Source organism: Pseudomonas sp. SJZ078 (genome assembly GCF_007828255.1).
Classification (GTDB): domain Bacteria; phylum Pseudomonadota; class Gammaproteobacteria; order Pseudomonadales; family Pseudomonadaceae; genus Aquipseudomonas.
Map to the genome: position 1 here is coordinate 1 of NZ_VIUG01000033.1, position 57671 is coordinate 57671.

Here is a 57671-nt window from a genome sequence, read left to right on the forward strand (position 1 = left end):
TGAATGTGCCGACGTCTTCGCGAGCAAGCCCGCTCCCACTGGGGTCTGTGGCGTATGCAAAGGCTGCGTGCGCCGAAGATCCAGTGTGGGAGCGAGCCTGCTCGCGAAAGCGGTGTGTCTGCCATAGGGATGTTGAATGTGCCGACGTCTTCGCGAGCAAGCCCGCTCCCACTGGGGTCTGTGGCGTATGCAAAGGCTGCGTGCGCCGAAGATCCAGTGTGGGAGCGGGCCTGCTCGCGAAAGCGGTGCGTCTGCCATAGGGATGTTGACTGTGCCGACGTCTTCGCGAGCAAGCCCGCTCCCACAAGGGTCTGTGGCGTATGCAAAGGCTGCGTGCACCGAAGATCCAGTGTGGGAGCGAGCCTGCTCGCGATGGCGTCCGCCAGGGCGCCGCTTACTTGTCCTGGAACTCCGGCGTCCGCTTGGCCACGAAGGCCGCCATGCCTTCCTTCTGATCCTGGGTCGCGAATGCTGCGTGGAACACGCGGCGCTCGAAACGCACGCCTTCGGACAGGCTCACTTCAAACGCACGGTTGACGCTTTCCTTGACCATCATGCTGATCGGCACCGACTTGGACGCGATCAGTGCAGCGGTTTTCAGGGCGTCTTCCAGCAACTCGTCGGCCGGTACGATCCGCGCCACGATGCCGCAACGCTCCGCCTCCACCGCGTCGATAAAACGCCCAGTCAGGCACATTTCCATGGCCTTGGCCTTGCCCACCGCACGGGTCAGGCGCTGGGTGCCGCCCATGCCCGGCAGGACGCCGAGGTTGACTTCCGGCTGGCCGAACCTGGCGCTGTCGCCGGCCAGGATGAAGTCGCACATCAAAGCCAGTTCACAGCCGCCACCCAGAGCGAAGCCGTTCACCGCCGCGATGATCGGCTTGCGGCGGTTGGCCACGCGGTCGCTGTCGCTGAACAGGTCGTCGAGGTAGATCTGCGGATAGGTCAGCTCGGCCATTTCCTTGATGTCGGCCCCGGCGGCGAAGGCTTTCTTCGAGCCGGTCAGCACGATGCAGCCGATCTTCGGGTCCGCCTCAAGGCTGTCCAGCGCGTGATTCAACTCGCTGACGATCTGCGCGTTCAAGGCGTTCAGCGCCTGGGGACGGTTGAGGGTGATCAGGCCGACGCGGTCCTTGATTTCCAACAAAATCGTTTCGTAACTCATGCAGGACTCCTGTTCAAAGATTGCGCGAAATGACCATGCGCTGAATGTCGCTGGTGCCTTCGTAGATCTGGCAGACCCGCACGTCGCGGTAGATGCGTTCCAGCGGGAAGTCGTTGAGATAACCGTATCCGCCCAGGGTTTGCAACGCCATGGAGCAGACTTTTTCGGCCATTTCCGAGGCGAACAGCTTGGCCATGGAAGCCTCTACCAAAGCAGGCTGACCGTTATCCCGCAGCGCGGCAGCGTAATGCACCATTTGCCGCGCCACGGCGATCTGGGTCGCCATGTCTGCCAGGCGGAACGCCACGGCTTGGTGCTCGATAATCGGTTTGCCGAAGCTCTGGCGCTCGCGGGCATAGTCCCGGGCCGCCTCGAATGCCGCGCGCGCCATGCCCACCGATTGCGCCGCGATGCCGACCCGCCCGCCTTCCAGGTTCGCCAGAGCGACCCTGTAGCCTTCACCCTCCTCCCCCAGCCGATTGGCAACCGGCACCTTCACATCTTCGAACAGGATCTGGCAGGTATCGGAAGCATGTTGGCCGAGTTTGTCCTCGACCCGCGCCACACTGTAGCCCGGTGAATCGGTCGGCACGATGAACGCACTGATGCCACGCTTGCCGGCACTCGGGTCGGTCACCGCGAACACGATCACCACCCCGGCGTTCTGTCCCGAGGTGATGAACTGCTTGCAACCGTTGAGTACGTAATGATCGCCGTTCAGCCGCGCCCGGGTCTTCAGGCTGCTGGCATCCGAGCCGGCCTGGGGCTCGGTCAGGGCAAAGGCGCCAAGCATCGCGCCACTGGCCAGGGGCGTGAGGAATCGGGCCTTCTGCTCATCGCTGCCGAACTTGAGGATCGGCACGCAACCCACCGAGTTGTGCACGCTCATGATGGTCGAGCATGCCCCGTCGCCGGCGGCGATTTCCTCCAGGGCCATGGCGTAGGTCAGGTAGCCGGTATCGCAACCGCCCCATTGCTCCGGCACGAGCATGCCGAAGAAACCCAGCTCGGCCATTTCGCCGATGGCTTCCCTGGGAAAGCGGTGCTCGCGGTCCCACTCGGCGGCGAACGGTTTCAGGCGTTCCTGGGCGAACTGCCGGGCCACGTCGCTGATTTGGGTCTGTTCTTCAGTCGGGAGCATGGTGATTCCTTAGTACAGACATTCGACGGCCATGGCCGTGGCTTCGCCGCCGCCGATGCAAATCGCTGCGACGCCGCGCTTGAGGCCTTTCTGGCGCAGGGCTGAGAGCAGCGTCACCAGGATCCGCGCCCCGGACGCACCAATCGGGTGGCCCAACGCACAGGCGCCGCCGTGGATGTTGACCTTGTCGTGGGGGATTTCCAGTTTACCCATCGTCACCAGGCCCACTACGGCGAAGGCTTCGTTGACCTCGAACAAATCGACCTCAGCCAGCGACCAGCCGGTCTTTTGCATGAGTTTTTTCACGGCGCCGACCGGCGCGGTGGGAAACAGGCTCGGCGTGTCGGCAAACGCCGCGTGACCGTGGATCACCGCCAGGGGTTTCAAACCCCGCTCGACGGCCTGGCTCTGGCGCATCAGTACCAGCGCCGCGGCACCGTCGGAGATAGAGCTGGCGTTGGCCGCCGTCACCGTGCCGCCCTCGCGGAATGCCGGCTTGAGGGACGCGATCTTGTCGATCCGCGCCTTGGGCGGCTGTTCGTCGTGGCTCACCGTGACCTGTTCCTTGCCGACCATGACCTGCAGCGGCACGATCTCGGCGTCGAAGCTACCGTCCTTGATCGCCTGCTGGGCGCGGGTGGTGGACGCGATGGCGAAGGCGTCCTGGGCTTCACGGCTGAAACCGTTGGCTTCGGCGCAATCCTCGGCGAAGGTGCCCATCAGGCGCCCCTTGTCGTAGGCATCTTCCAGGCCGTCGAGGAACATGTGATCCAGGACCTTGCCATGGCCCATGCGCAAGCCGCTGCGGGCGCGATCGAGCAGATACGGGGCGTTGGACATACTTTCCATGCCGCCGGCCACCACCACCTCGGCGCTGCCGGCCACGAGCAGGTCATGGGCGAGCATCGTCGCCTCCATGCCCGAACCGCACATCTTGTTCAGGGTGGTGCAACGGGTCGATTTGTCGAGTCCGGCACCCAGCGCCGCCTGCCGCGCCGGGGCCTGGCCCTGGCCGGCGGCGAGCACGCAACCGAACAGCACTTCCTCCACCGCACCCGGTGCGATACCAGCGCGTTCGACCGCTGCCTTGATGGCGGCCGCACCCAGTTGCGGGGCGCTGAGGCTCTTGAGTTCGCCCTGGAAACCGCCCATGGGGGTACGGACGGCGCTGACGATGACAATCGGATCGTGGGTCATGACAAAATCCTCCTTACTTCGCGGCCATGCGCAAGGCACCGTCGAGACGGATCACCTCGCCGTTGAGCATGCTGTTTTCAATGATATGCCTGACCAGCGCCGCGTACTCGGCCGGTTTGCCCAGGCGCGGCGGGAACGGTACGCCAGCGGCCAGGGAATCGCGGACTTCCGGGGTCATGCCGGCCATCATCGGCGTTTCGAAAATGCCGGGGGCAATGGTCATCACCCGGATGCCATAGCGGGCCAGTTCCCGGGCGGCCGGCAGGGTCAGGCTAGCGATGGCCCCCTTGGAAGCAGAATAGGCTGCCTGGCCGATCTGGCCATCGAACGCCGCCACCGATGCGGTGTTGATGATCACCCCGCGCTCACCGTCGGCGTTGGCCTCGGTTTCGGCAATGGCCGCAGCGGCCAGGCGCATCAGGTTGAAGCTGCCGATCAGGTTGACGTTGATCACCTGACTGAAGCTGGCCAGTGCATGGGGGCCGTTCTTGCCGAGGATCTTCTCGCCACGCACGATCCCTGCGCAGTTCACCAGGCCATTCAGGCCGCCGAATGCCTCGACGGTGGCCTTGACCGCCGCTTCGGCCGCCGCCTCGTTGCTGATGTCCGCCACCACGCTCCGGCAGCCGAGCTTCTGCGCCTGGGCGGCCACGGCTTCAGCATTGAGGTCCACCAGTATCACCTGGGCGCCGGCCTTGACCAACAGCTCGCCGGTGGCCGCACCGAGGCCGGACGCGCCGCCGCTGACGAGGAATATTTTGTTGTCGATCTGCATCATGGTTTCCTTGGATTCAAGCTGAAACGTTAGCTGCCGCAGTCTCTTGAACTTTGGCGATTTCCTGGTTGCGCAAGATAAAGCGCTGCAATTTGCCGCTCGGGGTTTTCGGCAAATCGCTGACAAATTCGATTTCACGGGGATACGCATGGGCGGCCAGGCGCTTGCGCACGTGTTGGCGCAGTTCTTCGGCCAGCTCCGGCGCGGCACGGTACTGGGCACTGAGCACGACGAAAGCCTTCACCAACTCGGTACGCTCCGGGTCGGGTTTGCCGACCACGGCGGCTTCCACCACGGCCGGGTGTTCGATCAAGGCGCTTTCCACGTCGAAAGGACCGACGCGATAGCCCGACGTGGTGATCACGTCGTCACTGCGACCGACGAAGCTGATACTGCCGTCCGGGTTCAGCTCAACGGTATCGCCGCTCAGGTAATAATGGCCGACGAACGCCTTGGTGGGCACACCCTGATAACCGGCGAACCAGCACATCGGCGACTGGCTGCGGTCTACGGCGAGAATGCCTGGCTGGCCGACACCCAGTTCCTGGTGGTTCTCATCCAGTACCACGATCCGATGACCCGGCGAGGCAAAGCCGGCCGCCCCGAGGTGCACCGGATGCTCAAGCCCGTGGTGGTTGCACAGCACCATGCCCAGTTCGGTCTGGCCGTAATGGTCGTGGATCACCACGCCCAGGTTATCGGCGAACCAGCGGATCACTTCCGGGTTCAGCGGCTCGCCGGCACTGCTGACGATGCGCAGCCGGCCCTTGATCGAACGGGCGAACTGCTCGCCTCCGGCAATCAGCAGGCGATAGGCGGTGGGCGAGCCTGTGAGGTTGGTGATGCCGTATTTGTTGATGACTCGGCAGGTGCTTTCCAGGGTGAAGGGCCCATCGTAGAACGTGATGGGATGGCCCATCGCCAAGGGGCCGGTCACGCCGAAGTAGATTCCGTAGGCCCAGCCTGGATCGGCGAGGTTCCAGAAGGCATCTTCGGCACGCAGATCCACGGCGTCACGGGTATAGCTCTGGAACGCGACGATGGCCTTGAGCGGTACGGCCAACGCCTTGGCCGGCCCGGTGGTGCCGGACGTGAACATCAGCAGAAATGGGTCTTCGCCGGTGAGCATCACCGGCTCGCACTGGTTGGAGTGGTTTGCCACTTCAGCCCAGAAGCTGTAGTCGCCCCGCACGATTCCCCGGCCTTGTTCGCCGCCGATGGTGACCACCGTGGGGCAACCGCTCACTTCGTTGAGTTTGGGCCGGTTGACGCTGTCGGTGACGACGATGCGCGCGCCAGAGCTGCCGAGACGGTGCTCGATGGCCTTGGGTCCGAACGCGGTGAACAATGGCTGATACACGGCGCCGATGCGCCAGGTGGCAAGCACCACGATCAGCAGCTCCGCGGTGCGAGGCAACAGGCCGGCGACCTTGTCGCCCTTGGTCACGCCCTGGGCCAGCAGGAAATTGGCAAAGCGTGCGGCGTTATCCTGCAGGTCACGGTAGGTCCAGGTCGCGTCACTGCCGTCACGGCCTTCCCAGAACAAGGCGATACGTCCCGGCAACGCATGCCGGTCGCAACACTCGACACAGGCGTTCAGCGCCTGGAGCGAACCGTGCAGCGCGGCGTTGACGGTGTTCAAATAATCGAACTGCGACGTGGCGGACGAGTAATCGCACATGACTAGAATCCCTCTGTACTTTTTATTGGTTGGGGGAACCGTGAACAGGGGAATACTCGCGCCGAAGGGCATGGCCGGCAATGGTCAAAGCTATCAAGTTGGCTGACTGGTTTGGCCATGGTTTGATGCAGAAACTGGACTATGCAATGCACATTGTGGGAGCGGGCTTGCTCGCGAAAGCGTCGGACCAGTCAGCATATTTGCAAACTGCCCCACCGCTTTCGCGAGCAAGCCCGCTCCCACAGGGGGTTGCGGCCAGCTCCCGCTACAAAGGCTGCTTCCAAGCAAATGAATACACCTTCCCCGGCGCCGGAGGCTGGCAACGCTGGTTATCGGCATCGGCCCCCACCAGGAACCATTCGGCCCTGGAGGTCTCGCCGACGCTGCGAGCCTTTTGCGGGTCGTAGCAGCGCGCCAGCTCCCGCGCCGGCACCAACGCGTAGGCCTGCGGGTGGCTGCGCAGCCACAACGCGGACTGTTCCAGGGACTGATGGCTATAGAAGCCAAAATGCACGATGGGTTGTCGGGCGAACAACCAGTGCCCTTCACGCCACCCCACCAGTACCAACTCGGCGTTGTTGCTCAGTCGCGCGACGTCAGCCATGAGGGTTTCGTGAGGATTGACGCCCTCCTTATGGGGTTCGACGAAGCCGCGGACAAACCAGGCGCACAACCACACCACGGTCAGGACAACGAAGACCTTCCTGCCCCGCGGACGTCGGCTGAACCAGCAGCGCAACATCCACGGAACCAGCGGCGCCACCAGCAGAATCAGCCCTGGCAATGCCGGAAAAATATACAGCTTGCGCTTGCCGCTGCTCAGGCTGAAGAACAGCAGCACCAGCACGACCCAGCCGAGCAATACCAGCACCCGCCCATCGTGCTTGAGCAATTGTCGGCGCCAGGCCGGCACCAGCCAGGGCAGCATGAAGAAAATCGGCAACCAGTACTTCGGGATCACCTCGACGAAGAAATACCAGAAGGGTTCGCGGTGCTCCCATGCGTTGGCATAGCGACCCGCCGTTTGCTTGAACAGGATTTCCTGGGCGTAGGCCACGCTGTCGGTACTGCCTTGCGCCACGATCAGCAACAACGGGCCCAGCCACACCGCAATGGCAGCCAGCGCCGCCGGCAACCCCAGCCACCAGTGAGCGGTTTTCCCAGGCATCGGCGCCACGCCCTTCCAGCCTTTGCGCACCGCATAGGCATAAGGAATCAGCATCAACACCGGCAGAAAGCCAACCCCTTTGCTGATGATGCCGAACCCCATCGCCGCGCAGGCCATGTAGTACCAGCGCCAGTCCGGACCGAGCAGCAGGTGCCGGCACAGGCCATAAAGTCCCAGGATGGTCCAGAGCGCGAGAAAGCCATCGATCTGTCCGGTGCGCAGGATGCTGTAGGTCTGGTAGGTCGCCAGGAACAACAACGCGGCGACCACGCCGATGCGCCGTCCCCACAGCCGCCGGCCCAGGTCATACAGGCAGGCAGTGGTCACGCTGCCGGCCAGCAGCGCGGGCAAGTACAAGGCAACTTTTGGCAAGTGGGTCAGTTGCACGAACAGCGCCACCGCCCACATGAACAGGGGCGGCTTGTCCGCATAGATTTCCCCGGCCCGATGGGGAATGAACCACGAGCCGTTCTGCAGCATTTCCAGGGCTACGCCGAGGAAACGTTCTTCATCGACATTCAGCGGTTGCCGCCAGCCGAGTCCGGCGCCCACCATGACCAACGCCAATAACGCAAAGCCCAGCCCTTCCAACCGTGGGGAAGCTAATCGTATCCGCACCGCTTCAGCCCCTTTTGTCCAGCTCGAGGCCTTTGTGTTCATGCTGCCTGGCGATCAATTGCAGATTGCGCAGGTACACAATGAAGCCGAAGGACTGGCCGAGAATGAACACCGGGTCTTGGCGATAAATGGCGTATGCCAGAAGCAAGGCACTGCCGGCGATGCTCAGGTACCAGAATCCGACCGGAATCACGCTGCGCTTCTTGTACTCGCTGTAGAGCCACTGCAAGGCAAAGCGCCCGGTAAAGACCAACTGGCCCATGAACCCCACGGCCAGCCACATCGATTCCCTGCCCATGTCAGGCCTCGCTTTCTTGCGCGTTGACGTCCAGGCGGGTGCGTTTTATCAACCACCACACCCCCAACAGATCGACGATGCCCACCAGGGCCCGGTCCAGGTTTCCATAATTGGACACTCCTGCCCCGCGCTCACGGTGGTTGACCGGCTGGACCAGCATCCGGCCGTTATGACGACGGATCAGGGCAGGAATGAACCGGTGCATGTGATCGAAGTACGGCAGGCGCAGAAAGGCCTCGCGCTCGATCAGTTTGATGCCGCAGCCGGTATCCGGGGTCTGGTCTTTCAGCAGGCTGGCGCGCAGCTTGTTGGCAAACCGCGAGGCCCAGCGCTTGCTCGCCGTGTCGCGACGGTTCACCCGGTGCCCCGCCACCAGCTTGACGCCCGCGGGCTTGCCCTCCGAACCGCGCACCAGGTCGAGCATCTTCGGCAAGTCGGCCGGATCGTTCTGACCATCACCATCCAGGGTCGCCAACCAGTGCCCGCGGGCCACCACGGCGGCGTGGTGGATGGAGGTGCTCTGCCCCAGGGAACGGGCATGGCTGAGCACCCGTAGTTGAGGGTAGCCCTGGCCTTGTAGCGAGCGCAGCTCGGCCGCAGTGGCGTCGGTGCTGCCATCGTCCACCACGATGACTTCGAAGGCCTCGTTGACCAGCGCCCTACGCACCTCCTCCAATAACGGAATGAGATTGCCTGCTTCGTTCTTCGCCGGGATCAAGACGGATACATAAGGGGTTTCGTGCATGACTTACCTATTCGAAATGCGCGGTTAAACGCGGTAATAGTCGCGGTACCAATCGACAAACGACCGCACACCGTTGGACACCGGAACCTGCGGACGAAAATCCACCCGCTCTTCCAGGTCACGGGTGTCCGCCCACGTGTCGACCACATCGCCTGATTGCAACGGCAAGAAATTCTTGATGGCGCGGATACCCGTCGCCTCCTCGATGCACTCGACAAAATGCAGGAGCTTCACCGGCGAACCGCGTCCAATGTTGTAGACCTTGTTCGGTGCACCGCTTTCATCGGTAGGCGGCCGCGGCAGTAATCGCACGAGGCCTTCGACAATGTCGTCGATGTAGGTGAAATCCCGAGACATCGCGCCATCGTTGTACACATCGATGGCGCGGCCGTTGAGGATGGCATCCGTGAACTTGAACAGCGCCATGTCGGGTCGGCCCCAAGGCCCATACACGGTAAAAAAGCGCAGGCCGGTCGTGGGGATGCCGTAGAGATGGGAGTAGGAATGAGCCATCAACTCATTGGCACGCTTGGTCGCGGCGTAGAACGACATGGGTCGATCGACCGGGTCGGTGGTGGCATACGGCAGGTGATCGCTCAAGCCATACACCGAACTGCTCGAGGCATAGATCAGATGCGCCGGCCCATGGGCACGACAGGCTTCGAGGATGTTGAGGAAGCCCACCAGATTGCTTTGCGCGTAGGTGTCCGGATTGTCGATGGAGTAACGCACGCCGGCCTGGGCAGCCAGGTGGATGACCTGTTCGAAACACTGTTCGGCAAACAGATCCTGCAACGCTTGCTTGTCAGCCACATCGAGCCAACGGAACTGAAAGTTGGAACAGGCGTCCAGTTGCGCAAGCCGGTCCCGTTTCAACTCGACGCTGTAATAGCTGTTGAGGTTATCGACACCAATGACCTGGTGACCATCGGCGCATAAGCGCTTGACGGTATGAAAGCCGATGAAACCGGCGGCGCCGGTGACCAGAATTTTCATGCGTCGGATTCCTGTCCAACCGGGAGACAGGAGATCGCCTTGAAACTGACATACCCGCTACTCAAAACAGTCACTTGTATACGTCACTCTGCTGGATGGCCCGACTTCTCGGCACTTGCAGAACTTTTATCAAACTTAAATGACGGTTTTGTGATCGAAACATGACTCGCTGGACGCTCGAATGCCGAACGTAGAAAGCGATCAGCTGCGCGAGCCTGTTGATAGGTTCAAACAGCATCCACCCAGTAGAAGAACATGTAATACAAATAGAAAATGCCTCGTAAGCATTTTGCTACTACCCATGTAAGAAACAGGCTCTAACGTAAAAAACGCCTATAAGTGAAGTTTTTTTTACCCAGCTGTTTTTCACACTTATTTCAAAAAAAACCGCCTAACCTCAAAGAACAGGGGCCAACTCGACCTGAATATGCATCTGCCCAACCGAAACCGAAACACTTCCTGTGATGCTTCTCTTGCGAGGTAACTCCTTGATACAGCCTTGCTTTTAGGGGCTACGCTATCTTGGATCCAATCTATCGTTTCAACGTCTACTGACTCTTCAGTTCCCTGGGGTACCCATGACTCAATCGTTTCTTCCCTTCTCTCGCCCCAGCATTGGCGATGAAGAGATTGCCGCTGTAAATGAGGTACTGCGCTCCGGCTGGATCACCACGGGTCCAAAAAATCAGCAACTTGAAGAGCAGTTCGCCGCGTATGTGGGTTGCCGCCACGCTGTTGCACTTTCTTCGGCCACCGGCGGTATGCACATTGCGTTACTGGCACTAGGCATTGGCCCGGGCGATGAAGTCATTACGCCGTCCCAGACCTGGGTATCGACCGCCAACATGATCTGCCTGTTGGGTGCCACGCCAGTATTCGTCGACGTGGACCGCGACACACTCATGAGCGATCTTTCGAGTATCGAAGCCGTTATCACCTCGCGCACCAAAGCAATCATCCCGGTGCACTACGCCGGCGCCGCGTTCGATCTCGACCCTCTCTATGCATTGGCGGACAAACACGGCATCGCCGTTATCGAGGACGCCGCGCACGCGGCTGGCACCCTCTACAAAGGTCGCCACGTCGGGGCCCAAGGCACGGCAATTTTCTCGTTCCATGCGATCAAGAACATGACTTGCGCCGAAGGCGCCATGTTCGTCACGGACGATGAAGCACTCGCCGCCCGGGTGCGCATGCTCAAGTTCCACGGCCTCGGCGTTGACGCCTACGACCGCCTCACCCATGGTCGCAAACCCCAGGCGCAGGTGATGGAGCCGGGGTTCAAATACAACCTGGCCGACATCAATGCCGCCATCGCTCTCGTGCAATTGGAGCGCCTGGACGAAATCAACGCCAAACGCACCGAACTGGCCAAGGCCTACCTGCAACGGTTGGAAGGTTCAAAGGTGCAGCCATTGGCGCTTCCGGCCTATGCGCAGCAGCACGCCTGGCACCTGTTCATCCTGCGCATCGATGCCGAGCGCTGCGGCCTGGACCGCGAAGCGTTCATGAAAGCCTTGCAGGCGCAGGACATCGGCACGGGCATCCATTTCATCGGAACGCACCTGCACACCTACTACCGCCAGCGCTTCCCCGACGTCCATCTACCCAATACCGAATGGAATTCGGCACGTCTGTGCTCGATTCCGCTGTTTCCCGACATGACCGGCGATGACGTGAACCGCGTTGTCGACACCATTGAAAACGTCTTGGACGCCCACCTGTGAAACCTTACCCGATCAATTGCGTGTCGATTGTCATCCCGGTCTACAACGAACAAGAGAGCCTGCCCGAGTTGCTTCGACGTACCGAAGCGGCGTGCCGGCAATTGCACCACAAGTACGAAATCGTGCTGGTCGACGACGGCAGTCGGGACGAGTCGGCGCAGATCCTGGAAGAGGCTGCGACGCTGCGAGGCAGCCCGATCGTCGCGGTGATCCTGAACCGCAATTATGGTCAGCACGCCGCGATCATGGCCGGTTTCGAGCAGTGCAAGGGCGATGTCATCATCACCCTCGACGCCGACCTGCAAAACCCGCCCGAAGAGATTCCACGCCTGGTGGCCCAGGCCGAACTGGGCTATGACGTGGTCGCCACGGTACGCAACAACCGCCAGGATTCGGCCCTGCGGCGCTGGCCGTCGAAGCTGATCAACCTGGCGGTGCAGCGCTCCACCGGCGTTGCCATGAGCGACTATGGCTGCATGCTGCGCGCCTATCGGCGGTCCATCGTCGACGCCATGCTCGCGTGCCGCGAACGCAGCACCTTCATCCCGATCCTCGCCAACAGCTTTGCCCGGCATACCACAGAGATCCTGGTGAGCCATGCCGAGCGCGAGCACGGAGAGTCCAAGTACAGCGCCATGCGCCTGGTCAACCTGATGTTTGACCTGATCACCTGTATGACCACCACACCTCTACGGCTGCTGAGCATCGTTGGCTTCGCCATGGCCGGCCTGGGCGTGCTGTTCGCCATGGCCTTGATCGTGCTGCGGCTGGTCTTCGGTGCCAGTTGGGCCGGCGGCGGGACGTTCGTGCTGTTCGCCGTGCTGTTCGTGTTCACCGGCGGGCAGTTCATTGGCATGGGGTTGCTGGGCGAGTACCTGGGGCGGATGTACAGCGACGTGCGAGCGCGCCCACGGTTCTTCGTCGAAAAGGTTCTGCGTGGACAGCCTGCCGTGCCCCCACCCGTTATCACCGTTGATGGCCTCACTTCCACTTCTTCAGACCAGGTTCTCTCATGAGCGTAAAAGCCGTTGTTTTCGCCTATCACGATATTGGCTGTGTCGGTATCGAAACCCTGCTCGACTCCGGCTTCGATATTGTCGCGGTGTTTACCCACGCCGACGACCCAAAGGAGAACACCTTCTACGGCTCCGTCGCGCAATTGTGCGCACGCAAGGGCATCCCGGTTCATGCTCCCGAAGACGTCAATCATCCGCTGTGGGTCGAGCGCATCGGCAAACTCGATCCCGATTACCTGTTCTCGTTCTACTACCGTCACTTGCTGAGCGAACCGCTGCTCGCCATCGCCCCTAAAGGCGCGTTCAACCTGCACGGCTCCCTGCTGCCGCGCTATCGTGGACGGGCGCCAGCCAACTGGGTACTGGTCAATGGTGAAACCGAAACCGGCGTGACCCTGCATCGCATGGTCAAGCGCGCGGATGCCGGTGCGATCCTGGCCCAGCAACGGGTGGCCATCGAGCGCAGCGACACCGCGTTGACCTTGCATGGCAAATTACGCCAGGCGGCCACCGACCTGCTGCGCGACACCCTGCCCACGTTGCTTGCCGGTGAAGCCAGCGAAACGGAGCAGGACGAATCCAAGGCCACGGTGTTCGGTCGGCGCACGGCGGCGGACGGCAGACTGGTCTGGCAGCGCCCGGCCGAAGAACTGTTCAACCTGGTCCGGGCGGTGACCCAGCCTTATCCCGGGGCGTTTTGTGCCGTCGGCGAACACAAGCTGATCGTCTGGAGCGCGGAAGTCGTCGAGGGCAACGAAGGCCAGGATCCGGGGCGCGTCATCAGCGTCGATCCGCTGCGCATTGCGTGTGGCGTGGATTCGTTGGTGATCACCTCGGGCCAACGCAACGAAAACGGCTTGTACCTGGGCGGGCCACAATTGGCCAACGAGTTGGGACTGGTCGACGGCTCGTTGCTGCACGGCACTGAGTCCCGCCGGGGCCCACGGCGTACCCGGGTGTTGATCCTGGGCGTCAACGGTTTCATCGGCAATCACCTGTCGGAACGCTTGCTGCGCGACGATAAATACGATGTCTATGGCCTCGACATCGGCTCCGATGCCATCGAACGCCTGCGCAGTCATCCGCATTTCCATTTCGTCGAAGGCGACATCAGCATCCATTCCGAGTGGATCGAATACCACATCAAGAAATGCGACGTCATCCTGCCGCTGGTCGCCATCGCCACCCCCATCGAGTACACCCGAAATCCGCTGCGGGTGTTCGAGTTGGATTTCGAAGAGAACCTGAAACTGGTTCGCTACTGCGTCAAGTACAACAAGCGCGTGATCTTCCCCTCGACGTCCGAAGTCTATGGCATGTGCCAGGACAACAACTTCGACGAAGACACCTCCAACCTCACTGTCGGCCCGATCAACAAGCAGCGCTGGATCTACTCGATTTCCAAGCAACTGCTCGACCGGGTGATCTGGGCCTACGGCCAACAAGGCCTGAAATTCACTTTGTTTCGCCCCTTCAACTGGATGGGCCCGCGCCTGGATCGATTGGATTCGGCACGCATCGGCAGCTCCCGAGCGATTACCCAATTGATCCTCAACCTGGTGGAAGGTACGCCGATCCGCCTGTTCGATGGCGGTGAACAGAAGCGTTGCTTCACTGATATTGCCGACGGTGTCGAAGCACTGGCGCGGATCGTCGACAACGAGAACAACGCCTGCAACGGCCAGATCATCAACATCGGCAACCCGGACAACGAAGCCAGCATTCGCCAATTGGGCGAGGAGCTGCTGCGACAGTTCGAGGCACACCCGCTGCGCGACAACTTTCCGCCCTTCGCCGGGTTCCGTGATGTCGAAAGCAAGGCCTTCTATGGCACCGGTTACCAAGACGTCTCACACCGCAAACCGAGCATCGCCAATGCCAAGCGCCTGCTGGACTGGACGCCAACCGTGCAGATGAGTGAAACCATCGGCAACACGCTGGATTTCTTCCTGCGCGAAGCCATGCGCGAAATCGCGGACAAGCGTTGATGCAGGCGGGTCTTCGAATCGATGTCGACACCTACCGAGGCACACGTGAGGGTGTGCCGCAGTTACTGGACATTCTCCAGGAGGCACAGGTCAAGGCGACGTTTTTCTTCAGCGTTGGACCCGACAACATGGGGCGTCATCTGTGGCGCCTGTTGCGGCCGCAGTTCCTTTGGAAAATGCTGCGCTCCAACGCCGTCGGGTTATACGGCTGGGACATCTTACTGGCCGGCACCACCTGGCCTGGCAAGCCTATCGGCCGCGATCTCGGGCACCTGATGCGTCAGGCCCGGGCGGCTGGCCATGAGGTCGGTTTGCACGCCTGGGATCACCATGGCTGGCAGGCCAATGCCGGACGCTGGGAGCACGCGCAGCTGATCGAGCAGATTCGCCGAGGCGTAGACAGCCTCAGCGATATCCTCGGTGAACCCGTTACCTGCTCGGCGGCGGCCGGTTGGCGCGCGGATGAGCGTGTGATCGAGGCCAAGCAGGCGTTTGGCTTTCGCTATAACAGCGATTGCCGGGGGCAGAGCCTGTTCCGCCCCGCGCTGGCCGATGGAGGCCTGGGCACGCCGCAGATTCCCGTAGACCTACCGACCTTCGATGAGGTGGTCGGCCCAAGCGTCATGGCCAAGGATTACAACGCTTTCATTCTTGAGCGCTTTGCCGCCGGCAAACTCAACGTCTACACGATCCATGCCGAAGTAGAAGGGATACTGATGGCCAACCATTTCCGTCAATTGCTGGCGCAAGCACGCCAGCGAAGCATCCGTTTTCAGCCCTTGGGTGATCTGCTGCCCACCGCCGTTGACGGCTTGCCTGCAGGTCGTGTGAAGCGCGGCACGCTCGAAGGCCGCGAAGGCTGGCTGGGAGTGCAAGGCGCATGAGCAAGCCTTGGGCACTACCGCTGCTGCTGGCGACCTGTCTGTTGGCTTACCTGCTGCCGCTGGGCAGTCATGGGCTGTGGATTCCCGACGAAACCCGCTATGCCCAGATCAGCCAGGGCATGCTGCTGAGCGGCGACTGGGTGTCGCCCCAGTTCATGAGCCTGCGCTACTTCGAAAAACCGGCGGCCGGCTATTGGATGATCGCCGTCGGCCAGGCGCTGTTCGGTGAGAATCTGTTCGGTGTGCGCATCGCCTCGGCCATCAGCATCGGGCTCAGCGTGCTGCTGTGCTACTTGCTTGCCCGCCGGCTCTGGAACGATCCTCGCAAGAGTTTCGTCTGCGCGCTGCTGTACATGAGCCTGACCGTGGTCGCCGGCGCCGCGGGCTACGCCAACCTCGATCCGCAGTTCACCTTCTGGGTCAATCTGAGCCTGGCCGCCTTGTGGTTTGCCCTGGATAGCAGTGTCCGCCGCCAACGCCTGATCGGCTGGGCGATGCTGGGGCTGGCCTGCGGCATGGGTTTCTTGACCAAGGGTTTTCTTGCCTGGTTGTTGCCGGTGCTGATCGCCCTGCCCTGGATGGCCTGGCAACGCCGCTGGCGTGAGTTGCTGGTCTTCGGGCCGCTGGCGATCGCCGTGGCCATTGTCGTCAGCCTGCCCTGGGCCCTGGCGGTGCACACCGAAGAACCGGATTACTGGCGGTTCTTCTTCTGGCACGAACATATCCGGCGCTTTGCCGGGGACGATGCCCAACATAACGCGCCCTGGTGGTTCTATCTGCCGCTGCTGGTGGCGTTCAGTCTGCCCTGGGTCGCGCTGTTGCCCCCTGCGCTGCGGCAGGCGTGGCAGACCCGGCGCCAGGCGAGTATCGCGTTCCTGTTGTTGTGGCTGTTGATGCCGCTGGCGTTTTTCAGCCTCAGCAAAGGCAAGTTGCCAAGCTACATCCTGCCGTGCCTGCTGCCCCTGGCGCTGCTCCTGGGCCATGCCCTGGCGGACCGGCTGAAGCACAAGCAGGGCCGCTCCCTTGTCATCAATGGTTGGCTCAACCTGACACTGGGCCTGCTGGTGCTATTCGCCCTGGTCTACCTGCAACTGAAAAAACCGCTGTACAACCATGAGCCGCAACACCTGACATTATTGTCCGTCGGCCTGGTCGGCTGGATCATGACCAACCTGCTGCAAGCTCTCCAGCCGTTGCGCTGCTGGGCTGCTCCGGCCTTCGGTAGCTTGCTGTTGATCGGGTTGCTACCGGCGGCAATGCCGGCGTCCGTGGTCACCAACAAGATGCCCGATCAGTTCATCCTCGAACACCTCGAGGCGCTCAGCCATACCGACAAGTTGCTGAGCAACGATCTTGGCGCCGCGTCCGCCCTCGCCTGGCGCCTGAGGCGCACGGAAGTGGCGTTGTACAACACCATTGGCGAGCTGAAATATGGCCTTGCCTACCCTGATGGCCTACGGCAACGGGTCGACCCGCCACAGGTCGAGCAATGGATGCGCGACGCCCGTCGAAACGGTCCGGTCGGCGTGGTCATGCGGGTCAAGGGTGAGGAAGAACTTCAGGAAATCGAACGGTTGCCCAAGGATGGGAAACGTTACGAACGGGGCAACCTGGTCATCCTGATCTTCCCACAGGACGCGTCATGAGCCTGTTGCTGTTATTGGCTGCCTGCGTGCTGACGTGCCTGGGACAGATAGCCCAGAAGTACGCCGTCGAGGGTTGGCGTGGCCGATCATCGGGCTGGGGCGAGAAGCTGCGCTCGCCATGGCTGTGGCTGGCGCTGGCGGCGCTGGGGGCCGGCCTGCTGGTGTGGTTGCTGGTATTGCAACGCCTCGAAGTGGGCGTCGCCTACCCGATGCTGAGCCTGAATTTCGTATTGATCACCCTGGTCGCCCGGTTTGTGTTCCACGAGACCATCGACCACCGCCATTGGCTGGGCGTCGCCCTGGTGATCGCCGGGGTGATATTGCTGGGACAGCACGCATGAACCTTCGTCGCGGTGTCATCTTTGCGCTGGGCAGCGTGTTACTGGTCAGCCTTGCGCAGTTGGCTTTGCGTTGGAGCATGAGTCGTCTTCCGCTGCCCGGACAGTGGCTCACAGGCAGCGTCGATCCAACGGCACTGGCCGTGGTACTGGGTGCCGTTGTTGCCTATGCCTTGTCGATGCTCTGTTGGCTGGTTGCGCTGCGGGATCTGCCGTTGGGCCGAGCCTATTCGCTGCTGAGCATCAGCTATGCGCTGGTGTACCTGCTTGCCGCCGTGCTGCCGGTCTTCAATGAAGGCTTCAGCCTTTCGAAAAGCCTCGGAGTGACCTTGGTCATCCTCGGCGTCCTCACCATCAACTCTCGCCCCGTTCAAGCATCCGAACCCAGGAAGGTCGTATGAAAATCAGTGTATTCGGTAGCGGCTATGTCGGTCTGGTCCAGGCAGCCGTGCTGGCAGAGGTCGGTCATGATGTCGTCTGCATGGACATCGACTGTGAGAAGGTGTCCGCCCTCAATCAGGGGCACGTCAACATCTTCGAACCTGGCCTGGCCGCGTTGGTAAAGGACAACCTGGATAACGGAAGGCTGCGTTTTACCTGCGAGGAAAAGCCTGCCGTGGAGCATGGCAAGGTCCTGTTCATCGCCGTAGGCACGCCTTCGCAGCCGGACGGTTCGGCAGACCTGAGCAGTGTTTTCGCGGTGGGTGAAGCCATCGCCCGGCACCGTAGCGAGCCCGTCATCGTCGTTGAAAAATCCACGGTCCCCGTGGGCACGGGAGATGCCCTGCGTGATCGGATAAACGAGGCCCTGCGGCACCACAGCCGAATACTGGATTTCGATATCGTCTCAAACCCGGAGTTTCTCAAGGAAGGCTCGGCCGTCGCCGATTGCAGGCGGCCTGACCGGATCGTCATCGGGTGCGAGCGGGATGATGTCCGCGACGTGATGCGCGAACTCTATGGGCCCTTCAATCGCAACCATGAACGCATCATGTTCATGGACCTGCGCAGTGCCGAGCTGACCAAATACGCGGCTAACTGCATGCTTGCTACCAAGATCAGCTTCATCAACCAGATCGCCGAGCTGGCCGAGCATCTGGGCGCCGACGTCGAATCGGTGCGCCTGGGCATCGGTGCCGACTCGCGCATCGGCTATGACTTCATCTACCCCGGTTGCGGCTATGGCGGCTCCTGCTTTCCCAAGGACATGCGCGCGTTGATCCACAGCGCCCAGCAGGCCCGATGCTCCAATGACCTGTTGCAGGCGGTGGAAGCGATCAACCAGCGACAAAAGCAAAAACTGTTCGAGCGAATCAACGCGTTCTACGAGGGCGATCTCCAAGGTCGAACGTTCGCGGTGTGGGGCCTGGCATTCAAGCCCAACACCGATGACATGCGGGATGCGCCCAGCCGGGCACTCATGGAAGCGCTTTGGGAAGCCGGCGCACATGTCCGGGCATTTGACCCGGAGGCCATGCGCCAGACCCAATCGTTGTACCCGGATCATCTCAATCTCAGCCTGATGGGCACACCGGAAGCAACCCTCAGCGGTGCCGATGCGCTGATCATCTGCACCGAGTGGCAACAGTTCAAGGCGCCGGATTTTGACCTGATCCAAAAACGGCTCAAGGCCCCGGTGATCTTTGACGGTCGCAACCTGTACAACGCAGAGCGCCTGGCACAACGGGGGTTCCAGTACTTTCCGATAGGCCGTGGCGACTCGTGCAAGTTGCCGATTTCACATCAAACAAAGTGGGAAGCCCGCATCGCGCGCTGAAAGCCGAAACCCGGGGCCCGATGAATCAGCGAGGGTCGTTGAGAATCAAGCTGCGATAATGCCCCGGATTGGACCCTGACCACTTGCGAAACGCCTTGTAGAACGAGCTGGCATCGGCAAAGCCCAGGCGCGACGCGATGTCGACGAAGCTGATGGAGGGCTCGGCGAGCCAGGTGATTGCCAGCTCCTTTCGCACGCTGTCCTTGAGCCCCTGGTAGGTCTGCCCTTCTTCCGCCAGGCGCCGGCGCAGGGTCGACGCCGACACACACAACTGCTGGGCCAGGGCTTCGGTTTCCGGCCATTGCTCGGCCGGCAACTGGCGCAGGTCGTGGCGGATCCGGCTCGCGAGGCTCTGCGGGTCGCGGTATTTGACCAGGATATTGGCCGGTGCCCGGGCCAGGAAACGCTTGAGTTCGTCGACACTGCGGCGGATGGGCAGGTCCAGGTACTCGGCGGCGAAGATCATCCGGGTACGGGGGCGGCCGAAGCGCAGGTTCTGGGAAAACATCACCCGGTAATCGTCACAGAAGTCCGGCGCCGGGCAGCGCAGCTCGACGGACAGAATGGGAATGCGCCGCCCTGCCAGCCAGCAGGCCACGCCATGGACGATCATCCAGTAGGTGAAGTAGGTAAACGCCCGCCGTGGTTCCGGATCGTCTTCCAGCAGGACGATTTCCGCCAGGCTCTGCTGGCGGACCCACTGGGCAGGCAACTGTTCAAGCATCAGTGACAGGAACCCCAGCCCCGCCGTCAGGCCGGCCGCCAGGGTTGGCTGCGCCATGGCGCACTGGCACAGGAAGGCCAGGCTGCCGGACTTGAGCTTGCGCGGGTCCATGCCGAAGAACTCATCGTCAAGGCGCCTTGCGAGCAAGCGCCAGAGCCGCGCATAGGCTGCGGCCGGCACCCGCGCCTGAGGATCGTCGAGCCACGCCGGAGCAATGCCGACCTTGTTCAGCACCTCATCGGTTGCAGGGCCTGGGTCGCAGCTTTGCAGGAGCGCCTCACGCACCAGCTGGATGGAGATGGTGTCTTTTTCCGCCATGGCGCCGGTGTTCACAGGATCCGGTAAAGCAGCCGCTCGATCCGCACCCGGCTGACCCGTTTGAGGAACTTGGCCACCGCCGCCGGGTAGTCCGGCAACGCCTCCAGGTCCAGGTAGCGTTCGATTCGGCGGGTATGCCGGTAGATCTGCTCAAGCTCGGCCTGACGGGGGCCCAGCAACTCGCCTTTGGGATCGTCCAGCAGCAAAGCGTTTTCCAGGTCCAGGCGGAAGGCCCGCGGGTTGAGGTTGTTGCCGGTCAGCAAGGTGTAGCGCTCGTCGACCCACATGCCCTTGAGGTGATAGCTGTTGTCGCCGTCACGCCACAGGTGCAGGTTCAACTGACCGCTGTCGATGTAGCGCTGATGCCGCTTGGCGAAGCGACGCAGGCTGATTTCATACAGGTAAGGCAACGCAGCGATGATCTTGAACGGCTCGCTGGGCGGGATGAAGAAGTCGTTGGCGGTCTTGTCGCCGACGATGATATCGATCTTGACCCCTCGGGCCAGGGCGCGGTTGAGCTCCCGGGTCACCGCCAGGGGCAGGTTGAAATACGGCGTACAAATGGTCAGTTGCTGGCGGCTGCTGGCGATCAGTTCGCCGATGACCCGACTCAGCGGATTGTTCTTGCCGACGCCCAGCAACGGGCTCACCGACAGGCCACTCTTGTCGAGGCTGCCGGCCGTGGTGTCATAGGCCGCGTACTTGAGTCGACTGCGCAGGTCACCAATGTCCTTGCGCAAACTGCGGGTGCTGGGCAGGTTCGGCAGGTCCAGGCGATGCACCGCCTTGGAGGTGATCAGGCCGTGCTGCACCAGATGATGCATCGAATCGGCCAGCGCCGTGTTCTGCAGCAGGTGATAGCGGTCGTAGCGATACTTGTCGAACTTGTGCAGGTAGACGTTGTTCAGGCTGGCGCCGCTGTAGAGCACGCAATCGTCGATCACGAAACCTTTCAAGTGCAGCACCCCGAACAGCTCACGGGTCTGTACCGGCACGCCGTAGATCGGCACTTCGCTGGCATGGATGCGCGTCTGCTCCTGGTACCACGCCGAGTTGCCCGGCTGCTTCTTGGCGCCGATCAGCCCGCGTTGGGCCCGCAACCAGTCCACCACCACGACCACGTCCAGTTCCGGACGCGCCGCTTTGGCGGCATGCAAGGCATCGAGAATTTCCTGGCCCGCTTCGTCCTGTTGCAGATACAGGGCGACGATATAGATGCGCTGGGTGGCCTGGGCGATTTTCTCCAGCAGGCAACGGCGGAACTCGGCTGCGCCATCGAGGATGGTCACGGCATCGGCGGTCAGTGCAAAGCTGCGCAGCTTGGGCAGCAGGGAGCGTTTGAAAAGCGACGGCATAGGGCTCGCAAAAGGTCGATTCCGAAGAGCCGCTGAGCTTACACCATGGCGGATGGGTTTGGGACTCTGGGTGGGAGCACGGCTTGCTCGCGATCGCGTTGGCGAAGCCCCATCGCCAGCAAGCCATGGTTCCGAAAGTGAAACTATTGAAAAAATCATTTGACCAAGAAGAACGATCGTTCCACTGTAAGCGCCATGAACGAGATCATCAGCAATGACACACGAGACATCATCCTCGATGTCGCCGAAAAACTGATCTATAAAAGTGGCATTGCGGCCACCGGCATGGATCTTCTGGTGAAAACCGCCGGCGTCTCCAGGAAAAGCGTCTATCGCTATTTCGCCAACAAGGACGACCTGATCCTGGCCGCCCTCGCGCGGCGGGACGAGCGCTGGATGCATTGGTTCAGCAGTGAGGTCGACAAGGCCCTTACCCCGACTGCACGGCTATACAACCTGTTCACTGTGCTCAAGGGCTGGTTTGACAGCGACGGCTTCAGAGGCTGTGCGTTTATCAATACCAGTGGCGAAACCGGAGACCCACAGGATCCGGTCCGTCAGTTGGCTAAGTTGCATAAACAGAAGTTGCTCGATTACGTCACCCGGTTATGTATTGAACAAGGTGTCGAAGATCCCGAGGCCCTGGCCCGACAGTTACTTATTCTGATCGATGGCGCGATTACTGTCGCACTGATCATGGGCGACCACAGCGCCGCCGATCACGCCCAGGCCATGCTGAAAGTGCTGTTGGTTGAGAAAAAATAAAAAGCTTCATCCGCTGAACGTCGTGCAACTTGATTCATCACTCGCCGGAGAATTGCCATGTCGTCCCCTGCTGAAGTTCGTCCACCCCTGCCGCCGTTCACCCGTGAATCGGCCATCGAAAAAGTCCGCCTGGCCGAAGATGGCTGGAACTCCCGCGACCCGCAGCGAGTGTCCCTGGCGTACACCCTGGACACCCAGTGGCGCAACCGAGCCGAATTCGTCCATAACCGCGAAGAAGCCAAGGCTTTCCTGACCCGCAAATGGGCCAAGGAACTGGACTACCGGCTGATCAAGGAACTCTGGGCGTTCACCGACAACCGCATCGCCGTGCGCTATGCCTACGAATGGCACGACGACTCGGGCAACTGGTTCCGTTCCTATGGCAATGAGAACTGGGAGTTCGATGAGCAAGGCCTGATGTCCAACCGCTACGCCTGCATCAACGACCTGCCGATCAAGGAAAGCGAACGCAAATACCATTGGCCGCTGGGACGCCGGCCGGACGATCATCCCGGGTTGTCCGAGCTGGGGTTGTAGACACCGAGCAGTGCTGGACAGGAATGCTGGTGTCATACCCCCCCCCAGAACACTGTGGAAGCCGGGCTTGCCCGCGATGACGACGGTACATCCAAAATAGATGCAAGCTGGCTCATCGCTTTCGCGGGCAAGCCCGCTCCCACAGGGATCTGGGGTAGATACAAAATTCTGTGAACACCCTGAAACACTGTGGGAGATTCTATGGTTGAGGGGAAGCCCTCAAGCCGCTTTGGGTTGGTATTCACTTTGCTCTTTCAGCAGAGCGAATACGATCCGAGCAAGCTTGCGAGCCAGCATTACCAACGCCTGAGCGTAGTGAAACCACGAGCTCTTTGCTTTTCATAGAAACCTTTCCAGGCAGACGTGCGGCTAGCCGACATGGCGGCGTTATGTAACAGCCGACGGAGCGGACCGCAGCGTCCTGTCTGTCTTGAGGGTGCTTGCCCTGGAAAATTTGATCGGATCGGCGGATAAACAGACGGGCGGACCATGCCGGTGACAGACCAGCGGCCCTATGACAGGGTTGACCGCACTGTCGCCAGGCATCAAATTGCCTGGGCCGCCGATGGACTCAACGGTGGCTTCGTCATACCCCGGACCTGTGGAGCCCATGACCGCGTCGATTCCGATCCGTCCCCCCTGCCCGCCTGGCGTCTGCGACTGCGGGCGCGAGGCCTTGCTGGAAACGGCGGGCAGCGACCTGCGCATCCTCTGCCTGAATCGCCAGGAAGAAAAGCGCCTGCTCGAACGGCTGGAAAACATCCAGGACCTGGCCGAACTCGAACGCTTGCAACAGCGGCTTTACGAAAACCTCGGCATCCGCCTGACCATCGAGCCGGGCTACAACGAAGTCCGGACCATGCGCGGCATCGCCATCGAGTTCCAGGCGCAACCCGGCCTCTGTCGCAAGATTCGCCAATCGATCCCGGCCGCCATTCGCCGCGGCCTGGAAAAGCGCCCGGAAATCGCCTGGCGCCTGCTGGATGCCCACGACCTGTTCCGCGACGCCTGAGGCTCAGCCTCAGCGCCGGATCCGTTGCAGAAACTCGGTTCTCTTCAGCCGATCAGCCTGCTCTTTCGCCAGCAGCTTGGGCAGCAGATCGATGGCCTGTTGCACCCCGAGGATGAACACACCGTCGTCATCGCCGATGGCAATGTCACCCGGATGCACGGTGACGCCTGACACCCGGATAGGCTGATTGACTTCACCGCCAAGCCCAAGACTGCGGGTCGTGAATGCGCTGACACCACGACTGAACACCGGTAGGCGATGGGCCCGCAAGGCGGCCACATCGGTCACCGCGCCGCACACCACGACGCCGGCCAGACCTTTGATCAGACCGGCCAGGGTGCGCAGTTCTCCCCAGCAAGCGCAGTCGGGGTCACCCACGCATTCCACCACCAGCACATCCCCTGGCTCGCTCAACAGCAAGGCTTCGCGCAAGACACTGCCATCAGGCGTGAAGAGCCTGACCGTGACCACCTTGCCGAGCATGCGCAGGTTATCGAACAGCGGGCGAATGCCCCGCAAGTAACCGCTGTCGGTGAAATGCCCCAGGGTGGACGAAGCGATACCTCGGTACTGTGCCAACAGCGAGTCAATGACTTGCGCTGGCGAGATTGAATCATCCATGTCTTGTTCTCTTGCGCAGCAACGGGCAGGCCGAACAGTATTCGACCGGGTTGCTCGCTTGGTAATAGAAACAGCACGTGCGCCGCAACCGCCGACAGCCTCCCTCGGCAAGCGGCATGGGCGCGCGACGAAAATGCTGCAATGGGTTGTAATCCAGACCGAACAACCCAGGATCGGCCTGGTTCAGCAACCAGTCGAAGTCGGCGTCGATGCGTCGGCGCGTGGACGGGTCCCGCAGGCCGTCCATGCGTTTTTCATACAGCGAATAGACCCGCACCGCCGTGTTTTCCCAGAGGATGCGTCGGGAAATGCCGCTGACCTGGACGAACCGGTCCCACAATGGCTTGAGCAGCCCGGCGAACAGGCTGCCGACCAACGCTTCGCGCCAGGCCTCCCGCGCGCCAGCGGCATAGCCACTGGGCTCAAGGTCCAGCAGTGGCATCGACGAGGTCCAGCGTCCCTCGTCGTGACCGTATTCGATAACGCTGTTGTCCAGGGACATTCGCAGCCCCTTGTCACAGGCCGACAGCGCATACAGGCAAGCATTGGTGGTGAGGAACGCTATTCGCTTGCTCAACAGCGAGGCGGTGATTGCCCGGGACGGCGAGCCGAGGATCGGCGTCAGCTCGTCCAGCAGCCGCAGGCATACTCCACCATTCAGCAGTTCATGGGCCGCCAGGGAACGCGACGAATCCCGCTCCCCGGCCGATTTCAACCGCAAGGGGCCGCTGAGCACGGCCCATTCGCCGGCCGTAAGCCGGCAGGCTCCGTCGGTGGACGCCGGTTCAATCCCGAGCACGCGAGTGGTCGCCATGCCCTCAGGCCTCCAGCGACAGCCGGCGGAACGGGTTGACCACCTCGCCCTTGCCGAACGGCATGCTGCCCGGCCCGCCGGCCCGCTCGATCATGGGCGTGAGCAACAGCTTCTGCGGCCAGTTCGGTGCGTCGAACAGTTGTGCCTTGAGCATCGCCCGGGCCTCGGCGTCGAAGTCGATGGTCTCGATCAGTTCGTCCAGCACGTCCCGCAGGGCCTGCCACAAGCCATTCACCGGCATCGAGTAGACCTGCGCCAGGGTGTCCATGATTGCCCGCATGTTGACCTGGATGCCCAGGGTCTGCAGCCAGAACAGCAGATCTTCAGGACGCTCGTGGTACAGCGTGTTGGCGTGACCTTTCTTGATGCGGTACACCGGGTCCGCCATGCCGTTGCGCTCCAGCCAGGGTACGAAGATCCGCAGCGAATCGTGGTCGCGCAACAGCAGGCCCTCGGCATGGCCGTCCTTCCACACCAGCACCGCGTTCTGGCCGTGGACTTCCCCCAGCATGCCGAGGCGGAACATGCGTAGGTTGATATCGAAGAAGCTGCGGGCCAGTTCACGGAACAGGGTCATGACCGACTCGGCGTCCGCCGGCAGGTTGCGATACTGCATCCAGTCATCGAAGAAGTGACGGTTGCTGCCCGGCAGCGGCGTGCCCAGGGCGGCCATGGGCAGCAGGCGGGTGTCGGCGTCGTTGAGCAACGCGCTCGGGTAGCCACGAACCATGGCCGACAGGTGCCGTGGTGCCTCGTCGAACAGCGTGGCCTCGGGCGGCATGAACGCCCACCACTTGGCCTCGTCGCACAGGTGCAGCGACTGACGCAGGGTCGCGTCTTTGTCCAGGACCTCGTGGAGCAAGGCTTCGCTCAGGCCACCGTTGATCATCTTCACCGCCGGCAGGTAGCGCGATGCACCCAGGGAGTGGATGGCCATCGGCAGCTTGAGGTAGTCGGCGCTGTCGAAGCACGGCGTCATGGAGCGCAGCGACGAGGTGGCGAAGAAGTCGCCCTCGTTGAAGCTCAAGCGCTGGCAGTCACCCTTGGCGAATACCTCACCCAACTGTTTGTCGAGGACATGTTCCCACTGCCACGGATGGACCGGCAGCGCGATGTGGCTGTCGGCCAGGCCCCGTGCCTGCATTTCCTCGGCAAGCCGGGCCCGCAGAAGCTCAGGCAACAGATAACGTGCCGGATAACACTGGGTCAGATCCCCCACGCCTTCACCGCATTGCAACAGCGTGCGGTCCACCGCCACCCAGTTCAAGGCCACCGGGCGCGCGAATTCGGCCTGGTAACGCAGGTATTCCTCGTCGTCGAGCCCTTGCTTGGCTTTGGCCAACGGGTGATAAGGCCGATCGCGCAACGACGCCCACTGTTCCATGGTGCGGAAAAACGTCGCCGGATCCTGGGCCATCAGCTCACGGCCATCGACCGCATGGGACAGGGACTGTGCAGTCTGTTTGACGCTGGTGCGCAGCACATCGAGAAACAGCACCAGACCTTTATCGTTGTCCTTGAAGCGCTCGGTCATCGAGCCGAACACGCGCTTCATGAAGTCTTCCGGCGAGAGCACGCTCCATTGCTCCTCCTGGCGCGCCAATACCGGTGTACCCGGCACTTTTTCCCACTGCTGAGTGATGCCCGCACGCAGGGCAATACTGATGAAGCGCTGTTCGGTCGGGTCGTAGCACCAATCCCAGATACACTGTTGCGGGGTCAGCCCGGCGAGCGCTGGTGCTTTCGGATGGGCCTGCTGCCAGACGCCGATTTCAACCAGGGGCAATGGCTCACTGCCGAAAAAGTGTTCGGCCAGCAAGCAATCCACCAGATCCTGCATGACGGTTTCGGCGGCGTGGGCCAGGGCGTGAGAGGTCAGGCGAGTCATCTTGATTCATGTCCTTCTGAAAGTGTGGCCAAGCGGCCCTGGAGGGCGCGAAACGCGATGCCGCGCTCGTCGCCCAGTACAAAGGTGTTCACCCCTCGGGCACGCCAGCGGGCGTGGTCGTCGGGTTGGCGGGGAATGGCGCAATAAGGAATGCCGGCATCGCAGGCCGCCTGCCAGGTCTCCAGCAGCGCCTGCTGCACCGCCGGCGTGTTGATCTGCCAGGGCGTGCCGAGGGACTGGGACAGGTCCGCCGCGCCTTCGAGAATCATGTCCAGTCCGGGCACCGCCGCGATGTCCGCCGCACGCCGTGCGCCTTCGGCGCTTTCGATCATCGCCACCACCATGATCTGCTCGTTGGCCAGGCCCACGTACTCGGCCAGGCTGTGTTTGCCAAACGAACCGGGGCGCCCGGCGTTCAGGCTGCGCCGTCCCAACGGGTGGTACTTGCACGCGGCAATCGCATCGGCCAGTTGCGCCGGGCTTTCGATCATCGGCAACACGATGCCCTGGGCTCCGCCGTCGAGTAGACGCAGCAGGGTTTTCGGATTCAGGTCCGCCACCCGCACCAAGGGTGTGATGGCGTAGGCTTCGGCCATGCGGATCATGTGCTCCACGGTTTCCGGGTTGATCAGCACATGCTCCATGTCGATGATCACGAAGTCGTAGCCCGCTTCGGCGATCAGCTCGATCGCCACGGCCGACGGAATCGAACTGATCAGGCCGTAGGCGACCTGCCCCGCACCGAGCTTGAACTTCAGGCGATTGGTCCTCAGCATGGCAGCGGCCTGAAGGCGTGCAGCGGATTGGGCACCGACTTGAAGCGCCGCTCCCCATCGCCCAGCAGGCGACGCTTGGTCAGCGCCTCCACTTCATAGGAAGGCGCGAATACATCGAACAGCGCGAAGCGCTCGCGGTGCTGCGGGTGCGCAGTCTGGTAAGCCGTGATGACGTCGGCGGTCATCTGCCAGAAGCGGGTCTCATCCAGCTGATAGTGCTGGTGCAGGAAAATCGCCATTTCCGCCAGACAGATGAAGAAGAAACAGTCGCAGGAGAAATCCCGCACCGCATTCACGTCATCGGTGAGAATGAACGAGTTGCGGTTCAGCTTTGCGTGGCTGGCGGGCAACGGCACCAGGGTCGGGCACAGCTGCGGCCGCGCCAGGTGCGCCGGGGAGTAGCGCACGCCGTCGTGGAAGTCCTTGAGGGCAATGCGTTGCGGCCAGCCGTCCCGGGTGATCAGCACGATGTTCTGACCATGGGACTCCATGCCGATACCTTCGGCGTAGAGCATGTGAATGATCGGCGGCACCGTGACTTCCAGCAGCCGCTGGGTCCAGGCCTGCAAACCGTACTGGGCAATCCAGGCATCGATGAACGGCAGCTGTTCACCCTGGCCGTAGCGGTTTTCCACGTGGCTCAGGCCATTGAACGGTACCGCTTGTTCATCGGCCTTGAGATAGGCGTGAATGCTTTCACGCCAGATCGCGCCGAGGGTGCCGTAGGCCTGAGGCGCACGGGTGGCCGGCAGGTGGTCGTAGCTGAAGCTGACCCCGGCCACCTCGCCGAGAATAACGAAGTCCAGGGCGCGGGCGGTGCTGTCGGTGGCGATCAGTTGTTGCAACCAGTCGGTGATGATCGGGCCGTTCATCACCGTGTGCCGCGCCAGGATGCGCGTGCTGGAGGTGTTGGTCATGCTCATCGCCAGCTTCACATACGGGCGCTCGGGCGCGCTGGCGTTGGCCAGGGTGCGGATCGATTGCTGGGCCTTGTACTGATCCTGCGAGGTGCCCAGGTAGATCAGTTCGCCGCTGAGCAGCTCGGGGTAGAACGTCGGGACAATGGTGTTTTCCCACTGCCACGGATGAACCGGAATCACCCAGTAAGCGTCCGGCGACTGACCGCGGCTTTCGAGGACCGCGGCCAGCTGTTGCAGACGCTGCTCCCCTGCTTCCTGACGGACGAACGCCTCGAAATCCACCTTGTTCGAATGGTTCATCGCGCCGCAGGACTTGGCCACGGCCAGCCAGACGATGGCGATGGGGTTGGCGAACTCCGGTCCGTAGCGGGTGTTGTCGTGCAACGAGAAACCGATCCGCGACTTGTAGCACGGGTGGTAACTATGGGCGTCCATGAAGTGCTGTTCCAGCGCATCCACATCCAGCCGATGGGCGGCACGGGGTGCACGGTAGCCCTGGCTGCGCGATTGCAGATCCTTGAGCTGGGTCTGTTCCAGCTCCTGGATAAAGCGCGGCAGATGGGCGCTGCCCGCGAATTCGCCAAGCAGTTCGGCCAGCGCCTGGTGCAGGTCAGGTGTCTGTGATTGGCCCGCGGCATCGACGCGCTCAAGGCTGGCGTGATCCAGGCGGATCAGCTCGAAACTGCTGCTGCGCAGGCCGTTGCAGTGGTATTGCACCGGTTGTTGAGCGGCATCGGTGCCTTGCACGATGAAGCGATACCGGCCGTTCGCAAACGGCTCGCATTGGTACGCCAGCACGTCTTCGTACAGCAGGGTTTGCAGCAGTTGACCGACCACCCGTTGTTGGACTTTTACCCGGACATCGGCATCGGTGCCCGCCAGCCAGGCACCTGGCGCGGTAGATTGCGGGGCTTGTTCAAAAATCGTCATGGGAATTCCTTATCGATTAACGTTGTTCAAGGGCCACGGACGGCGCCTCGGCCGCCCGTTCCGGCATGGGGAAGCGCCAGGCGCAAGGCAAAGCCAGCAGGATCAGCACGCCGGTGGCTATGAATACTTCGCTGATGGCGCCTGAGGTTCGCAGTGCGGACCCGACCTCGGCCCCCAGGCGCATTTCCAGCCAGAGCGAGGCGATGACGATGGCCAGCGACGACACGAGGCGCCGGGAGATGTTGTTCATGGCGGCGCCCTGGGTGACCATCGGCTCCGGCAAGGCATTGAGCCCGGCAGTGGTCACCGGCATGTAGGACAGCCCCAGCCCGGCACCGCGCACCATCATCAAGACGAACACCGTGGCGAGGGTGGCCTGCGGGCCGAGCATGCCCAGTGCCAGGGTCGATGCACCGGTCAGCAACATGCCCGCCGACACCACGGCCCGTGGCCCGTGCCGGTCGAGCAGCTTGCCGCCCATCTGGCCGAACAGGCTGGCGAACCCGGCAGTACACAGCAGCGCCAGTCCGGTCCAGATTGCGCTGTAGCCCAGCACCATCTGCACCAGCAGCGGCACCAGCACCAGGCACTCGAACATGCCCACCGATTGCACCACGGCAATGATCACGCTCAGGCGGTAGCCGCGCAGGTTGAAGATCCGCAGGTTGAGCAGCGGCTCCGGACGGCTCAGCTCGACGCGCACGAAGGCGATCAGGCACAGCGCGCCGGCCGCCAGCATGGCCAGGTTGAGCGGATCCAGCAGGCCGTCGGCGTGATGCAGGCGACTGGTGGCGACCATCAGCAAGCCGATGCCCGAGGCGATCAGCAGGTACCCGGCGAAATCGAACGGCTTGCGCTCCGGCGGTTCGGAAGCGGGCAACACACCCAGGCCGAGGGTCAGCGCCAACAGCCCGATGGGCACGTTCATCAGGAACAACGAGCGCCAGTTGAACCACTCCAGCAGCAAGCTTCCGCACAACGGCCCCACCGCCGGGGCGAGCATGACCACGGCACTCCACAGCCCCGTGACCCGCCCCCGCTCGTCCTTGGCATACACCGAAAAAATGATCGCCAGGGACAACGGAATCATCAGCCCGCTGGCAATTCCCTGGACCACCCGCGCCGCGATCACCAGCGCTATCGAGTCAGCCACCACGCCCATCAACGAACCGCCGATGAACAACGCCACGCCCCACAGGTACAAGCGCTTGCGGCCGAGGCGCTGGCTGAGGAAGCTGGTCAGCGGCATGGTCATGCCCATGGCGGTCATGAAGCCCGCGACGATCCAGGTCGCCATCAGCGGCCCGATGGCAAACGCCGCCATGAACGCCGGCAACGCCGGGTTGAGCGAGCTGTTATTGAGGCTGACCGTGAGCGTGCCCAACATGACGTTGATCACCACCCAGTGACGCGGCACCGTCACGACCGTGCCCCAGACGCGGTAGCGCCGACGAACTGTTGCTGCGGACGCGGATGGCACAGGAAGTCCGCGTGGGAAATGTTGTAGCCATAGGCGCCGGCCATGGGCAGCACCAACAAGTCACCCACCTCGGCCCCCTGCAATTGACGGCCGCGGCTCAACACATCCTTGGGCGTGCACAACTGGCCGACCACGGTCCAGGTCTGAGCGGTATCGGGCTGCGGCTTGCGCCGACGTGGCAGGTGGATGACCGGGTGATCGTGACTTTGCGCCGCCGGCAGGCGGAACTGATGGGTGCCACCCCGACAGACCAGGAAGTGCTCGCCGTGGCTGGTCTTGGTGTCCAGCACTTCGATCACGTAGTAACCACAGAATGCGCTGATGAAACGGCCGGGTTCGAAACGCACCACCGGTGGCTGCTCATGCTGCGCCAGGGAGTTGCCCAGGTGCCGGCACAGACGCTGCCAATCGAAGCGCTGCCCGCTCAGGTAGTCGACGCCGATGCCGCCGCCGACGTTCAAGTGGGTCGGTTGCTCATTCCCGGTCGCCAGCGCTTTCCATTCAGACCAGCGGTGCAGGTAGAAATCCAACAGTTGCTCGTGCCGTTCCACCGAGTTCTGGTGGGACATCGCATGCACATGGAAACCCTTGAGGCTCAGGTGACTGAACGCCTGCACCCGCCGCACGGCTTCGGGCAGTTCCGCTTCGTCGATACCGAAGGGCGTCGCCGTGCCGGCCATCGCCAGTTTGCTCGACAGGCTCGACGGCAACTGAGGGTTGATGCGGATGAATACCGGCTGGACACGACCGACCTGCTGCGCAAGACGTTGCAGACGGTCGATTTCATTGAGGCTTTCCAGGTGGATCGCCTCGACCCGGTTCTCCAGGGCAGCCCGCAGGTCCGAATCGAGTTTGCCCGGACCGGAAAACACATAGGGCTTGCGCGTCGGACACGCCACGACCCGCTCGATCTCGCCGCCCGAGGAAATCTCGAAACCGCTGACCAGGGGCGCCAGGGTCGCGAGTATCGGCGCTTCGCTGTTGGCCTTGATTGCGTAATACAGCTCCACTCCGGCAGGCAACGCAGCCATCACCTCGCTGACATGCCGGGTCAGCGCCTCCAGGTCATAGACAAACAGCGCCAGCGGGTCTTCGCTGGTGCGTCGAGCCACATCGATGGCGGCCATTACCGTTTCGGGCAGGTCACGCATAACGCACCTCCTCGCCCCAAGGCGAACGCAGACGGACGTAACCGGCCTGACGATCGGCCTTGGCGGCCAGGCGCACCTTCAAGTTGGTCTTGCAGGGAATCGATTCGCCGGCGATCAACGCATCCAGTTCCGGCGCCGGCCGTACCAGTTCCTGACGAATGCTGCGCAACTGACGCGTCACCCGTTCCCACATCAACGGGGCCAGGTGCGGACGTTCCCAGCTCAGGGCCAGCACTGCTTCGGAGAGGTTGTTGATCAGCAGGCAGTAACTGATGCGACTCCAGCCCTGTTCACGGCTATAGACCAACGACTGGCGCACGCGAGGATGCAGGCCGACCTCAATACCGGACATGCCCAGTTCCTCGGTCAGCTTGACCCCTTCGAAATCCCGCAGCAGCAATTGCTGTGGCTGGCCGTCGTCGTGGATCAGCACGCTGTTCTGCAGGTGCGGCTCCATCACCACACCGTGGTTGAAAAACAGCGCCAGCACGGGACGCAGCAGCAGCGCCTGGTAGCGGTCGAACCAGTCGAGCAGTTGCCCGTCCTCCAGCGCCTGGCCGTTGAAGCCTTGCAGGAATTCATGGACCAGCGGCTGGGAATGGATATCCCGGGCAAACAGCGTACCGGCCATGATGCTCACTTCCGCGCCGCCGCGACGGCAGAAGTTCTCGCGCAGGATCGCGCCGGTCTGCTCGCGGAACCAGTGGCTGTCGGCGTCGCTCGCCTGCTTGGGCGCCCAGCTCAAGGAGCCCGGTTCGGCCACGGTGGACAGGCCACCCAGGGTCTGCGGCTGGGTCTGCTGCAAGCGCTGGAACAACTGGTCGATGATCAGGGTGCTTTCCAGCTCATACCAGGCGTTCTTGCGCACGCAGTTGGTGATGCGCACGTTCAGCGAGCCCTTGATGAAATAGTCATGCCCTTCGATGTACCAGGTGCGCATGGAGGCCGTCGGGCTAGCCAGTGCACCGGTGGTGCCCAGGTCTCGCAGCTCGCCCATTTCCAGTTGCCGTTGCACCCGCCGGTCCTGCACGAACAGCTGTGCCTGGACCGGGTGCAGGCAAATGATCGCCCGGCCCGGCCGGGCACGGCTCTGGTCGGCGAACCCGGCCAGCACTTGTTCTTCGGTCAGCCCGTTGGCGGAGATCCGTAGCCCTTCGCGCGGGACCTCGAACAGGTGCAGTGCCGTCCGCGCCTGGAACTCCGGGGCATAGGTTTCCTGGGCCAGGTGGGCCGGCCAGAGCCGCGCCTTGGGCGCCGGATGATTCGGATGACCAAACCACAGCCCCTGCTCGCTGGCCAGGTAGTTGCTCAACGGCGCCGGCCCCGCACCGTCGATGTTGTGGGCGACGATGGCGGCGGTCAGCGACTGGCTTTGCAGCACCTGTTCGAGCAGCTCTTCGTTGCTGGCGCAGGTCATGTGCTCACAGGCGCCGAGCAGTTGCGCGACGAACTCGGGGAACGGCAGGTTGCTCCACGACGTATCGCCCTGCCGCGCATAGACATCGGACAGGTAGCGATGGCTGCCGAGACGGTCGCAACGATCCACCAGCACGAAGAACTGCTGGCCGTTGGGCAGACTGATCGTCAAGGGAATTCCCTTCGACTGCAGCCCTTCCAGGTAACTTCCGGGGGCAATGCCACGCATATCCTGGGGCCAGTGATAATCCAGGCAGTTTTCCGGCAATGCGAATTCCTTGATCAGACAATTGAGCAAGGCGCGGGTACTGGCCAATTCGCTGACGCGGTGGGATAAAGCGGTACGATCAGGATATTGCATAGTTACTCCTCGTAACCTGCGGGTTACGGATGACTTCATGTCTGGGCAAGTTCGTTTATTCAGCGCCAGGACAATAGGTGCCCGCCTTCCCAACTTTCGGGAAAATTGTTTAGCGCTGTTTATCAAGTGACGGATATGAATTACATCGCCACGTATGTATCGAATAATTGTTTAATGACGTTCTTGTGAAAGTGCAGATTGCAGAGCTTGTTCAAATCGTTCCATTACCAGTGCACATTGCTCATCATCGATGATCAACGGCGGTAACAAGCGGATCACGTTGCCCTGCCGTCCTCCCCGTTCCAACAACAGCCCGTGATCGAAGCAGTGTTTCTGGATGGCCACAGCAAGGGTAGGGTCGCCTGGATAGCTGTTCAGCCGATCAGGGGACTGGCGCTCATCGACGATTTCGATGCCGAGCATCAACCCGCGACCTCGTACCTGGCCGAGGGCCGGATAACGCTGCTGCAGTGCTACCAGCCGGGTCTTGAGCCAGGCGCCACGCCGTTCGGCCTGGGCAGGCAAATCCTGCTGCTGCAGGGTATTGAGCGTCGCCAGGCCCGTGGCCATGGCCATCTGATTGCCCCGAAATGTACCGGTGTGGGCGCCCGGCTGCCACGCATCGAACTCTCGCTTGAGGCCCAGCACGGCCAACGGCAATCCACCGCCCACGGCCTTGGACATGACAATGATGTCCGGCTCGATCCCGGCGTGCTCGAACGCGAACATCTTGCCGGTGCGGCCAAAGCCCGCCTGGACTTCATCGATGATCAGCAGGATGCCGTGCCGCTGGGTGACCTCGCGGATGCGGCGCAACCATTGCGGCGGGGCACAGTTGACACCGCCCTCGCCCTGCACCGCCTCGAGGATCACGGCCGCCGGCAGCGACACTCCGCTTTCGACGTCCTCGATGAACTGGGTGAAGTAATAGCCCAGCGCTTCGATCCCGGCTTCGCCGCCGATGCCCAGCGGACAGCGATATTCATGGGGGTACGGCATGAATTGCACGCCCGGCATCAAGGATGCCACGGCGTCTTTCGGCCCGGTGTTGCCCGTTACCGACAACGCACCATGGGTCATGCCGTGATAGCCGCCGCTGAAGCTGATGATGCTGCTGCGCCCGGTGAACGTCTTGGCCAGCTTGAGCGCCGCTTCCACCGCGTCCGCCCCGGACGGCCCGCAGAATTGCAGGCAGTAGTCACGCCCCTGCCCAGGCAACAGGCTCAACAACTTTTCACTGAAGGCGTCCTTCTGCGGCGTGGTGAGGTCCAGGGTATGCATCGGCAGGCCCGAGGACATGAAGTAATCGATGCTGGCCATGATGTCCGGGTGGTTATGGCCTAAGGCCAGAGTCCCGGCTCCCGCCAGACAGTCGAGGTAGGTCTTGCCCTCCACATCCGTCACCCATGCGCCATGGGCCTTGGCGATGGCCAGGGGCAACTTGCGCGGGTAACTGCGCACATTGGATTCGAACTGACCCTGGCGGCGCAGATAATGGGCATTGTCCTTCTGCAAAGAATCGATGCGTGCAACGCTTTCATTCAACATGAGAATCAATCCTGATTAAGTCCCGATATGCAAATTATTCTCATTCGCTGATGAGCGCAATATTTATTTCAAATAAATTGGAAGTTTCGGATTCGATTGTTATTGGAGTAACGCGCAGGAGGAGTTCACCGAAGTGAATTGGAGTATTCAGGAATAAACGTATAGAAGAAAGGCAATTTAATATCGCTACCGAAAGCCGTTTAATCAGCTTTTATATCGAATGACAGGCCTCCGATAATTGCAGATTAATATCAATTATATCCAAGCGATATATGACGATAGAAAAACAGCTCCCTCCATGGAGCTGTACAGCGGTGTTAGAAATCCACGGTAGCCGACAGAAGGTAGGTGCGCGGCGTCGACAGGGTCAGACCCGGCTCACTGTCATCCGACGCCCCGGCCGAACTCCAATAGCGCTTGTCCGCCACGTTCTCGACGTTGGCACGCAGGGTGATGTTCTTTTCATCGACCTTGAAGCCGTAGCGTGCACCGACGTCGACGCGTACCCAGGAATCGATGTCCTTGGTGTTGGACTGATCCAGGTACTGCGAACTGGAATAGATGCCGCGACTGGTCAAGGTCAGGCCCTGCACAGTCGGCACGTCCCATTCGGCGCCCAGGTTGACATTGTATTTGGGCGTGGCCGGCGCACGGTTGCCATCGTAAGTGCCGCCAGAGGTGTCGGTCAGCTCGCTGTCGATGTACATCACACCACCGAGCAGGCGGGTACCTTTGAGAGGTTCACCGAATACGCTCAATTCCGCGCCGCTGTTTTCGCGCTTGCCATTGGGGCCGAAGACACGTGTCGTGGCGTCGGTCGCGTAGGCCGGCTGCTTGATCCGGAACAGAGCCGCAGTCAAGGCGAACGGACCCGCGTCGTACTTGGCTCCCACCTCGACCTGGCGGCTGATGAACGGCGGGAAAATCTCATCCTCGTTGATCGAGGTTGATGGCGCGATCTTGCCCTGGCTCAGGCCTTCCATGTAGTTGGCGTACAGCGACAACCTGTCGGTGGCCTTGAACAGGATGCCGCCCGATGGCGAGACTTTTTCCTCGTCATAGGCAGTTGCACCTTTGACGCCCGCAGCCCAGTCGTCCACTTCCACCCGTTGCCAGCGGGCGCCGAGGGTCAGCAGCAAACGGTCATCGAAGAAGCCCAGGGTGTCGGACAACGCCACACCGCTGAAATGGTTCTCGGTGTAGACCTTGTCATCCTTGCGCGTAGGGGTGCCTGGCGTCGTGGTTTCCACCGGGTCATACAGGTTGCTGCTGCCGTTGGCATAGCGGGCGCCGCCGTTGGTGAAGTCCATGTAGAAATAGCTGGCGGCCAGGTTGACTTCATGACTTACCGGCCCGGTGTGGAACCAGTTGCGCACCCCGACATTGGCTGTACGGACACTTTCATCCCGAGAGAAATCACGGGGGGAAACAGTGAAATCGCCTGCATCATTGGTTATCGAAACATTATGCCGAAGAAAATCATGGTGACTCTCACGCGCACCGACACCGCCATACAGCATCGTCGAGTCGCTGACATCGTACTCGGCGTTCACCATGCCGAAGGTGTCGTTGGTGCGTGCCTTGCTCCAGGGCTGGGCATAGTTGCTGCGCACATCGCTGGCATGGGGGACCTGTGCGTTGGCGCCGACCTGCACACGTTCCTGCGGCGCGTCGGTATCGCGCTCGGTGTGGCCGATGTCCGTGGAGACACGCAGCCGCTCACCGCGAAAATCCAGGCCAACCACGGCCATCTCACGGTCCACGCTCTGGTGATCCCATTCGGTGTCGCCGGACTGCTTCACACCGTTGAAGCGGATGCCGAACTTGTTGTCCTCGCCAAAGCGTCGGCCGACATCCACGGCACCGCCGAGCTGGTTGTTGGACGCGTAGCTACCGGTGAACGAAGTGATGGGCTTGTCGGTGGCATGCTTGGGCACCACGTTGATCCCGCCGCCTACGCTGCCTCGCGGCGAAATGCCGTTGATGAGCTGGCTCGGTCCCTTGAGGATGTCGACGCGCTCGGCCATTTCCATGTCGATCGTATAGGTCGGCAGGATGCCGTAAAGGCCGTTGTAGGCCACATCGCTGTTGAACAGGCTGAAGCCGCGAATGGTGAACTGTTCATACCGCCCACCCGCCGGGTTGGTCGCACGCACCGAGGGGTCGCTGTTGACCAGGTCGCCCAGGGTCCGGGCCTGTTGGTTCTTGACCGTCTCGCTGGTGTAGGTGGTCATGCTGAACGGCGTTTCCATGAAGTCACGCGAGCCCAGCAAGCCCTGGGAGCCACGACGCGCGACCTGGCCGCCGGCATACGCCTCGCCCTCCTCCGAGCTGGCGGCGCCGAGAATCGAGGTAGGCGCCAGTTGCAGGCTGCCGCCCTCCGGTGCCGGGGCCAGGATGTAGGCCTGTTCGCCCACCGGTTGCAGTTGCAGGCCGGAGCCTTGCAACAACCGGGCGAAGCCCTCCTCCACGCCATACTCTCCCGAAAGCCCGGCGCTGTTGCGAGCGCTCACCAGGGCCGGGTCCACCGACAGGTTGACACCCGCCAGCCCGGCGAAGCGGGTCAGCGCCGCGCTGAGGCTGCCCGCCGGCACCTGGTAGCTGCGCCGGGCCGCTTCCTCGGCCTGGCTGGATGAGATGAAGAACGGGCTGGCGCTCAGGCTCAGCATGAGACTCAGGTTCAACAGCGGACGCCAGCCGGCAAGGGCCGGGCGAACATGCAAAGGTACTACTGCGGACATTGGAGGAAGCTCTCGTTTTTGTTCACTTGCCTTGAATGACAAGCGAGACAAAAAAAGGGGACAGGCATCAGGCGATATTTTTGCGAAGCGACAAGGTGACCCAATAACGGGTACGCATCTGCACGTCGAGCGGCAAGCTGGCCGAGAGCAAAGCAAGGACTTTATCGGTGTTTTCCAGGCGGAAACTGCCGGTTACCCGAAGCGATTCCAGGGCATCGTCCCAGCGCAGCACGCCCGGGCGATAGCGGCCCAGCTCACGGAGAAAGTCCCCCAACGGCTGGTTCTGTGCCACGAGCACCCCCTCGCGCCAACCCGGTTGCGTCAGGTCGACCCTGGTCACCGGCCCTGCGCCCGCGGCGTGAAGGCTGGCCTGTTGGCCCTCCTCCAGCGATAGCACAGGTCCGTGCAACGGTTGCAGCTGTGCCGAACCGCTGACCACCGACACCCGGCAACCTTGCTCGCCCAGGCGCACGCAGATTTCGCCCCGGCTGACGGTAATCAGCCCATAGGGCACCTGGACGGCCAATGGCGTGACACCGCTGACCTTCAGGGCCATTTCTCCCTGCACCAGCACCAGGCGCCGGGCCTTGAGGTCCAGGTTCACGGCGCTGTCGGTGTTCAGTTGCAAGAGGCTGCCATCGACCAGCGACCAGCGTCGCTGTTCACCGATGGCGGTGTGCAGATCGGCACGCCAGGCTTCCAGTGGCAACGCTCGGCCCAGCATCCAGGCCGTCGGGACCAGTGCGGCGACGCTCAATGCGCGCTTGAGTACGGCACGCCGGGGCAAGGCTGGACGATCCAGAGTCGCCATGCCCAGCGAAGGCGGCACCCCGGCGAAGCGCTGACGCAGCCGCTGGGCCTTCTGCCAGGCCGCTTCGTGGTGGGCGCTGCTGTCGCGCCAGCGTTGCAGGCCGGCGGCGTCGAACTCGTTGCCGCCGAACTCCATCAGGGTCAGCCAGCGGGCAGCCGCCCGGGCGACCTCCCGGGCCTCGGATGACGGGGCCGGGCGAATCAAAAGTCCACCAGCAGGCAATGCTCATAGGCCTGGGCCATGTAGCGCTTGACGGTGCGTTCGGACACCTGCATGCGCTCGGCGATTTCCCGGTAGCCCAGGCCTTCGAGCTGGCTCCACAAAAAAGCCCGCCGCACCTGAGGCGGCAGGCCATCGAGCAATTCATCCAGGGCATGCAGGGTTTCCAGCAGCAGCCAGCGTTGCTCCGGAGACGGAACGCACTCTTCGGGCAGGCTTGCCAAGGCATCGAGGTAAGCCTGTTCCAGGTTGCGCCGGGTATAGAAATTACTCAGCAGCCGCTTGCCCACCGTGAGCAGATAGGCCCGTGGTTCGTGCAGGTCCGCCAGGGGTTGGGCGCTGGAGAGTACCCGCAGGAAGGTATCCTGGCGCAGATCCGCCGCATCCCAGGCGTTGCCCATGCGCCGCCTCAACCAGCCTTCCAGCCAGCCGCCATGATCACGGTACAACGCATGTAGGGAGTGCTCCGTCGGCGTAGCTGCATCAAACATGTCAAGAGGCCCTGGGCATGGATATCTTAAATGAGACTGATTCTAATTAATGTTCACGAGCTAATCCAAGCCCTTTATGCGGCGAAATGTGTAAATGCGCGGAAACCGAGGGTTGTGATGCAAGCTGGGCCACCGCTATCGCGAGCAGGCTCGCTCCCACATTGTTCCCGGTGAACCCACTTTCCGCGTTTGACCGCCAATCCCCGTGGGAGCGAGCCTGCTCGCGATGGCGGTCTGTCAGCCTGCATTTTTGGTGACTGGTCGGGCGCTTTCGCGAGCAAGCCCGCTCCCACGGGGATCTTTCTGACACACAAAAAAAAGCGCCCTTTGGATCAAGGGCGCTCGGTGGCGAGGGATATCAATGGCTGGCGTGCAGGACTTGCGGCACTTCCGGCATGGCCGAAGAATGATGGTTGATGATTTTCCACTGCCCGTTCAGGCGCTCGTAGAGGTAGGTGTAGCGCGCCTGCACGTCCTTCTTGCTGCCATCGGCATTGGTCAGGGTGAAGGTGTAGACCCCGCTGTCCATCGCCGCATCGGGCCCCAGGTGGCGGATTTCCCGGTAGTTGATCTGGCCGACCGGCTTGCCCACCAGGAAGTGTTCGAAATAGTCCTGGATCTGCGCCGGCGTGGTGCGCACCTTGTTGGAAAGGGTCGGTTGCAGAATCGCATCCGGCGCGTAGAGGCTGGTCATCGCGCTGGCACTGCCGGTCTGCAGTGTCTTGTTCCACCGGTCGAACAGCGCAGCGATCTCCCGGTCGTTCACGTTCTTGGGTTGTTCGGCCACGGTGCGATACACGAAAGGCGTGGCATCGGCGGCATGGACAAAAGGCGTGGTCAGTACAAAAAATGTGGCGAGGGCCAGGGTTTTCATTTTCATCGTAGCGTTCCTTTCGGTATTAATAGCGTCGGTTTCAATGACCCCACTTTGCCGTTCGCCACAGCCTCCGCCATCGGCCAACCGGTGCCGATCGACTATGCCGATCGGCAGATAGGCCCGGCACCGATGACGCGTTCTAATACCGACGTCACGACCGGACCGGTCCCCTTTACGCTGGAGCCCCCATGCAGAGCCCACCCCATGATCCCGGCAGCGCCCTGGCCATCCGTAGCCAGTATCGTCAGTCGCAAAGCCGCGCCGCGCGCCTGGGCCTGTTGCTGGGCACCGGCCACGAACTGACCCGCTTGCCCTTGGCACAGATGCGCCAGCGCGTGGTGCAACGGGCCTGCGCGTTCATCGCCATGGACCATGGCCTGTTGTTGGAATGGACGCCTGATCAGCCGGCAAGCGCCCTCGCCTGCCATGGCAGCGGCGAGCGCCTCGACTGGCTCGCCAGCCTCGCTGATTCACCGGTCCCGGGTCCGCAATGGCTCGAATACCCCGACAGCCCCCTGCCCCAGATCCTGCGGGTCCCGCTGCGAGCCGCCGACGGCACGGTGTTCGGCGTGTTGTTGCTGGGTAACAGCGTAGTCATCAGTGCGCCCGACAACGAAGACATCGAATCCCTGCAACTGCTGGCGACCCTGCTGGCCGCCCACCTGGAGAATCATCGGCTGCTCGAAGCCCTCCAGGCCCGCGAGCGCACCATGTCCGAACTGGTCCACCGGTTGTTCACGGCCCAGGAAGACGAACGCAAGCGCGTGGCGTATGACCTGCACGACGGTCTGGCGCAGAACCTGGCCGGCCTGCATCAGCGCCTGCAGGGATTCGCCGGACGCTGCCCGGTGTTGCCGCCCGACCTGACGAGCGAATTGCAAACCATCCTGGCGTTGGCCCAGGGGTGTGTCGGTGAGGGCCGGCAACTGATCGGCGGCCTGCGCCCCCACGTGCTGGATGATTTCGGCCTGTACAAAGCCGTCGACAAGGAAGCCGATCGCCTGCGCGAGGCCGGCTTGACGGTGGACTGGCTCGAACACAGCGCCGCGCGTCTGCCGGGCAATACCGAAATTGCCCTGTTCCGCATCGCCCAGGAAGGCATCAATAACATTCTCAAGCACGCCCGGGCCGCTCACGTGAGCCTGGGACTCTCTATCGGCGCTGGCCAGGCCGTCCTGCGGGTGGAAGACAATGGTCGTGGCTTTGTCCTGGAGCAACCCATCGAAACCAACGGCACTCGCCATCTGGGCCTGGCTGCCATGCAGGAGCGGGCCATCCTGCTGGGAGGCCAACTCACCTGTCTCAGCCAACCCGGCGACGGCACCCGATTGTTGGCCAGCGTGCCACTGCCTCTCGACGGAGCACATCCATGACCTCTCCTTTAAGGCTGCTGTTGGCCGACGATCACGAAGTCACCCGCGCCGGGTTCATCGCCTTGTTGGCCGGCAGCACCGGGTTCGAGGTCGTCGGCCAGGCCCGCGATGGCCAGGAAGCCCTCGACCTGTGCGAGCGATTACAGCCGGACATCGCCATTCTCGACATCCGCATGCCGGTGCTCAACGGCCTGGGCGCGGCGCGCATCCTGCAGCAGCGCCAACCGGCCATCAAAGTGGTGATCTTCACCATGGACGACAGCCCCGACCACTTGGAGGCGGCCATCGGTGCGGGAGCCGTCGGTTATCTGCTCAAGGACGCCAGCCGTGACGAAGTGCTGGACGCACTCAAACGCGTCGCCCGGGGCGAAGAAGCCCTGAACAGCTCCGTCAGTGCGCGCCTGCTACGGCGCATGACCGAACGAGGTGCCGGCGCCGCAGCACCGCTTCAGGCCCTGACCGCGCGGGAACGCCAAGTGCTGGGGCTGGTGGCAAGCGGCTTCAGCAACCGTGAAATCGGCGAAAAGCTCGGCATCGCTGCCGGTACGGCCAAGGCCCACGTGGAACGGGTCATCGGTAAGCTGGGGGCCGCCGACCGGACCCAGGCCGCCGTGCGCGGCATCGCCCTGGGATTGGTGGCACAACCCGCCGGACAATGGCCATGAAATATCTCGCCGCCCGCCGCTGGGCCGACTTGCCGCTGCGGGGCAAGGCGCTGGTGGTGATTTCCCTGCCGCTGGTGGTGCTGCTGCTGTCACTGGTGCTGATCTACACCACCGAGCGCCAGACCGCCCGGGCCGAAGAGGATGTTCGTCGGGTGTTGCGCGTGCAGGGCGATATCCAGGCGGTGCACACCCTGCTGGCAGAGGCGGCAGCCAGCGTGCGCGGCTACCTGCTGACCCGGCGGGAGGACTTTTTGCCCGGCTATGAACAGGCCACGCTGTTGATCGAAGCCGCATTGCAACGCCTGGACCACAACGTTCGCGACGCCAGGATGCGCGAACATCTACGGACCATCACGCCGCTGATCGACGAGAAACTCAGCGGGCTGGTTGAATTGCGCAGCGGCAAGAGTGGCGACACCGAGGCCATCACCGCGCTCCTGATCAAGAACAAGCAAGTGCTGGATGTGCTGCGCGAGCAGATCAACGCCATGCGCATTCGCGAAGATGCCCTGCTCGCCGAACGCAGCGCCGCCGCCTCCGCCACCCGCATGCGCTTGCTGTTCGCCACGCTGCTTGCGGCGGTGTGCGGGTTGTTCGGCGCGATTGTCGCGGTGCTATTCCTGTCCAAGGGCATCGTTGCCCGGGTGCAGCAGGTACAAGGCAATGCCCAGCGCCTGGCGTTGGGCCAACCCTTGCGGCCACAACCGCCGGAACAGGATGAAATCGGCCAGCTGGGCACCCGCCTGGTGGAAGCCGGGCAGTTGCTTGCCGAACGCGAGCGAGCCCTGCGCGACAACGAAGAGCGCCTGCGGCTGATCATTGATGGCGTGAGGGACTACGGGATCTTCGCCCTGGACGCCAAGGGTCATGTGATCACCTGGAACGCCGGCGCCGAACGGATCAAGGGCTACACCGAGCAGGAGATCATCGGCCGGCACTTTTCACTGTTCTACCTGGCCGAAGAGTGCCCGGCGCATCCGGATATGGCCTTGCGCGAAGCCACCCGCGACGGGCATTACATGGAAGAAGGCTGGCGCTGTCGCAAGGACGGCAGCCGCTTCTGGGCCAGCGTGGTCATCACCGCCCAATACGACAGCACCGGCGCCTTGCGCGGTTTCTCCAAGATCACCCGCGATATCACCGACCGGCGCGCCGCCGAGATTGCCCTGAGCACGGCCCGCGAAGAAGCGGAAAGCGCCAGTCGGGCCAAGAGCGAGTTTCTGTCGCGCATGAGCCACGAACTGCGCACGCCCTTGAATGCCATCCTCGGCTTCGCGCAATTGCTGGACATGGATTCCACGGCCGGCCAGCGTCCCCAGGTCAGCCACATCCTGCGCGCCGGCCAGCACCTGCTGGCACTGATCAACGAAGTGCTGGACATTGCCCGGATCGAAGCCGGTCGCTTGCCGCTGAACATCGAACCCATCGCCCTGGCGACCGTCCTGCATGAAGCCTTGACGCTGGTTTCGCCCATGGCCGCCGACGCCGGCATTCGCCTGGTCGAACTGCCCGCGCTGCCTGAGGGCAGCGGCGTGCTGGCCGACCGTCAGCGGCTGGTCCAGGTACTGCTCAACCTGTTGTCCAACGCGATCAAGTACAACCGGCCCGAAGGTGAAGTACGCATTGAAGTGACTGTCCTGGACAAACGGGTGGCCATTGCCGTGAGCGATACCGGGCGCGGCATTGCCCCGGAGCAACTGGACCAGTTGTTCAAGCCGTTCGAACGCCTGGGCGCCGATCCCCAGGTCGAAGGCACCGGCCTCGGCCTGTCCCTGAGCAAGAGCCTGCTGGAGATGATGCAGGGCAACCTTCAGGTGCACAGCGTGCCGGACCAGGGTTGCTGTTTCACCTTGCAGTTACCGGGTGCCCAGGTCGTCACCGCGCATTTGCCGCCTATCGCGACCCTGACGGTCACCCGTCCGCCTGTTGAGTACCACGGCAGGGTCTTGTGTATCGAGGACAACCTGTCGAGCCTGGCGTTGATCGAAACCCTGATGCAACGCCGTCCCGGCATCCAGTTGTTGTCGAGCATGCAAGGCCAGATGGGCCTGGACCTGGCACGCCAGCATGCGCCACAACTGATTCTGCTGGATGTGACCCTGCCCGACCTGGAAGGCCTGGAAGTCCTGCGTCGCTTGCGCCAGTCCCCGGCCACCGCGTCCACTCCGGTACTGATGATTACCGCCGATGCCAGCGACCTGACCCGTCGAGCCCTTCAGGATGCCGGCGCCACGGCGATCCTGACCAAACCCATTCATATCCAGGCCTTCCTGGCCCACCTTGAACGTTATTTACCGGAGCCCGCATGAATCGCGACTTGCGCATCCTGATCATCGACGACCAGCGCCCCAACCTGGACCTGATGGAGCAACTGCTGGCCCGGGAAGGGTTGCATAACGTGCTGAGCAGCACCGAGCCCCTGCGCACCCTGGATCTGTTCAACAGCTTCGAGCCGGACCTGGTCATCCTCGACCTGCACATGCCGGCGTTCGACGGTTTCGCCGTGCTGGAGCAACTCAACCGACGGATCCCGGCCAATGATTACCTACCGATCCTGGTACTGACCGCCGACGCCACCCGGGACACTCGCCTGCGCGCCCTGGCCCTCGGTGCCCGGGACTTCATCAGCAAACCCCTGGATGCGCTGGAAACCATGCTGCGCATCTGGAACCTGCTGGAAACCCGGGCGCTCTACAAGGCATTGCGTGAGTTGATTCCTGCCCAACAGATCGAGTTGTTGCGCCAGCATCGACCGGCGGTCGATCAGGTTTAGAAAGGCTTTTGTGGGAGCGAGCCTGCTCGCGATAGCGGTGTGTCAGTCAATATCAATGTTGGCTGACAGTAAGCTTTCGCGAGCAGGCTCGCTCCCACAGGGTTTTCACAAGGCCTTGGTCTTGTCATTCCTCTTCGCCGATTTCCACCACATCCCCATTCAACCGCACCGGCCACACCCGCAGGCGCTGTTCCGGGTATTCCAGGCAGTGGCCGTCTTCCAGGCGGAAATGCTGTTTGTACATCGGTGAGGCAATCACCAGTTCACCCTTGATGCTGCCCAGCAGGCCGCGGCCGATGACATTCGCACCCGACTTGGGGTCGCGGTTGTCGATGGCGTACAGCGGTTTGTCCTGCTGTTCGGGCAGGTAGAGCAGCGCTACCTGGCTACCGTCGTGCCAGGCGACCACGCCGGAGTTGGGAACCAGGTCTTCACGGCTGCACAAGGCGCGCCATTGCACCTGGGCTTCGGCGGTGGGGATACGAACGACGTTTGACTGGCTCATCAGAGCACCTCCTCGGTGACGGGAATCAGGTGAAGTTCGCCGGCGTGAACCGGGCGACGCTGGCCACGCTCGCGGACAAAATGCACATCCGGATCGCCGCGCTTGTCGTTGACGAACGTGCGGAAACGCTTGAGTTTTTCCGGATCCTTGAGGGCGTTGGCCCATTCGCATTCGTAGCGGTCGACCACCAGTTGCATCTGGGCTTCGAGCTCGGCTCCCAGGCCCAGGCTGTCATCGATGATCACGTCCTTGAGGTAGTCCAGGCCGCCCTCCAGGCTTTCGCGCCAGACCGATGTGCGCTGCAACTTGTCGGCGGTGCGGATGTAAAACATCAGGAAGCGGTCGATGTAGCGGATCAGGGTTTCGTCATCCAGATCGGTGGCAAACAACTCCGCGTGCCGAGGACGCATGCCGCCGTTGCCGGCGACATAAAGGTTCCAGCCCTTTTCCGTGGCAATCACGCCGACATCCTTGCTCTGGGCCTCGGCGCACTCGCGGGTGCAACCGGACACCGCGAACTTGAGCTTGTGGGGCGAACGCAAGCCCTTGTAGCGATCCTCCAGGGTCAGGGCCATTTGCACGCTGTCCTGTACGCCGTAACGGCACCAGGTACTGCCCACGCAGGATTTCACCGTGCGGGTGGATTTGCCATAGGCATGGCCCGTTTCGAAACCGGCTTCGATCAGCTCGGCCCAGATGTCCGGCAACTGATGCAATTGAGCGCCGAACAGGTCGATGCGCTGGCCGCCGGTGATCTTGGTGTAGAGGTCGTACTTCTTCGCCACCACGCCGATGGCGATCAGTTTGTCGGCGGTGATTTCCCCGCCGGCGATGCGCGGCACCACCGAATAGGTGCCGTTTTTCTGCATGTTCGCCATGAAGGTGTCGTTGGTGTCCTGCAACGGCACCAGCGACGGATCCATGATCGGCTGGTTCCAGCACGAGGCCAGGATCGAGCCCACCGCCGGTTTGCACAAGTCGCAACCGGTGTGCCCGCGGCCATGCTTGGCCAGTAGCTCGTCGAAGCTGATGATCCCTTCCACCCGCACCAGGGCGTACAGCTCCTGGCGGGTATAGGCGAAGTGTTCGCACAGGCTCTTGTCGACAGTGACGCCACGGGCGACCAGCTCATGTTCGAACACCTGCTTGACCAGCGCGGCGCAGCCTCCGCAACCGGTACCGGCCTTGGTGTCGCACTTGAGTTGGCCCAGGTCCGTGCAGCCGCCGTCGATGGCCGAGCAGATCGAGCCCTTGGTGACGTTGTGGCACGAACAGATGGTCGCCGCCGCAGGCAGCGCGGCCGGGCCCAGGGTCGGTGCGCCTTCGGAGCTGGGCAGGATCAGGCTGGCGGCATCCTTGGGCAAGGCGATACCGTTCTGCATGTACTGCAGCAAAGTGTCGTAGTAGCTGTTGTCACCCACCAGTACCGCGCCGATGACCCGCTTGCCGTCGGCGTCTACTACCAATCGCCGGTAACTGGCGCTGGTTTCGTCGATGAACTGGAAACTGCGCGAGCCCGGCGTGTGCCCGTGGGCATCGCCGATGGAGCCAACGTCGACGCCGAGCAACTTGAGCTTGGTGGACATGTCGGCACCGGTGAACGGTTCACCGCTTTCACCGCTCAGTTGGGCGGCGACGCTGCGGGCCATCTGGTAGCCCGGAGCGACCAGGCCGAAAATGCTGCCGTTCCAGGCCGCGCATTCGCCGATGGCGTAGATGTCCGGGTCGCTGCTCAAGCATTGGTCGTCGATCACCACGCCACCGCGCGGACCGATCTGCAGGTCGCTCTGGCGAGCCAGGGCGTCCTGGGCACGGATACCGGCGGAAAACACGATCAGGTCGGTTTCCAGGAAGTCATCGTTGCCGAAGTTCATCCGATAACGATAGTGCTCCCCGGCAGTGATGGATTGGGTACCCTTGGACAGATGCACGCCGACGCCGAGCTTTTCGATACGTGCCTTGAGGGCCAGGCCGCCCTGCTCGTCGAGCTGCACCGGCATCAGCCGTGGAGCGAATTCCACCACGTGGGCTTCCAGGCCCAGGGTCTTGAGGGCATTGGCCGCTTCCAGGCCCAGCAGGCCACCGCCAACCACCACGCCACGGCGGGCATTGGTTGCGGCGGCACGGATTGCGTCCAGGTCTTCCAGGGTGCGATAGACCAGACGGGAATCGCCGTCGGCGCCTTCGATGGGCGGCACGAACGGGTAGGAACCGGTGGCGAGCACCAGTTTGTCGTAGTTGATGCGCTTCTCGGCAGTGACGACCTGACGGGCCTGGCGATCGATCTCCAGCACTGGTACACCCAAGTGCAGCGTGACGCCTGGAGTCTGGTACAACGAAGCCTCGCCGAGGGCCAGGGATTCAGCGTCACGGCCAGAGAAATACTCGGACAGGTGCACGCGGTCATAGGCACGCATCGGCTCTTCGCTGAACACATGCACCTGGTAATGGTTGAGTGCACCGCGCTCGATCAGTTGTTCGACGCAGTGATGACCGACCATGCCATTGCCGATCACGATCAGCGTTTGCAGCTTGTTCAGGGAAGCAACGTTGGAATTCATAGAAAGCACCCGACAAAAGCCCATCACGGTTTTGAAAGCAAAAAAAAAGACGCCTGAAACCTTGCGGTTCCAGGCGTCTTTGCCTGTTCTGTGCGGTATCGACCCGACGTCTGCGCCCGATCTACCGTTCCCCCGGCCTGTTGGCGCTCGATCTTCGTTGACCGACGGGGCTGCCCATTCGATTGTTTTCGCGGTGGGCCTGGATGCTCTCTTGCAGCCAGCGTGCCAAACCGCTGTGCCATGAGAATGCCAAGGCCCTGGACGCCCCCTCGCCCCTTGTGGGAGCGGGCTTGCCCGCGAAGGCGCCCTGCCAGTCACCGCATCAAGACAGGTTCTCACCCCAGGTTCGCCAAGCGCCCACTATTGCCTTTCCATGGTGCGACCCCATCTCCCAGGCTTCATAAAAGTGCAGCGTTGCAGATCAGCGTGCAAAAAGGCTGAACCATCGCCGCCCCCTCTTTTCACAATAATGAGAAGCCTGTCCTCGCGTTGCACGGCACCGCCCGCAATGCCTGGTCAACGGCTTGCCACGAAACCCGAAAGAGGAGATTCAACGATGAAAATCAATGAAATCATGAGTCGGGAAGTTCGCACCATCGCCCCCGACACCCCATTGCGCGAAGTCGCCCGGATCATGCGTCAGGCCGACATCGGGGCATTGGTCATCAACCAGGACGATCGCATGGCCGGGATGATCACCGACCGTGACCTGGTGATTCGTGCCATGGCCGAGGGCATGGACATGAATACCCCGGTCAGCCGGATCATGAGCGATGAAGTGCGTTATTGCTTCGAGGACGAAGAGATCGACCATGTCGCCAAGAACATGGCCCAACTCGAAAAACGCCGCTTGCCGGTGGTGAACCGCGACAAACGTCTGGTAGGCATGGTTTCACTGGCCAACGTCGCCAGCTGCAATGCCGATAAGGTCAGCGCCAATCTGTTGCGAGGCGTGGCCAGGGCTCACTGACCCCACCACAAATCCCTCTGGAAGCGAGCCTGCTCGCGATAGCGGTGGGTCAGCAACATCGATGCCGGATCTATCGACGCCTTCGCCAGCAGGCTCGCTCCCACATTACTGACGCCAATCCGCCCTCCCCGCGTCTTCATAGCATGTGCCCTTTGGCAGCAGCCAGTTTCACATCCCGCCCATAGACATCCGGGACATACACCGCCTGCCCCTGGCTATCCGCCTGTACGGTCCAGTAACCCAGCAGGATTGGCATGGGCCTGGCCAGCCTGAACTCATGGGTCTGCCCATCGGCCAGCAGGGTGTCGGTGCGCAAGCGCTCGGCCGGGGTCACCAGCAGGTCCCGCAAATGCATCACTTGCTCGATCCGCACACATCCCGAACTGAACGCCCGCGGCCCCTTGCTGAACAGGGCCTGGCTGGGCGTGTCGTGCAGGTACACGGAAAACGGGTTGGGGAAGCGGATCACCAGTTTGCCCAGCGGATTCTTCGGTCCGGCATCCTGGCGCAGCATTAGGTCGCCCGGATGGTCCCAGTCGATGTCCTCGGCCAGCAGCGGCAGGCCATCGCGATCGATGATCTTCAGGTTCTGCCGACTGAGGAACTCGGGATCGCGGCGGATCTCCGGCAGTTTGTCTTCCTTGAGGATGGTTGGGGGGATGGTCCAGGTGGGATTGAGGGTCAACCTCGTCACCCGGGATTTGAGCAACGGCGTTTCCCGTTCCGCACGGCCCACCTGGGTACGGGTTTGCCAGACCGGTGCGCCGCCCTGATACACCGTCAGTTGGGCCGCCGCCACGTTGACCAGCACGCTGTCAGGCTCCAGGTCCTGGGCCAGCCAGCGCATGCGTTCCAGATTGATCCGCAACTGCTCGCGGCGCATGGCCGGGCTGACGTTCAACTCGGAGACAGTCCACGGCCCCACCACGCCGTCGGCTTGCAGCGAATGCCGCAGCTGGAAGCTTTTCATCGCCTCCACCAGGCTGGGACTGTAGTGCTCATCGCCCTCGGCCGGCGGCGCACTCAGGTAGCCTTCACTGAACAGCCGTCGCGCCAGCGCCGGTACCCGGGCGTCCTGTTTGTCCGGTTGCAACAGGGCACCTGCGGGCACCGCTTGCCATTCGGCCAGAGGCTGTTGTCGCTGTTGGGCATAGACCACCCGCAGGTTGCGGTAAAGGTCCAGGCTCGGGCGCGCCTGGTCAAAGGCTGCAGCCAGGTTGTTCAACCCAGGCCCGGCGATGGCCAGGATCATCGCCTGGCGGTCCTGGGGCTGCGGGCTGGCCTTCCACACCGGCTCAAGACGGTCCTGAGGCAAATAGCCGAAACGCAGTTCGTGCAAGGCCTGCAGGTAGCGCTGGCTGATGGCGATATCGACACAGTCCGGACTCAGGGACGCATCGTCGGCCGGCAGGCTATAGCGGGCCGGGTCCAGTCCGTCATCGGCCAGTTGCTGCAACTGGACCCGCAAGGCCATCAGCCGTTCGTCGACCGACCAGATAGCCTGGCCGGCGTTTTGCTCGTAGAACGCCTGCAAGCTCATCATCGTCGGAAAGTCGACACCCGCAGCCAGCGCCGGGCAAGCCACCGATAACCGGGCCAGGGTGGCCTGTACAGGGGGTGGATCGCCAAACGGAACGTCACCGGCCGTCGCGACCAATGGCGAAGCGAGCAATAAAAGGCTCAAGTAACATACGGGCTTTTTGAACAACTGCTTTACTCCAATCCATGGCCGTCTCGTTGACGGTTGACTTTGCGACAGGTACGACCCGCCATCATGATGCACACGAACAATTACGGACGGGATGCCACACACACACATCAGCCTGTAACCCTGCGTGGATTCTTTTCAGCCACGCTGACGCTTATCCGCCGGCTCGGCCTGGCCATGGCAGCACTGGGCGCGGTATGCGCTCCGGCGCTGGCCGGGCAAGCGAATTCTCAAACGCTTTACAACAGCCTCGCCCACGCCGCGCCGGAACTCAATCCCCAGGCGCTCAAAAGTGCCTTGAGCGCCATGCAATGCGCGGTTGCCAACGGCGCCCATCAGGCCCGCCACCTGGCAGTGATCGACTATTCGCAACCGTCCACGGCCCGGCGCCTGTGGATCTTCGACCTGCAGAAGAAGAAGCTGGTGCTGCGCGATCTGGTGGCCCACGGGCAGAAATCCGGGGAAAATTTCGCCACGCAGTTTTCCAATCGCCTGGGCAGCTACCAGTCCAGCCTGGGGCTGTTCCGCACCCAGGAAAGCTATCAGGGCACCCATGGTTATTCACTACGCATGGATGGCCTGGAACCCGGCTTCAATGACCAGGCCCGTGATCGGGCCATCGTGATCCATGCCGCCGACTACGTGAACCCGTTGTGGAGCCTGCGCCAGGGCCGTATCGGCCGCAGCCAGGGTTGCCCTGCTGTGCGCCCTCAGGTGGCACGCCAGGTGATCGACAAGCTCAAGGGCGGGCAATTCATGTTTTCCTGGTACCCGGACCCGGGCTGGCTGAAGCGTTCGGCCTATCTCAACTGCCAGCCACAGCAGGTGGCGAGCATTCTGGCTACCAGTGGTGGCTGAGCACAGTGGTATGCCTGTGGCGAGGGGATTCATCCCCTCGCCACAAAAGATTGCGCCTGATCAGCCGGTGGTTAAAATGCCGGCCTTTCGAATCGCCGGCATTGCCTGATGAACCCTGAAGCCCTTCAAACCCTGCAGACCCACTTACTGACCGCGCTGGCGTCCGTGCCGGAAGAAACCCGTCGCCTGTTCCACGGCCGCGGGCGCTGCTGGCCAGGGCTGGAGCAGATCACCGTCGACTGGCTGCAAGGGATTGTGCTGGTGTCGTTGTTCAAGGCGCCGGAGCCGGCGCAGTTGGATGACCTGATGTCCCTGCTGCTCGCCCTTGCCGCCTCGCCCGTCTGGAAAAGCAGCGGCGCCCATACGCTTGCCGTGCAACACCGCTACCTACCCCAAAGCCTCACCCAATGGCTGGTGGGCGAGCCCATCGACGAATGGACCCTGACCGAAGGTGGCCTGCGGTACCGGATCGACCTGGGCAAGAAGCAGAATAACGGCCTGTTCCTCGACATGCGCTACGGCCGCGACTGGGTCCGAGCCAATGCCGACGGCAAGCGCGTGCTGAACCTGTTCGCCTACACCTGCGGTTTCTCGGTGGCGGCGATTGCCGGTGGCGCGCAGCACGTGGTCAATCTGGACATGTCCCGCGCTGCCCTGAGCCGGGGCCGTGACAACCATCGTTTGAACGGCCATGACCTGGGCCAGGTGAGCTTCCTTGGCCACGACCTGTTCAAGTCCTGGGGCAAGGTGATCAACGGCGGCCCCTATGACCTGGTGATCATCGATCCGCCGACCTTCCAGAAAGGCAGTTTCCTGCTGACCAAGGATTACCAGCGGGTGCTGCGCCGGCTGCCGGAACTGCTGGCCGCCGACGGCACCGTCCTGGCCTGTAGCAATGACCCGGCCACCGGCCCGGACTTTCTCATCGACGGCGTCACCCGCGAAGCCTCCGGGTTGGCCTTCAGCGAACGCCTGGCCAACCCACCGGAATTTCCCGACATCGACAGTCAATGTGGCCTGAAGGCGCTGGTCTTCAAAGCGACAGTACCGGCCACCAGGCGGTGACCAGACTCCTGGTTACCCGGCGTACCAGGGCCTCGACCTCCCGGCTCTTGACCGAACGGTAGATGGCCATGGTGCGGCGCAACTGATCCTCGGTAAGGGTCACCGGCTGGCCGGCCCTCCAGTCCACATCCGCGACGGCTTCGAGCCCGGTACGACGCCAGACGGTCCGCTCGCCTTCCGTGACCGGTTCCAAGGGGCTGGGTAATTCGGGATCCGGCTGGACCAGGTTATCCAGCATGACCTGGGGCCAGCGGGACGGATCGATGGGCTCGCTGAAGGCATTCACCAGGTCGTCATCGACCGTTTCCCAGATCGCCAGTCCCTCGGTCCATTCGTGGGACATAAGGCCCAGGTAGGGCCGCCAGGTCATCTCTCCGGTACGCGGGGTTTGATCGTTGCTGTTGAAGGTATCCTGGGCGTCGCTGAGCCAGTCGATGAACGCCTCCCGGCTCATGTGCGCCTGGCGCTGCAAGGGATCGATAAAGCGATCCATCAGCGCGAAGTCCCAATGAGAGAGGTGCTCCGCCAGGAAACCCGCGAACGGCGCCCCGTCTCGGGCCAGTCGTGCACGCATCACCGACTCGAACATCGTGAAGTGCACCTCCAGCTCGCCGATGTCCGGCTGCTGCCGGTCCAGGCTGCGCATTTGCAGGCGCGTGCGCAGTTCTCGGAGTTGTACGTCGAAATCGCCAATCAAGGCAGGCAGGCGGCCATAGACGTTTTCGTAACCGATGTAGTGCTGCAAAATGGCCCCAGCCCTCTGGCGAACGCTAAACGCCAGCCCGGCGGGGGAATTTTCGTCAGCTTCACTGACGCGGCCAGAAAACCAATCGATGAAGCTCCGCATCCCGGGATCATCACGGGCGACCTCCAGTGCCCTTTGGAGCGAGGCGGAAATATAGAGCCAGTCGTCGACGGTGTAGTGAAACGCTTCGGGAAACACATTGCGCAGGGCGTTGATCTGGGCGCTGGGCAACGGGTTGTCGTCAAGCCAGACCCCCAGTGTGTCAAGGCTCGCCAAACGGTTGAGCGCTGGGAGCAGGTCATTCTGGATATTGGTGATGCGGTTGCCGCTGAGATCGACGACGAACGTATCGGAGAGGAGCACCTCGGAATGCCTGGCCAGCACCGCCAATGCCAAAGCGGGTACCCGATCCAGCCCGGTCCTGCCCAGCTCCAGCGTCATCAGGTTGGCAAGCTCGGGGAGCTCCGGCAGGTCCCGGCAGTTGTTTCCACTCAGGCGCAGTTCCTGCAAAGCGGTGGCGCTGCGTAGGAAGGCGCTGCCCTCTTCATCCAGGCGCAAGCCACAACGCGCCAGGTTCAGCGCCCGCAGATCGGGCAATGTGGTAATCACGGCCTGCAACTGCTCGGACGTGAAATCCAGATTGTCGGTCCATATGAATTCACGCAGGGACGGTAACGCAGCCAGGCTGCGAATCGCGCCAAGCACCTCGACGCTGGTGCCCGTTGCCGCGCCGCTGCTGATCCCAGACAAGTCCAGGGTCCATAACGGGATCGTAGGGTCGTCGCCCAGCAGCGGCGCGAACACATCCGCGTTCAGGTGCAACGGGTTGCGGGCCAATGACAGATCCACCAGCGCCCGCAGCTCACCCACCGCCACGGGAACAGCGGTGAGCTGATTGCCCCTCAGGCTCAGCGAATCGATACCGGGGAACATCCGCAGGAAATCCGAGGGATCCTCGACCAGCCCCAGGTCAGCCAGTACCACTTGCTCGATATGCACGAAACGCACGGAAATGGGAGGCAACCTTCCGACGTTGAGGTTCTCTAACCGCAACACCAGCTCTGCACCCTCCCTACCTGGGTCAGGCGCGCGCTGCCAGGCCCGGCGGAGCTCCCTCGCAACGACCTGGCGCTGCGCGACCAGCATGTCACGATTCAGAAGCTGCTCGGCGGGATGGTGAAAGCCTTCCTGGTCGACCCATTGGCGCAGCCCCTCGTCCAGCGTGGTCCAATCCTGCTCCAGGCGGCTGATCAACTCATTGAGACTGGTGCCCTCGAGCCCGGCCTGTTCGGTCAGGCCAAGCTGCAGCCGTTCCAGTGCGTTTCCCGCATGGGCGGGATAGAGCCGCTCCAGACGCTGACGCAGGCTGCCTTGCCACTCCTGCAACGGCAGCCGGCCACGGCCGCTGAGCGGGTAAACCAAGTGTCCGTTCAGCCATTGCGGGCGAGACCCGAAGCTGCCCAGGCGGCGCATCAACAAGTACGGACGCAGGGCTTGCCGGTCTTTCAGGGCCTGTGCCAGCAGTTGGCTGCGAAGCGAGTCCGCCTCCCAGATGTTCAGGCCCAGGGCGCTGCGAGCGTCGTCTGGCATGGCTCTGAGCAGTGCGTCCTCCAACGCCGTGGCGCTCGCCAGTTCCTCGCCGGTTTCGTCAAAGGGGCGATACAGTTCACCTTCCTGACGGATGACTTTCAGCGGCCCGGTCTCCCCCAGTGCGAGCGGGTCCGGCAGCTCTCGCAGCCACAGGCGCAGGTGTAGCCGACCTCGTAGCTCCGAGGTCTCGGCGAGCAGACTCATGACGACGCGATCTCGGTCGACGCTGCTTTCGCCGCGCTCCAGGGCCCGTAACGCACGGCTCAGACGTAGCTCACGCAAGGCTTCGGCAGCCAGCCTGCCGAGGTTTTCAGGCACCCGTCCGTCCAGCAATCGCAACCGATCCCTGCCTGAAACCTCATTGACCAGCTCGTTGGCAATGGACTCCGGCAAGCCTGGGAATACCCGGGCCAAGGGTACAGCCAATGGATCGAGCCTGGTGGACCTGGCCATCGCCATGTTCACACGTTTGGCTTCACGCTCCAGATGCTCGGCCCAGCGCCCGGCCAGCAGGCGACTGCGCTCCAGCGGCTGCAAGCCGATACTGTTTTGCCCCAACAGCGCGGTCTGTTCATCCAGGCTCAAGCCGTCCAGGACGCGAGCGGCCCAGGCATCCTGTCCAAGATCCACTTTGCTCAACAGGATGGAGCGCGTATCGGCCGCGTCTCCCACAGGGTAAAACCTCACGCCATCGTAATAGCGTAATGTCATATCTTCTGGCCATCCCGGTAGCTCCGCGAGGGTCTGGACGATGCGAAAATGCATGCCCTGTGGCGCTTCGCCACGGCGCAGGCGTTCGATGGTGTGTCGCAGCCATTGCCAGTTCTGCGCCTCATCCAGTGCGTCGACCAGTATGGCCGGCATCGGCCGTGCCTCTACTTGCAGGTAGCGCAAATGCGCCTCGCTGATACCGACCTGGCGTTGCACCGCCAGGATCGTAGGGTCGTCGAGCTCGGCGGGCGTCTCGGTAAAGGTTCGCAACAGTTCCAGGTTGCTTCGTTGCATAGGGTTGCGATGTGCCCACTGCCAGCCACGGGTGCGGCTCCATTCCAGCGGCGGCGTCACACCCCTGTGTCCGGAGGGCAGGCGCAGCCTCAGGTTGTCTTGTGTGCCTTGTACTTCAAAGTAACGATCCTCGATCCGCACCCAGGCCTCGTCCGCCGTGCGCCAGACACCCCAAGCATCCTGCTCGGCCTCAAGGGGCGGTAAACGCTGCGCTTCAAAGGGGCGCACGTCGCCATTCCACAGCCGGGTGGTGCCGTCAGCCACGGGCATGGGCTCGATGGCTGCGCCAATGAACCCCAGGTAAGCGCCTTGGGCGACCCCGAACAATGCGTTGAAGATATGCTCGATACCTTCTTGCGCATGGCCTTCGTTGAACGCCTGAATCCCTTCGAAGATTTCATACACCAGGCGCACACCACCGACCGCCGCGGCAACCATCCCGATGGGCGCGCAAAATGGGAAAAAGGTCGCAGCCACCATCAGCGAACGCTCGACCAGGTTTTCCCAGTATTCGAGGCGAGCCAGCAGCGCCCGCCAGTCCTGATCCCGGGTCGGGACCATCAGTGCCGAGGCATTGGCCAGGGTATGACCACGCCATTCATGGTAGGCGGCGTGCCAATGATCCTCGCGCACCTCGCTCAGGTCCCAGGCTACTTTGGGTGTAGGGATCCGGATGCGCCGGTGATTGCCGTCCTCTCCCCGCTCGCCCTCGCGCCAACCGGTGATACGCGCATGGAGCTCCTGGAAGAGATTGAGGTTATCGGTCACCTTCCACTCTACCTGATCGTGCAGAGCCGACCCCAGACTGGCCTGCAAACGCAGCGGGAGATAACGCAGCAAGCTCTGGCGATAACTGCGTTTACGCACCCGTTCAGTCAGCTCTGCCGACAGCGCCTGCAGACTTGGAAACTGCTTGAGCGGTGCCACGGTATCGT

Annotated in this window: 46 protein-coding genes and 1 pseudogene (1 of these 47 running past the window's edge); 18 read left to right on the forward strand and 29 right to left on the reverse strand. The window is 62.3% G+C overall.

The genetic code is table 11. From position 1 onward, the window contains the following. Positions 1-394 precede the first annotated feature (394 nt). The 9 genes from FBY02_RS23115 to FBY02_RS23155 all read right to left on the reverse strand — a co-directional run bounded on the left by FBY02_RS23115 (position 395) and on the right by FBY02_RS23155 (position 9787). On the reverse strand, positions 395-1168 hold the full coding sequence (locus FBY02_RS23115) for an enoyl-CoA hydratase (RefSeq protein WP_144930423.1): 774 nt from the start codon (positions 1166-1168) through the stop codon (positions 395-397). Positions 1169-1181: 13 nt separating this feature from the next. Beyond that, on the reverse strand, positions 1182-2309 hold the full coding sequence (locus tag FBY02_RS23120) for an acyl-CoA dehydrogenase (RefSeq protein WP_144930424.1): 1128 nt from the start codon (positions 2307-2309) through the stop codon (positions 1182-1184). A gap of 9 nt (positions 2310-2318) precedes the next feature. Beyond that, on the reverse strand, positions 2319-3506 hold the full coding sequence (locus FBY02_RS23125) for an acetyl-CoA C-acyltransferase (RefSeq protein ID WP_144930425.1): 1188 nt from the start codon (positions 3504-3506) through the stop codon (positions 2319-2321). Positions 3507-3519: 13 nt separating this feature from the next. Next, positions 3520-4281, reverse strand: a complete 762-nt coding sequence (locus tag FBY02_RS23130; RefSeq protein WP_144930426.1) for an SDR family NAD(P)-dependent oxidoreductase — start codon at positions 4279-4281, stop codon at positions 3520-3522. Between the two features lie 16 nt (positions 4282-4297). Continuing rightward, positions 4298-5962 (reverse strand): AMP-binding protein, encoded by a 1665-nt coding sequence (locus tag FBY02_RS23135; protein ID WP_144930427.1) that lies wholly within the window; start codon positions 5960-5962, stop codon positions 4298-4300. A gap of 265 nt (positions 5963-6227) precedes the next feature. Beyond that, the gene (locus tag FBY02_RS23140; RefSeq protein ID WP_256662550.1) at positions 6228-7685 is read right to left on the reverse strand and encodes a glycosyltransferase family 39 protein; all 1458 of its coding nucleotides are present in this window, start codon (positions 7683-7685) and stop codon (positions 6228-6230) included. A 67-nt stretch (positions 7686-7752) separates the two neighbouring features. Further along, a complete protein-coding gene (locus FBY02_RS23145) occupies positions 7753-8046 on the reverse strand; it encodes a lipid-A-disaccharide synthase N-terminal domain-containing protein (RefSeq protein ID WP_047703009.1) in 294 nt (97 codons plus the stop codon). 1 nt (position 8047) lies between these two features. Then, positions 8048-8791, reverse strand: coding sequence for a glycosyltransferase family 2 protein (locus FBY02_RS23150; protein WP_144930429.1), 744 nt, complete (start codon positions 8789-8791; stop codon positions 8048-8050). A 24-nt stretch (positions 8792-8815) separates the two neighbouring features. Further along, positions 8816-9787, reverse strand: a complete 972-nt coding sequence (locus FBY02_RS23155) for an NAD-dependent epimerase (RefSeq protein ID WP_144930430.1) — start codon at positions 9785-9787, stop codon at positions 8816-8818. Positions 9788-10365: 578 nt separating this feature from the next. Between FBY02_RS23155 and arnB the strand changes: the two genes are divergently transcribed. Genes arnB through FBY02_RS23195 form a run of 8 tightly spaced genes read left to right on the forward strand, consistent with a single transcriptional unit; the run spans position 10366 to position 19163 of the window. After that, positions 10366-11514, forward strand: coding sequence for a UDP-4-amino-4-deoxy-L-arabinose aminotransferase (gene arnB / locus FBY02_RS23160; protein WP_144930431.1), 1149 nt, complete (start codon positions 10366-10368; stop codon positions 11512-11514). After that, the gene (arnC, locus tag FBY02_RS23165; protein WP_144930432.1) at positions 11511-12530 is read left to right on the forward strand and encodes an undecaprenyl-phosphate 4-deoxy-4-formamido-L-arabinose transferase; all 1020 of its coding nucleotides are present in this window, start codon (positions 11511-11513) and stop codon (positions 12528-12530) included. The genes arnB and arnC overlap by 4 nt, the downstream gene beginning before the upstream one ends. After that, positions 12527-14518: a bifunctional UDP-4-amino-4-deoxy-L-arabinose formyltransferase/UDP-glucuronic acid oxidase ArnA gene (gene arnA / locus FBY02_RS23170; protein WP_144930433.1), complete on the forward strand. Its 1992-nt coding sequence runs from the start codon at positions 12527-12529 to the stop codon at positions 14516-14518. Before arnC ends, arnA begins: the two co-directional genes overlap by 4 nt. Continuing rightward, complete coding sequence (arnD, locus tag FBY02_RS23175; protein WP_144930434.1) at positions 14518-15402, forward strand: 4-deoxy-4-formamido-L-arabinose-phosphoundecaprenol deformylase; 885 nt, start codon at positions 14518-14520, stop codon at positions 15400-15402. The genes arnA and arnD overlap by 1 nt, the downstream gene beginning before the upstream one ends. Then, positions 15399-17048 carry a lipid IV(A) 4-amino-4-deoxy-L-arabinosyltransferase gene (gene arnT, locus FBY02_RS23180; protein ID WP_144930435.1) on the forward strand — a complete coding sequence of 550 codons (1650 nt, stop codon included), beginning with the start codon at positions 15399-15401 and terminating at the stop codon, positions 17046-17048. Before arnD ends, arnT begins: the two co-directional genes overlap by 4 nt. Further along, positions 17045-17389: a 4-amino-4-deoxy-L-arabinose-phosphoundecaprenol flippase subunit ArnE gene (gene arnE, locus FBY02_RS23185; protein WP_144930436.1), complete on the forward strand. Its 345-nt coding sequence runs from the start codon at positions 17045-17047 to the stop codon at positions 17387-17389. Before arnT ends, arnE begins: the two co-directional genes overlap by 4 nt. Next, positions 17386-17787 (forward strand): 4-amino-4-deoxy-L-arabinose-phosphoundecaprenol flippase subunit ArnF, encoded by a 402-nt coding sequence (arnF, locus tag FBY02_RS23190; RefSeq protein ID WP_144930437.1) that lies wholly within the window; start codon positions 17386-17388, stop codon positions 17785-17787. Before arnE ends, arnF begins: the two co-directional genes overlap by 4 nt. Further along, positions 17784-19163 carry a UDP-glucose/GDP-mannose dehydrogenase family protein gene (locus FBY02_RS23195; RefSeq protein WP_144930438.1) on the forward strand — a complete coding sequence of 460 codons (1380 nt, stop codon included), beginning with the start codon at positions 17784-17786 and terminating at the stop codon, positions 19161-19163. Before arnF ends, FBY02_RS23195 begins: the two co-directional genes overlap by 4 nt. Before the next feature lie 25 nt (positions 19164-19188). Here the strand turns inward: FBY02_RS23195 and FBY02_RS23200 are convergent, their stop codons facing one another. Next, positions 19189-20205: an AraC family transcriptional regulator gene (locus tag FBY02_RS23200; protein ID WP_144930475.1), complete on the reverse strand. Its 1017-nt coding sequence runs from the start codon at positions 20203-20205 to the stop codon at positions 19189-19191. A gap of 11 nt (positions 20206-20216) precedes the next feature. Continuing rightward, complete coding sequence (gene pssA / locus FBY02_RS23205) at positions 20217-21560, reverse strand: CDP-diacylglycerol--serine O-phosphatidyltransferase (RefSeq protein WP_144930439.1); 1344 nt, start codon at positions 21558-21560, stop codon at positions 20217-20219. A 195-nt stretch (positions 21561-21755) separates the two neighbouring features. Here pssA and FBY02_RS23210 point away from each other — a divergent pair, with 195 nt between their 5' ends. Together FBY02_RS23210 and FBY02_RS23215 are read left to right on the forward strand one after the other, a co-directional pair. Further along, a complete protein-coding gene (locus FBY02_RS23210; protein WP_144930440.1) occupies positions 21756-22325 on the forward strand; it encodes a TetR/AcrR family transcriptional regulator in 570 nt (189 codons plus the stop codon). A 57-nt stretch (positions 22326-22382) separates the two neighbouring features. Next, the gene (locus tag FBY02_RS23215; protein ID WP_144930441.1) at positions 22383-22862 is read left to right on the forward strand and encodes a nuclear transport factor 2 family protein; all 480 of its coding nucleotides are present in this window, start codon (positions 22383-22385) and stop codon (positions 22860-22862) included. A 219-nt stretch (positions 22863-23081) separates the two neighbouring features. On the opposite strand, the pseudogene FBY02_RS28480 reads toward FBY02_RS23215, so the two are convergent. Continuing rightward, positions 23082-23278: pseudogene (locus FBY02_RS28480) on the reverse strand (IS110 family transposase); the annotation flags it as partial. A 194-nt stretch (positions 23279-23472) separates the two neighbouring features. Between FBY02_RS28480 and FBY02_RS23230 the strand changes: the two are divergent. Further along, entirely contained in the window at positions 23473-23874 is a 402-nt protein-coding gene (locus FBY02_RS23230; RefSeq protein WP_144930442.1) for a hypothetical protein, read from the forward strand. A 9-nt stretch (positions 23875-23883) separates the two neighbouring features. Here FBY02_RS23230 and FBY02_RS23235 read toward each other — a convergent pair whose 3' ends face one another. The 13 genes from FBY02_RS23235 to FBY02_RS23300 all read right to left on the reverse strand — a co-directional run bounded on the left by FBY02_RS23235 (position 23884) and on the right by FBY02_RS23300 (position 40921). Further along, on the reverse strand, positions 23884-24495 hold the full coding sequence (locus tag FBY02_RS23235; RefSeq protein WP_144930443.1) for an RraA family protein: 612 nt from the start codon (positions 24493-24495) through the stop codon (positions 23884-23886). Continuing rightward, positions 24488-25309, reverse strand: a complete 822-nt coding sequence (locus FBY02_RS23240) for an IucA/IucC family C-terminal-domain containing protein (RefSeq protein WP_144930444.1) — start codon at positions 25307-25309, stop codon at positions 24488-24490. The genes FBY02_RS23235 and FBY02_RS23240 overlap by 8 nt, the downstream gene beginning before the upstream one ends. A gap of 4 nt (positions 25310-25313) precedes the next feature. After that, on the reverse strand, positions 25314-27197 hold the full coding sequence (locus tag FBY02_RS23245; protein ID WP_144930445.1) for an IucA/IucC family siderophore biosynthesis protein: 1884 nt from the start codon (positions 27195-27197) through the stop codon (positions 25314-25316). Continuing rightward, positions 27194-27973 carry an HpcH/HpaI aldolase/citrate lyase family protein gene (locus FBY02_RS23250; protein ID WP_144930446.1) on the reverse strand — a complete coding sequence of 260 codons (780 nt, stop codon included), beginning with the start codon at positions 27971-27973 and terminating at the stop codon, positions 27194-27196. The genes FBY02_RS23245 and FBY02_RS23250 overlap by 4 nt, the downstream gene beginning before the upstream one ends. Next, positions 27967-29823, reverse strand: coding sequence for an IucA/IucC family siderophore biosynthesis protein (locus FBY02_RS23255; protein ID WP_144930447.1), 1857 nt, complete (start codon positions 29821-29823; stop codon positions 27967-27969). The genes FBY02_RS23250 and FBY02_RS23255 overlap by 7 nt, the downstream gene beginning before the upstream one ends. A gap of 16 nt (positions 29824-29839) precedes the next feature. Further along, the gene (locus FBY02_RS23260; protein ID WP_256662549.1) at positions 29840-31246 is read right to left on the reverse strand and encodes a DHA2 family efflux MFS transporter permease subunit; all 1407 of its coding nucleotides are present in this window, start codon (positions 31244-31246) and stop codon (positions 29840-29842) included. Further along, positions 31243-32454, reverse strand: coding sequence for a type III PLP-dependent enzyme (locus FBY02_RS23265; protein WP_144930449.1), 1212 nt, complete (start codon positions 32452-32454; stop codon positions 31243-31245). The genes FBY02_RS23260 and FBY02_RS23265 overlap by 4 nt, the downstream gene beginning before the upstream one ends. Continuing rightward, positions 32447-34231 (reverse strand): IucA/IucC family siderophore biosynthesis protein, encoded by a 1785-nt coding sequence (locus FBY02_RS23270; protein ID WP_144930450.1) that lies wholly within the window; start codon positions 34229-34231, stop codon positions 32447-32449. Before FBY02_RS23270 ends, FBY02_RS23265 begins: the two co-directional genes overlap by 8 nt. Before the next feature lie 171 nt (positions 34232-34402). After that, entirely contained in the window at positions 34403-35779 is a 1377-nt protein-coding gene (locus tag FBY02_RS23275; RefSeq protein WP_144930451.1) for a diaminobutyrate--2-oxoglutarate transaminase, read from the reverse strand. 317 nt (positions 35780-36096) lie between these two features. Next, positions 36097-38520 carry a TonB-dependent receptor gene (locus tag FBY02_RS23280; RefSeq protein ID WP_144930452.1) on the reverse strand — a complete coding sequence of 808 codons (2424 nt, stop codon included), beginning with the start codon at positions 38518-38520 and terminating at the stop codon, positions 36097-36099. 67 nt (positions 38521-38587) lie between these two features. Then, on the reverse strand, positions 38588-39532 hold the full coding sequence (locus tag FBY02_RS23285; protein WP_144930476.1) for a FecR domain-containing protein: 945 nt from the start codon (positions 39530-39532) through the stop codon (positions 38588-38590). Further along, positions 39532-40041: a sigma-70 family RNA polymerase sigma factor gene (locus tag FBY02_RS23290; RefSeq protein ID WP_144930453.1), complete on the reverse strand. Its 510-nt coding sequence runs from the start codon at positions 40039-40041 to the stop codon at positions 39532-39534. The genes FBY02_RS23285 and FBY02_RS23290 overlap by 1 nt, the downstream gene beginning before the upstream one ends. Before the next feature lie 358 nt (positions 40042-40399). Then, positions 40400-40921, reverse strand: coding sequence for an SgcJ/EcaC family oxidoreductase (locus tag FBY02_RS23300; RefSeq protein ID WP_144930455.1), 522 nt, complete (start codon positions 40919-40921; stop codon positions 40400-40402). A gap of 185 nt (positions 40922-41106) precedes the next feature. Here FBY02_RS23300 and FBY02_RS23305 point away from each other — a divergent pair, with 185 nt between their 5' ends. From FBY02_RS23305 to FBY02_RS23320, 4 genes are read left to right on the forward strand one after another with little or no spacing between them, the layout of a single operon-like run. Continuing rightward, entirely contained in the window at positions 41107-42291 is a 1185-nt protein-coding gene (locus FBY02_RS23305; protein WP_144930456.1) for a sensor histidine kinase, read from the forward strand. After that, the gene (locus FBY02_RS23310) at positions 42288-42956 is read left to right on the forward strand and encodes a response regulator transcription factor (protein WP_144930457.1); all 669 of its coding nucleotides are present in this window, start codon (positions 42288-42290) and stop codon (positions 42954-42956) included. The genes FBY02_RS23305 and FBY02_RS23310 overlap by 4 nt, the downstream gene beginning before the upstream one ends. After that, on the forward strand, positions 42953-45265 hold the full coding sequence (locus FBY02_RS23315; protein ID WP_144930458.1) for an ATP-binding protein: 2313 nt from the start codon (positions 42953-42955) through the stop codon (positions 45263-45265). Before FBY02_RS23310 ends, FBY02_RS23315 begins: the two co-directional genes overlap by 4 nt. Continuing rightward, positions 45262-45729: a response regulator gene (locus FBY02_RS23320; protein WP_144930459.1), complete on the forward strand. Its 468-nt coding sequence runs from the start codon at positions 45262-45264 to the stop codon at positions 45727-45729. Before FBY02_RS23315 ends, FBY02_RS23320 begins: the two co-directional genes overlap by 4 nt. 124 nt (positions 45730-45853) lie before the next feature. On the opposite strand, the gene nirD is transcribed toward FBY02_RS23320, so the two are convergent. Next, a complete protein-coding gene (gene nirD, locus FBY02_RS23325) occupies positions 45854-46234 on the reverse strand; it encodes a nitrite reductase small subunit NirD (RefSeq protein WP_144930460.1) in 381 nt (126 codons plus the stop codon). Continuing rightward, on the reverse strand, positions 46234-48795 hold the full coding sequence (nirB, locus tag FBY02_RS23330) for a nitrite reductase large subunit NirB (RefSeq protein ID WP_144930461.1): 2562 nt from the start codon (positions 48793-48795) through the stop codon (positions 46234-46236). The genes nirD and nirB overlap by 1 nt, the downstream gene beginning before the upstream one ends. 556 nt (positions 48796-49351) lie before the next feature. Here nirB and FBY02_RS23335 point away from each other — a divergent pair. Continuing rightward, positions 49352-49765, forward strand: coding sequence for a CBS domain-containing protein (locus tag FBY02_RS23335; protein ID WP_144930462.1), 414 nt, complete (start codon positions 49352-49354; stop codon positions 49763-49765). Between the two features lie 136 nt (positions 49766-49901). Here the strand turns inward: FBY02_RS23335 and FBY02_RS23340 are convergent, their stop codons facing one another. After that, the gene (locus tag FBY02_RS23340) at positions 49902-51473 is read right to left on the reverse strand and encodes a murein L,D-transpeptidase (RefSeq protein ID WP_144930463.1); all 1572 of its coding nucleotides are present in this window, start codon (positions 51471-51473) and stop codon (positions 49902-49904) included. A 177-nt stretch (positions 51474-51650) separates the two neighbouring features. On the opposite strand from FBY02_RS23340, the gene FBY02_RS23345 reads away from it, so the two are divergent. Both FBY02_RS23345 and FBY02_RS23350 read left to right on the forward strand, forming a co-directional pair. Further along, positions 51651-52331 carry a murein L,D-transpeptidase catalytic domain family protein gene (locus tag FBY02_RS23345; RefSeq protein WP_144930477.1) on the forward strand — a complete coding sequence of 227 codons (681 nt, stop codon included), beginning with the start codon at positions 51651-51653 and terminating at the stop codon, positions 52329-52331. Positions 52332-52439: 108 nt separating this feature from the next. Next, on the forward strand, positions 52440-53396 hold the full coding sequence (locus FBY02_RS23350) for a class I SAM-dependent methyltransferase (RefSeq protein ID WP_144930464.1): 957 nt from the start codon (positions 52440-52442) through the stop codon (positions 53394-53396). Here FBY02_RS23350 and FBY02_RS23355 read toward each other — a convergent pair. Further along, a protein-coding gene (locus FBY02_RS23355; protein ID WP_144930465.1) for a dermonecrotic toxin domain-containing protein crosses the window boundary here: on the reverse strand, positions 53365-57671 show its 3' portion. Its footprint extends 817 nt past the window's final position; only the last 4307 of its 5124 coding nucleotides appear in the window; the start codon falls outside the window, past its right edge; its stop codon occupies positions 53365-53367. The two genes, FBY02_RS23350 and FBY02_RS23355, sit on opposite strands and share 32 nt — an antisense overlap.

Bases quoted from the DNA above. Each gene is read 5' to 3' on its own strand.
- FBY02_RS23115 (WP_144930423.1), bottom strand. From the start codon at position 1,168: ATGAGTTACGAAACGATTTTGTTGGAAATCAAGGACCGCGTCGGCCTG.
- FBY02_RS23120 (WP_144930424.1), bottom strand. From the start codon at position 2,309: ATGCTCCCGACTGAAGAACAGACCCAAATCAGCGACGTGGCCCGGCAG.
- FBY02_RS23125 (WP_144930425.1), bottom strand. From the start codon at position 3,506: ATGACCCACGATCCGATTGTCATCGTCAGCGCCGTCCGTACCCCCATG.
- FBY02_RS23130 (WP_144930426.1), bottom strand. From the start codon at position 4,281: ATGCAGATCGACAACAAAATATTCCTCGTCAGCGGCGGCGCGTCCGGC.
- FBY02_RS23135 (WP_144930427.1), bottom strand. From the start codon at position 5,962: ATGTGCGATTACTCGTCCGCCACGTCGCAGTTCGATTATTTGAACACC.
- FBY02_RS23140 (WP_256662550.1), bottom strand. From the start codon at position 7,685: ATGGTGGGCGCCGGACTCGGCTGGCGGCAACCGCTGAATGTCGATGAA.
- FBY02_RS23145 (WP_047703009.1), bottom strand. From the start codon at position 8,046: ATGGGCAGGGAATCGATGTGGCTGGCCGTGGGGTTCATGGGCCAGTTG.
- FBY02_RS23150 (WP_144930429.1), bottom strand. From the start codon at position 8,791: ATGCACGAAACCCCTTATGTATCCGTCTTGATCCCGGCGAAGAACGAA.
- FBY02_RS23155 (WP_144930430.1), bottom strand. From the start codon at position 9,787: ATGAAAATTCTGGTCACCGGCGCCGCCGGTTTCATCGGCTTTCATACC.
- arnB (WP_144930431.1), top strand. From the start codon at position 10,366: ATGACTCAATCGTTTCTTCCCTTCTCTCGCCCCAGCATTGGCGATGAA.
- arnA (WP_144930433.1), top strand. From the start codon at position 12,527: ATGAGCGTAAAAGCCGTTGTTTTCGCCTATCACGATATTGGCTGTGTC.
- arnD (WP_144930434.1), top strand. From the start codon at position 14,518: ATGCAGGCGGGTCTTCGAATCGATGTCGACACCTACCGAGGCACACGT.
- arnT (WP_144930435.1), top strand. From the start codon at position 15,399: ATGAGCAAGCCTTGGGCACTACCGCTGCTGCTGGCGACCTGTCTGTTG.
- arnE (WP_144930436.1), top strand. From the start codon at position 17,045: ATGAGCCTGTTGCTGTTATTGGCTGCCTGCGTGCTGACGTGCCTGGGA.
- arnF (WP_144930437.1), top strand. From the start codon at position 17,386: ATGAACCTTCGTCGCGGTGTCATCTTTGCGCTGGGCAGCGTGTTACTG.
- FBY02_RS23195 (WP_144930438.1), top strand. From the start codon at position 17,784: ATGAAAATCAGTGTATTCGGTAGCGGCTATGTCGGTCTGGTCCAGGCA.
- FBY02_RS23200 (WP_144930475.1), bottom strand. From the start codon at position 20,205: ATGGCGGAAAAAGACACCATCTCCATCCAGCTGGTGCGTGAGGCGCTC.
- pssA (WP_144930439.1), bottom strand. From the start codon at position 21,560: ATGCCGTCGCTTTTCAAACGCTCCCTGCTGCCCAAGCTGCGCAGCTTT.
- FBY02_RS23210 (WP_144930440.1), top strand. From the start codon at position 21,756: ATGAACGAGATCATCAGCAATGACACACGAGACATCATCCTCGATGTC.
- FBY02_RS23215 (WP_144930441.1), top strand. From the start codon at position 22,383: ATGTCGTCCCCTGCTGAAGTTCGTCCACCCCTGCCGCCGTTCACCCGT.
- FBY02_RS23230 (WP_144930442.1), top strand. From the start codon at position 23,473: ATGACCGCGTCGATTCCGATCCGTCCCCCCTGCCCGCCTGGCGTCTGC.
- FBY02_RS23235 (WP_144930443.1), bottom strand. From the start codon at position 24,495: ATGGATGATTCAATCTCGCCAGCGCAAGTCATTGACTCGCTGTTGGCA.
- FBY02_RS23240 (WP_144930444.1), bottom strand. From the start codon at position 25,309: ATGGCGACCACTCGCGTGCTCGGGATTGAACCGGCGTCCACCGACGGA.
- FBY02_RS23245 (WP_144930445.1), bottom strand. From the start codon at position 27,197: ATGACTCGCCTGACCTCTCACGCCCTGGCCCACGCCGCCGAAACCGTC.
- FBY02_RS23250 (WP_144930446.1), bottom strand. From the start codon at position 27,973: ATGCTGAGGACCAATCGCCTGAAGTTCAAGCTCGGTGCGGGGCAGGTC.
- FBY02_RS23255 (WP_144930447.1), bottom strand. From the start codon at position 29,823: ATGACGATTTTTGAACAAGCCCCGCAATCTACCGCGCCAGGTGCCTGG.
- FBY02_RS23265 (WP_144930449.1), bottom strand. From the start codon at position 32,454: ATGCGTGACCTGCCCGAAACGGTAATGGCCGCCATCGATGTGGCTCGA.
- FBY02_RS23270 (WP_144930450.1), bottom strand. From the start codon at position 34,231: ATGCAATATCCTGATCGTACCGCTTTATCCCACCGCGTCAGCGAATTG.
- FBY02_RS23275 (WP_144930451.1), bottom strand. From the start codon at position 35,779: ATGTTGAATGAAAGCGTTGCACGCATCGATTCTTTGCAGAAGGACAAT.
- FBY02_RS23280 (WP_144930452.1), bottom strand. From the start codon at position 38,520: ATGTCCGCAGTAGTACCTTTGCATGTTCGCCCGGCCCTTGCCGGCTGG.
- FBY02_RS23290 (WP_144930453.1), bottom strand. From the start codon at position 40,041: ATGTTTGATGCAGCTACGCCGACGGAGCACTCCCTACATGCGTTGTAC.
- FBY02_RS23300 (WP_144930455.1), bottom strand. From the start codon at position 40,921: ATGAAAATGAAAACCCTGGCCCTCGCCACATTTTTTGTACTGACCACG.
- FBY02_RS23305 (WP_144930456.1), top strand. From the start codon at position 41,107: ATGCAGAGCCCACCCCATGATCCCGGCAGCGCCCTGGCCATCCGTAGC.
- FBY02_RS23310 (WP_144930457.1), top strand. From the start codon at position 42,288: ATGACCTCTCCTTTAAGGCTGCTGTTGGCCGACGATCACGAAGTCACC.
- FBY02_RS23315 (WP_144930458.1), top strand. From the start codon at position 42,953: ATGAAATATCTCGCCGCCCGCCGCTGGGCCGACTTGCCGCTGCGGGGC.
- FBY02_RS23320 (WP_144930459.1), top strand. From the start codon at position 45,262: ATGAATCGCGACTTGCGCATCCTGATCATCGACGACCAGCGCCCCAAC.
- nirD (WP_144930460.1), bottom strand. From the start codon at position 46,234: ATGAGCCAGTCAAACGTCGTTCGTATCCCCACCGCCGAAGCCCAGGTG.
- nirB (WP_144930461.1), bottom strand. From the start codon at position 48,795: ATGAATTCCAACGTTGCTTCCCTGAACAAGCTGCAAACGCTGATCGTG.
- FBY02_RS23335 (WP_144930462.1), top strand. From the start codon at position 49,352: ATGAAAATCAATGAAATCATGAGTCGGGAAGTTCGCACCATCGCCCCC.
- FBY02_RS23345 (WP_144930477.1), top strand. From the start codon at position 51,651: ATGGCAGCACTGGGCGCGGTATGCGCTCCGGCGCTGGCCGGGCAAGCG.
- FBY02_RS23350 (WP_144930464.1), top strand. From the start codon at position 52,440: ATGAACCCTGAAGCCCTTCAAACCCTGCAGACCCACTTACTGACCGCG.